This is a genomic window from Nocardioides sp. NPDC101246, from assembly GCF_044767415.1.
GTDB lineage: Bacteria > Actinomycetota > Actinomycetes > Propionibacteriales > Nocardioidaceae > Nocardioides.
Window position 1 is genome coordinate 198952 of sequence record NZ_JBIWNX010000007.1, and the last position, 56298, is coordinate 255249.

At 70.6% G+C, this 56298-nt stretch carries 53 protein-coding genes (1 of these 53 only partly in view); 31 read left to right on the top strand and 22 right to left on the bottom strand.

Annotated elements, in window-relative coordinates:
* The first annotated feature begins 249 nt into the window (after window positions 1-249).
* From ACIRON_RS15165 to ACIRON_RS15175, 3 genes are read left to right on the top strand one after another with little or no spacing between them, the layout of a single operon-like run.
* A complete protein-coding gene (locus ACIRON_RS15165; RefSeq protein ID WP_402993100.1) occupies window positions 250-606 on the top strand; it encodes an ArsR/SmtB family transcription factor in 357 nt (118 codons plus the stop codon).
* On the top strand, window positions 603-1631 hold the full coding sequence (locus tag ACIRON_RS15170; RefSeq protein WP_402993101.1) for a cation diffusion facilitator family transporter: 1029 nt from the start codon (window positions 603-605) through the stop codon (window positions 1629-1631). The genes ACIRON_RS15165 and ACIRON_RS15170 overlap by 4 nt, the downstream gene beginning before the upstream one ends.
* 11 nt (window positions 1632-1642) lie before the next feature.
* Window positions 1643-2176 carry a gamma carbonic anhydrase family protein gene (locus tag ACIRON_RS15175; protein ID WP_402993102.1) on the top strand — a complete coding sequence of 178 codons (534 nt, stop codon included), beginning with the start codon at window positions 1643-1645 and terminating at the stop codon, window positions 2174-2176.
* Between the two features lie 22 nt (window positions 2177-2198).
* Here ACIRON_RS15175 and ACIRON_RS15180 read toward each other — a convergent pair whose 3' ends face one another.
* Together ACIRON_RS15180 and ACIRON_RS15185 are read right to left on the bottom strand one after the other, a co-directional pair.
* On the bottom strand, window positions 2199-2819 hold the full coding sequence (locus tag ACIRON_RS15180) for a hypothetical protein (protein ID WP_402993103.1): 621 nt from the start codon (window positions 2817-2819) through the stop codon (window positions 2199-2201).
* Window positions 2816-3070, bottom strand: a complete 255-nt coding sequence (locus ACIRON_RS15185; RefSeq protein ID WP_091042294.1) for a helix-turn-helix domain-containing protein — start codon at window positions 3068-3070, stop codon at window positions 2816-2818. The genes ACIRON_RS15180 and ACIRON_RS15185 overlap by 4 nt, the downstream gene beginning before the upstream one ends.
* Before the next feature lie 50 nt (window positions 3071-3120).
* Between ACIRON_RS15185 and ACIRON_RS15190 the strand changes: the two genes are divergently transcribed.
* The 4 genes from ACIRON_RS15190 to ACIRON_RS15205 all read left to right on the top strand — a co-directional run bounded on the left by ACIRON_RS15190 (window position 3121) and on the right by ACIRON_RS15205 (window position 6106).
* Entirely contained in the window at window positions 3121-3441 is a 321-nt protein-coding gene (locus ACIRON_RS15190) for a phosphoribosyl-ATP diphosphatase (protein ID WP_402993104.1), read from the top strand.
* Window positions 3442-3474: 33 nt separating this feature from the next.
* A complete protein-coding gene (hisG, locus tag ACIRON_RS15195) occupies window positions 3475-4350 on the top strand; it encodes an ATP phosphoribosyltransferase (RefSeq protein WP_091042292.1) in 876 nt (291 codons plus the stop codon).
* 22 nt (window positions 4351-4372) lie between these two features.
* The gene (locus ACIRON_RS15200; protein ID WP_402993105.1) at window positions 4373-4801 is read left to right on the top strand and encodes a PH domain-containing protein; all 429 of its coding nucleotides are present in this window, start codon (window positions 4373-4375) and stop codon (window positions 4799-4801) included.
* Window positions 4802-4891: 90 nt separating this feature from the next.
* The gene (locus ACIRON_RS15205; protein WP_402993106.1) at window positions 4892-6106 is read left to right on the top strand and encodes an SGNH/GDSL hydrolase family protein; all 1215 of its coding nucleotides are present in this window, start codon (window positions 4892-4894) and stop codon (window positions 6104-6106) included.
* 4 nt (window positions 6107-6110) lie between these two features.
* Here the strand turns inward: ACIRON_RS15205 and ACIRON_RS15210 are convergent, their stop codons facing one another.
* From ACIRON_RS15210 to ACIRON_RS15220, 3 genes are read right to left on the bottom strand one after another with little or no spacing between them, the layout of a single operon-like run.
* Window positions 6111-7559, bottom strand: a complete 1449-nt coding sequence (locus tag ACIRON_RS15210; protein ID WP_402993107.1) for a DUF6297 family protein — start codon at window positions 7557-7559, stop codon at window positions 6111-6113.
* A complete protein-coding gene (gene ccmA, locus ACIRON_RS15215; protein WP_402993108.1) occupies window positions 7556-8194 on the bottom strand; it encodes a heme ABC exporter ATP-binding protein CcmA in 639 nt (212 codons plus the stop codon). The genes ACIRON_RS15210 and ccmA overlap by 4 nt, the downstream gene beginning before the upstream one ends.
* Window positions 8191-9096: an aldose 1-epimerase family protein gene (locus ACIRON_RS15220; protein ID WP_402993109.1), complete on the bottom strand. Its 906-nt coding sequence runs from the start codon at window positions 9094-9096 to the stop codon at window positions 8191-8193. Before ACIRON_RS15220 ends, ccmA begins: the two co-directional genes overlap by 4 nt.
* A gap of 63 nt (window positions 9097-9159) precedes the next feature.
* Here ACIRON_RS15220 and ACIRON_RS15225 point away from each other — a divergent pair, with 63 nt between their 5' ends.
* The 5 genes from ACIRON_RS15225 to ACIRON_RS15245 all read left to right on the top strand — a co-directional run bounded on the left by ACIRON_RS15225 (window position 9160) and on the right by ACIRON_RS15245 (window position 14245).
* Complete coding sequence (locus ACIRON_RS15225; RefSeq protein WP_402993110.1) at window positions 9160-10035, top strand: LysR family transcriptional regulator; 876 nt, start codon at window positions 9160-9162, stop codon at window positions 10033-10035.
* A 129-nt stretch (window positions 10036-10164) separates the two neighbouring features.
* Window positions 10165-11121, top strand: a complete 957-nt coding sequence (locus ACIRON_RS15230; RefSeq protein ID WP_402993111.1) for an ABC transporter substrate-binding protein — start codon at window positions 10165-10167, stop codon at window positions 11119-11121.
* Window positions 11121-12362: a glycine betaine/L-proline ABC transporter ATP-binding protein gene (locus ACIRON_RS15235; protein WP_402993112.1), complete on the top strand. Its 1242-nt coding sequence runs from the start codon at window positions 11121-11123 to the stop codon at window positions 12360-12362. Before ACIRON_RS15230 ends, ACIRON_RS15235 begins: the two co-directional genes overlap by 1 nt.
* Window positions 12355-13257 carry an ABC transporter permease gene (locus ACIRON_RS15240; RefSeq protein WP_402993113.1) on the top strand — a complete coding sequence of 301 codons (903 nt, stop codon included), beginning with the start codon at window positions 12355-12357 and terminating at the stop codon, window positions 13255-13257. Before ACIRON_RS15235 ends, ACIRON_RS15240 begins: the two co-directional genes overlap by 8 nt.
* Window positions 13258-13297: 40 nt before the next feature.
* On the top strand, window positions 13298-14245 hold the full coding sequence (locus ACIRON_RS15245) for a TauD/TfdA dioxygenase family protein (protein WP_402993114.1): 948 nt from the start codon (window positions 13298-13300) through the stop codon (window positions 14243-14245).
* A gap of 20 nt (window positions 14246-14265) precedes the next feature.
* Here the strand turns inward: ACIRON_RS15245 and ACIRON_RS15250 are convergent, their stop codons facing one another.
* On the bottom strand, window positions 14266-14805 hold the full coding sequence (locus tag ACIRON_RS15250) for a 4-amino-4-deoxy-L-arabinose transferase (RefSeq protein ID WP_402993115.1): 540 nt from the start codon (window positions 14803-14805) through the stop codon (window positions 14266-14268).
* A gap of 2 nt (window positions 14806-14807) precedes the next feature.
* Window positions 14808-15272, bottom strand: coding sequence for a hypothetical protein (locus ACIRON_RS15255; protein ID WP_091042268.1), 465 nt, complete (start codon window positions 15270-15272; stop codon window positions 14808-14810).
* A gap of 88 nt (window positions 15273-15360) precedes the next feature.
* Between ACIRON_RS15255 and ACIRON_RS15260 the strand changes: the two genes are divergently transcribed.
* The 9 genes from ACIRON_RS15260 (at window position 15361) to ACIRON_RS15300 (ending at window position 23341) form a co-directional block, all read left to right on the top strand.
* On the top strand, window positions 15361-15855 hold the full coding sequence (locus ACIRON_RS15260; RefSeq protein WP_091042516.1) for an SseB family protein: 495 nt from the start codon (window positions 15361-15363) through the stop codon (window positions 15853-15855).
* Between the two features lie 358 nt (window positions 15856-16213).
* Window positions 16214-16879 carry a translation initiation factor IF-3 gene (gene infC, locus ACIRON_RS15265; RefSeq protein ID WP_402993243.1) on the top strand — a complete coding sequence of 222 codons (666 nt, stop codon included), beginning with the start codon at window positions 16214-16216 and terminating at the stop codon, window positions 16877-16879.
* 67 nt (window positions 16880-16946) lie between these two features.
* A complete protein-coding gene (locus tag ACIRON_RS15270; RefSeq protein WP_008359371.1) occupies window positions 16947-17159 on the top strand; it encodes a 50S ribosomal protein L35 in 213 nt (70 codons plus the stop codon).
* Between the two features lie 43 nt (window positions 17160-17202).
* Entirely contained in the window at window positions 17203-17586 is a 384-nt protein-coding gene (gene rplT / locus ACIRON_RS15275) for a 50S ribosomal protein L20 (protein WP_091042264.1), read from the top strand.
* Between the two features lie 180 nt (window positions 17587-17766).
* Window positions 17767-18540, top strand: a complete 774-nt coding sequence (locus ACIRON_RS15280; RefSeq protein ID WP_402993116.1) for a TrmH family RNA methyltransferase — start codon at window positions 17767-17769, stop codon at window positions 18538-18540.
* A gap of 225 nt (window positions 18541-18765) precedes the next feature.
* Window positions 18766-19803 (top strand): MerR family transcriptional regulator, encoded by a 1038-nt coding sequence (locus ACIRON_RS15285; protein WP_402993117.1) that lies wholly within the window; start codon window positions 18766-18768, stop codon window positions 19801-19803.
* Window positions 19804-19807: 4 nt separating this feature from the next.
* The gene (locus ACIRON_RS15290; protein ID WP_402993118.1) at window positions 19808-20995 is read left to right on the top strand and encodes an MFS transporter; all 1188 of its coding nucleotides are present in this window, start codon (window positions 19808-19810) and stop codon (window positions 20993-20995) included.
* Between the two features lie 67 nt (window positions 20996-21062).
* A complete protein-coding gene (locus ACIRON_RS15295) occupies window positions 21063-22265 on the top strand; it encodes a DUF2236 domain-containing protein (protein WP_402993119.1) in 1203 nt (400 codons plus the stop codon).
* Between the two features lie 35 nt (window positions 22266-22300).
* Entirely contained in the window at window positions 22301-23341 is a 1041-nt protein-coding gene (locus tag ACIRON_RS15300; RefSeq protein ID WP_402993120.1) for an ATP-binding protein, read from the top strand.
* 51 nt (window positions 23342-23392) lie between these two features.
* Here ACIRON_RS15300 and ACIRON_RS15305 read toward each other — a convergent pair whose 3' ends face one another.
* Genes ACIRON_RS15305 through ACIRON_RS15340 form a run of 8 tightly spaced genes read right to left on the bottom strand, consistent with a single transcriptional unit; the run spans window position 23393 to window position 35317 of the window.
* Window positions 23393-25492 carry an iron ABC transporter permease gene (locus ACIRON_RS15305; RefSeq protein ID WP_402993121.1) on the bottom strand — a complete coding sequence of 700 codons (2100 nt, stop codon included), beginning with the start codon at window positions 25490-25492 and terminating at the stop codon, window positions 23393-23395.
* Window positions 25489-26508: an ABC transporter substrate-binding protein gene (locus ACIRON_RS15310; protein WP_402993122.1), complete on the bottom strand. Its 1020-nt coding sequence runs from the start codon at window positions 26506-26508 to the stop codon at window positions 25489-25491. Before ACIRON_RS15310 ends, ACIRON_RS15305 begins: the two co-directional genes overlap by 4 nt.
* A 24-nt stretch (window positions 26509-26532) precedes the next feature.
* Window positions 26533-27330: an ABC transporter ATP-binding protein gene (locus tag ACIRON_RS15315; RefSeq protein WP_402993123.1), complete on the bottom strand. Its 798-nt coding sequence runs from the start codon at window positions 27328-27330 to the stop codon at window positions 26533-26535.
* Between the two features lie 47 nt (window positions 27331-27377).
* Window positions 27378-28556: a nitrate/nitrite transporter gene (locus ACIRON_RS15320; protein WP_402993124.1), complete on the bottom strand. Its 1179-nt coding sequence runs from the start codon at window positions 28554-28556 to the stop codon at window positions 27378-27380.
* Window positions 28553-29329, bottom strand: a complete 777-nt coding sequence (gene narI / locus ACIRON_RS15325; RefSeq protein ID WP_402993125.1) for a respiratory nitrate reductase subunit gamma — start codon at window positions 29327-29329, stop codon at window positions 28553-28555. The genes ACIRON_RS15320 and narI overlap by 4 nt, the downstream gene beginning before the upstream one ends.
* Window positions 29329-30000 (bottom strand): nitrate reductase molybdenum cofactor assembly chaperone, encoded by a 672-nt coding sequence (gene narJ / locus ACIRON_RS15330; protein ID WP_402993126.1) that lies wholly within the window; start codon window positions 29998-30000, stop codon window positions 29329-29331. Before narJ ends, narI begins: the two co-directional genes overlap by 1 nt.
* Window positions 29997-31664, bottom strand: coding sequence for a nitrate reductase subunit beta (gene narH / locus ACIRON_RS15335; protein WP_402993127.1), 1668 nt, complete (start codon window positions 31662-31664; stop codon window positions 29997-29999). The genes narJ and narH overlap by 4 nt, the downstream gene beginning before the upstream one ends.
* Window positions 31664-35317 carry a nitrate reductase subunit alpha gene (locus tag ACIRON_RS15340; protein WP_402993128.1) on the bottom strand — a complete coding sequence of 1218 codons (3654 nt, stop codon included), beginning with the start codon at window positions 35315-35317 and terminating at the stop codon, window positions 31664-31666. The genes narH and ACIRON_RS15340 overlap by 1 nt, the downstream gene beginning before the upstream one ends.
* Before the next feature lie 186 nt (window positions 35318-35503).
* Here ACIRON_RS15340 and pheS point away from each other — a divergent pair, with 186 nt between their 5' ends.
* Window positions 35504-36610: a phenylalanine--tRNA ligase subunit alpha gene (gene pheS / locus ACIRON_RS15345; protein WP_402993129.1), complete on the top strand. Its 1107-nt coding sequence runs from the start codon at window positions 35504-35506 to the stop codon at window positions 36608-36610.
* Window positions 36607-39096: a phenylalanine--tRNA ligase subunit beta gene (pheT, locus tag ACIRON_RS15350; protein ID WP_402993130.1), complete on the top strand. Its 2490-nt coding sequence runs from the start codon at window positions 36607-36609 to the stop codon at window positions 39094-39096. Before pheS ends, pheT begins: the two co-directional genes overlap by 4 nt.
* A 73-nt stretch (window positions 39097-39169) precedes the next feature.
* Here pheT and ACIRON_RS15355 read toward each other — a convergent pair whose 3' ends face one another.
* The 3 genes from ACIRON_RS15355 to ACIRON_RS15365 all read right to left on the bottom strand — a co-directional run bounded on the left by ACIRON_RS15355 (window position 39170) and on the right by ACIRON_RS15365 (window position 43411).
* Entirely contained in the window at window positions 39170-41380 is a 2211-nt protein-coding gene (locus tag ACIRON_RS15355) for an acyltransferase family protein (RefSeq protein ID WP_402993131.1), read from the bottom strand.
* A gap of 61 nt (window positions 41381-41441) precedes the next feature.
* Entirely contained in the window at window positions 41442-42473 is a 1032-nt protein-coding gene (locus ACIRON_RS15360) for a threonine aldolase family protein (RefSeq protein WP_402993132.1), read from the bottom strand.
* On the bottom strand, window positions 42470-43411 hold the full coding sequence (locus tag ACIRON_RS15365; RefSeq protein WP_402993133.1) for a GntR family transcriptional regulator: 942 nt from the start codon (window positions 43409-43411) through the stop codon (window positions 42470-42472). Before ACIRON_RS15365 ends, ACIRON_RS15360 begins: the two co-directional genes overlap by 4 nt.
* A gap of 150 nt (window positions 43412-43561) precedes the next feature.
* Between ACIRON_RS15365 and ACIRON_RS15370 the strand changes: the two genes are divergently transcribed.
* The gene (locus ACIRON_RS15370; protein ID WP_402993134.1) at window positions 43562-44680 is read left to right on the top strand and encodes an FAD-dependent monooxygenase; all 1119 of its coding nucleotides are present in this window, start codon (window positions 43562-43564) and stop codon (window positions 44678-44680) included.
* A gap of 136 nt (window positions 44681-44816) precedes the next feature.
* A complete protein-coding gene (locus ACIRON_RS15375) occupies window positions 44817-47786 on the top strand; it encodes an ATP-binding protein (protein WP_402993135.1) in 2970 nt (989 codons plus the stop codon).
* A 1-nt stretch (window position 47787) separates the two neighbouring features.
* On the opposite strand, the gene ACIRON_RS15380 is transcribed toward ACIRON_RS15375, so the two are convergent.
* From ACIRON_RS15380 to ACIRON_RS15395, 4 genes are all read right to left on the bottom strand, one after another.
* Complete coding sequence (locus ACIRON_RS15380; RefSeq protein WP_402993136.1) at window positions 47788-48606, bottom strand: ABC transporter permease; 819 nt, start codon at window positions 48604-48606, stop codon at window positions 47788-47790.
* A 1-nt stretch (window position 48607) separates the two neighbouring features.
* Window positions 48608-49624, bottom strand: a complete 1017-nt coding sequence (locus ACIRON_RS15385; protein WP_402993137.1) for an ATP-binding cassette domain-containing protein — start codon at window positions 49622-49624, stop codon at window positions 48608-48610.
* A gap of 67 nt (window positions 49625-49691) precedes the next feature.
* Complete coding sequence (locus ACIRON_RS15390) at window positions 49692-50246, bottom strand: TIGR00730 family Rossman fold protein (protein ID WP_402993138.1); 555 nt, start codon at window positions 50244-50246, stop codon at window positions 49692-49694.
* Between the two features lie 10 nt (window positions 50247-50256).
* The gene (locus tag ACIRON_RS15395; RefSeq protein WP_402993139.1) at window positions 50257-51090 is read right to left on the bottom strand and encodes a maleylpyruvate isomerase N-terminal domain-containing protein; all 834 of its coding nucleotides are present in this window, start codon (window positions 51088-51090) and stop codon (window positions 50257-50259) included.
* 118 nt (window positions 51091-51208) lie between these two features.
* Here ACIRON_RS15395 and argC point away from each other — a divergent pair, with 118 nt between their 5' ends.
* The 6 genes in view from argC to argG are tightly spaced (at most 43 nt apart) and all read left to right on the top strand, a layout consistent with a single transcriptional unit that may run on beyond the window.
* Entirely contained in the window at window positions 51209-52246 is a 1038-nt protein-coding gene (argC, locus tag ACIRON_RS15400; protein WP_402993140.1) for an N-acetyl-gamma-glutamyl-phosphate reductase, read from the top strand.
* Window positions 52243-53184: an acetylglutamate kinase gene (gene argB / locus ACIRON_RS15405; RefSeq protein ID WP_402993141.1), complete on the top strand. Its 942-nt coding sequence runs from the start codon at window positions 52243-52245 to the stop codon at window positions 53182-53184. Before argC ends, argB begins: the two co-directional genes overlap by 4 nt.
* Complete coding sequence (locus tag ACIRON_RS15410) at window positions 53181-54356, top strand: acetylornithine transaminase (RefSeq protein ID WP_402993142.1); 1176 nt, start codon at window positions 53181-53183, stop codon at window positions 54354-54356. Before argB ends, ACIRON_RS15410 begins: the two co-directional genes overlap by 4 nt.
* Entirely contained in the window at window positions 54353-55276 is a 924-nt protein-coding gene (gene argF / locus ACIRON_RS15415; protein ID WP_402993143.1) for an ornithine carbamoyltransferase, read from the top strand. Before ACIRON_RS15410 ends, argF begins: the two co-directional genes overlap by 4 nt.
* Window positions 55273-55797 carry an arginine repressor gene (locus ACIRON_RS15420; RefSeq protein WP_402993144.1) on the top strand — a complete coding sequence of 175 codons (525 nt, stop codon included), beginning with the start codon at window positions 55273-55275 and terminating at the stop codon, window positions 55795-55797. Before argF ends, ACIRON_RS15420 begins: the two co-directional genes overlap by 4 nt.
* A 43-nt stretch (window positions 55798-55840) precedes the next feature.
* A protein-coding gene (gene argG, locus ACIRON_RS15425) for an argininosuccinate synthase (protein WP_402993145.1) crosses the window boundary here: on the top strand, window positions 55841-56298 show its start. Its footprint extends 1000 nt past the window's final position; 458 of the gene's 1458 nt are visible here — the first part of the coding sequence; the start codon lies at window positions 55841-55843; the stop codon falls past the right edge of the window.

Below are 56298 nucleotides of genomic sequence, written 5' to 3' on the forward strand. Positions count from 1 at the left end.
GTCGAGTTGGCGCGTGTGTCCCGTGTCGTAGCGCTGAGTAGGTGCATCTACCCCCGCGCCACGGCACTGAATCGGCTCGTTTGTCCTGGCGCGTGATGCCGGAACTGCCGTGCACTTCCTGCTTCAGGCTCCGGGCGGTGTGACTGGCTTCGTCCTCGGCAGCGGGTCCTCGATTCCGCTTCCGTCGGGTGGGGCAGATGCGCCGACTCGGCGGCGTGCTTTGGAGCAGTCGTGGCTTATAATTTGCGCATGCATGCAAATACGCAACCTCCGGTGTGGGGAGACGACGTCGTGACCCTCGCTGTCGAGGTCCTGCGAATGCTCGCGGATCCCACACGCCTGCAGGTGGCGGGGCTGCTGCTGGATGAGGAGCGGTCCGTCTCGGAGCTTGCTGCGATGTTGGACAAGCCGGTTCCAGGGGTGTCGCAGCACCTGGCGAAGATGCGGATGGCGCGGCTGGTGACCTCGCGCAAGGAGGGGACCTCGGTGCTCTATCGCGTCGAGAACGGGCACGTGCGCCAGTTGGTCCTCGACACGATCGGACACGTGGAGCATCTCCTCGACCAGGTCCCGGCGCACCACCGTTCCGGAGAGCAGTCGGCATGACCCACGCGCTGCACGACCGTGCCCATGACCACGGCCACGGCCACGGGCACGGCCACGGCCACGGCCACGGTGGAAGATGGGCTCGGTTCCGGCACGGGGTCTCGGACGTCCTCGGGGCCCACTCCCATGATGCGGCGGATCAGGTCGACGAGGCTCTGGAGGCGGACGTACGCGGTCGGCGGGCGTTGTGGATCAGCCTCGGTGTCCTCGCGCTGACGGCCACCCTCCAGGGGGTCGTCGTGGCCCTGACCGGGTCGGTGGCCCTGTTGGGGGACACGCTCCACAACGTGGCGGACGCGGTGACCGCGGTGCCGCTGCTCGTCGCGTTCTGGCTCGCCCGGCGTCCGGCCAATGACCGGTTCACCTATGGGTACGGTCGCGCCGAGGACCTCGCCGGTCTCTTCGTGGTCGCCATGATCGCGCTCTCCAGCATCCTGGCGGGCTGGGAGGCGATCGACCGGCTCTTCCATCCGCGCGAGGTCGAGCACGTCTGGGCGGTCGCGGTGGCCGGGGTCGTCGGGTTCTGTGGCAACGAGCTCGTCGCGCGCTACCGGATCCGGGTGGGCCGCCAGATCGGCTCGGCCGCCCTGGTCGCCGACGGACTCCATGCGCGGACCGACGGTTTCACCTCGTTGGCCGTGGTCCTCGGTGCGGCCGGGGTTGCCGTCGGGTTGCCGTGGGCCGACCCGGTGATCGGGCTGCTGATCGCCATCGCGATCCTCGGTGTGCTGCGCTCGGCGCTCGAACAGGTCGGCGCCCGGCTGATGGACGCGGTCACCCCGGATGACGTACGCAGGGCGAGGGAGGCGGTCGGCGCGGTCGACGGCGTGCTCGAGGTCCGCAGTCTGAGGCTGCGCTGGATCGGACACACCCTCCACGCCGACGGCGACATCACCGTGCCAGCCGAGCTGCCAGTCTCTGCCGGGCACGACATCGCCCACCACGCCGAGGAGCATCTCCTGGAGGCGCTGCCGCGGCTGACCAGCGTGGTCCTCCACGTCAGCCCCGAGGGCGCGCACGCCTAGGATCTGCGTCGATGAACATCTTCGAGTTCGACGGCAAGAGTCCGCAGATCCATCCCGACGCCTGGGTGGCGCCGACAGCGACGCTGATCGGTGACGTACGCCTCGGGCCCAACGCCAGCGTCTGGTACGGCGCGGTGCTGCGCGCCGACGTCGGGCCGATCATCATCGGCGATGGCTCCAACGTGCAGGACAACTCGGTGCTGCACGTACGCCCCGGATCATCCCTGGAGATGGGGCCGCACAGCACGGTCGCGCACGGCTGCGTGGTGCACGGCGACCGGATCGGGACGGGGTCGCTGATCGGCAACGGGGCAGTGGTCTCCGACTCGGTCGTCATCGGTGACGGCTGCCTGGTCGCGGCCGGCGCGATGGTGGTCGAGGGGACCGAGATCCCGGACCACTCGCTGGTCATGGGGGTCCCGGCCAAGATCCGCGGAACGATCGAGCCCGGCACCAACCCCGCCGCGATCCTGGAGCTCAACGCGCCCGGCTACGTCGAGTTCATGAAGCTGCACCGGGCGACAGTACGCCCGGTGCAGGGCTAACCCTGATCCTGAGGTTGAGGGTTCAGTTGGCCCCGCAGGCCACGCAGTGGAGCGTACCGACGCGGCGGTCGGCTTCGCAGGTCGCGCACGGGGCGATGGTCTCGCGGCCGCAGCCCTCGCAGTGCTTGCCGCGGACCGGATAGCCGCAGTAGGGGCAGTCGCCCTTGCGGACGCGCATGGCCGGGATCCGCTTGGCCAGGAGCCGCTGGACGGCGACGAACACACCGACGGTGGCCGCGGCGCCGAGCAGCGAGAGGATGAGCGGTCCGAAGTCGGCGTACTCGAAGGTGTAGTGGAAGGCGAAGACCAGGGCCATGATCACCCCGGTCGCTGCGAGCGCGAAGCCGAGCGGAAGGAAGCGCGAGCCGCTGCGGCGCAGTCGGTAGAGAACCCAGAACCCGACCAGGCAGAGCAGGATGACGAAGCCGAGGCGGATGCCGATCTGCATCGCCTCGTGGCCGGGGATCTCGCATGCCGTCTCGCCGTTGTTGCACCGGTCCCAGTCCATGTAGAGCGGCCACCAGCCGGCCACCTTGACGTAGAACCAGACGGTGCCGACGAGCAGGAAGGCGGTCAGCGCGACCGCCAGGAACCGCTCGCTGCGGGTCGACTCGACCTCGTCGGCGGAGATGGAGGTCTTCATGGTGTGCTCCTGTGGGCTCGGGTGCGGGCGTGGAAGCCGACCTCGAGGCGGCAGTCGAGGGCGGCGGCCACTCGGAGGAGGGTGTCGATCTTGGGTGGGCGGGAGCCGGACTCCAGTCGAGCGATCGCCGACTGGGTCGTCCCGCAGAGCTCGGCGAGCTCGCGCTGGGACAGGCCCCGTGCGACCCGGTGCTCGGTGACCTGCGCGGCGATCCCGACATAGAACGCGGTGTCCTCGTCGTCGGGGCTCATGAAATCGAAGGTATCGCAGTTCTGCTATGCCTGTCCATAGCAGAACTGCTATGGATCCGGTGAGACGATTCGGGAGCCGGGTCGCGTACGGCCTAGTCTTGACGCTCGTGAAGACGTTCGACGAGCTCTGGGCCGAGCTGAGCGAGAAGGCCCGGACCCGACCTGAAGGATCCGGCACCGTGGCACAGCTCGACGCCGGGGTCCATGCGATCGGGAAGAAGCTGGTCGAGGAGGCCGCCGAGTCCTGGATGGCGGCCGAGTACGAGGGCAAGGAAGCGACCGCGGAGGAGATCTCCCAGCTGCTCTACCACGCCCAGGTGCTCATGCTCGCCAGCGGAATCTCGATCGACGACGTCTACTCACACCTGTAGGGATCACTCATGACTGAAACATCCGCGGAGGGCATGCTCCGGATCGCCGTGCCCAACAAGGGCTCGCTCTCCGTCGCCGCCTCCGAGCTGCTGCGCGAGGCGGGCTACCGCCAGCGCGAGGACTCCAAGCGCCTGACCCTCATCGACGAGGAGAACGGCGTCGAGTTCTTCTACCTGCGCCCGCGCGACATCGCGCTCTACGTCGGCGAGGGCACCCTCGACATCGGCATCACCGGCCGCGACCTCCTCCTCGACTCCGGCGCCAAGGCCGACGAGGTCGTCGGACTCGGTTTCGGCCGCAGCCGGTTCCACTTCGCCGGCCGCGCCGGCGCCTTCACCTCGATCGAGGAGCTGCGCGGCAAGCGGATCGCGACCTCCTACGTCGGGGTCGTCTCCGCCTTCCTGGAGCGCGAGGGGATCGACGCGAGCGTCACCCGTCTCGACGGAGCCGTCGAGACCTCGATCCAGCTCGGTGTCGCCGACGTGATCGCCGACGTGGTCGAGACCGGCTCCACGATGCGCCAGGCCGGCCTGGAGATCTTCGGTGAGCCGATCATGCACTCCGAGGCCGTGGTGATCACCCGCTCGGGCGCTGAGCTGACCGCCTCGGGCTCCGCCTCGACTGGGCTGCCGGCCGCGTACGAGACCTTCCGCCGTCGTCTCGACGGCGTCCTGATCGCGCGCAGCTACGTGATGATGGACTACGACATCCGCGCCGAGTTCCTCGCCGAGGCCTCCGCGATGACGCCCGGCCTCGAGGGTCCGACGGTCAGCCCGTTGCACCGCGAGGGCTGGGTCGCCGTCCGCGCGATGGTGCCGAGCAAGGGCTCGCAGAAGCTGATGGACGACCTCTACGCCGTGGGCGCCCGCGCCATCCTGCTGACGGAGATCAATGCCTGCCGGATCTGACCCCACAGGATCGGAACGTCCGGTGAAGCTGCCGCACACCTGGCGCCCGCTCGGGGCGCGCTTCATGGGCTGGTTCCTCGTGGCTGCCCTGGCGGTCATGTGCACGATGGTCTGGGTCGGTTTCACGCCCGAGATCAAGGCCCAGGTCACCATGTTCGAACGGCTCACCTTCGGTGCCGTGGGTCTCGGGATCGTGACCTGCGTGTACGCGCTGACCCGGTCGCGGGTCGTCGCCCGTGCCGACGGCCTGACCGTGGTCAACGGCTTCAAGCGTCGTGACCTGGAGTGGGCCGAGGTCCTCGCGATCAACTTCCCGCGCGGCGCGCCGTGGCCCAACATCGACCTGGCCTCGGGCCACAACATCTCCGTCCTCGGCATCCAGGCCTCCGACGGCGGCTCGTCGAAGAAGGCTGTCCGCACGCTGCGCAAGCTGGCCGAAGAGCTGTCCTAGAGCGACCCTTCGGCCAACGGCTTACTATGCTTCGGGGAATCCTCGGCCGAACCCAGGACCGCGGCACCCGCGGCGTCCTAGCGTGTCTGCGTGACCTCAGTGACCCGTGCTCTCGCTGTGCTGGCGGCCGTGCTCACCCTGGCCTCGACCGTGCCGGCCCAGGCCGCGCCGGTGCATCCGGTCGGCACCTGGGGTGCCTCGGCCGACGAGGTGGGCGGTCAGACCGGCGCCGCGGGCCTGAGAGACCGGTCGGTGCGCAACTTGGTGCACACCTCGCTGGGTGGATCCGGCGTCCGCATCACCCTGTCCAACGTGTTCGGGGATCGTCCGGTGACGTTCACCTCGGCACATCTCGGTCTGGCCGCGGACGGAGCCGCGGTGGTGTCCGGCACGAACCGGCCGCTGACCTTCGACGGCGCCGACCAGGTCACCGTCGCTCCCGGCACCGAGGTGCTCAGCGACCCGGTCGACGCGACGGTGCCGGCCGACACGACCCTCGCGGTCAGCTTCCACGTCGTGGGTGACAGCGGCCCGATCACCGGGCACGACGTGGCCACGCAGACCTCCTACGTCTCCGGGACGGCGGGCGCGGACGTGGCCGGCGAGGAGTCAGGGGCGGCGTTCACGACGGAGATCTCCAGCTGGTACTGGGTCGAGAGCGTCCTCGTCGAGAAGCCGCGCCGGGTCAAGACCGTGGTGCTCTTCGGCGACTCGATCACCGACGGCAACGGCTCCACCGTCGGAGCCGACCGGCGCTATCCCGACGTGCTGGCCGACCGGGTGGCGGCGAGCTCGTTCGCCGGTCGGTTCGGGATGATGAACGAGGGCATCTCAGCCAACCGCGTCCTCGTCGACAGCACCGGTGGCCAGCGCGGTCTGGACCGCTTCCGGCGAGACGCCCTGGACCAGCCCGGCGTCTCCACGGTCGTGCTGCTGGCGGGGATCAACGACATCCGCTGGGACGACGCCGACGAGGCCTCCGACCTGATCGAGGCCTACCGCGAGCTGATCGCCCAGGCGCATGCCGAGGACGTGTGCGTCATCGGCGCCAGCCTCACCCCGTACGAGGGCGGCAGCCGCTACACCCCCGCGCGCGACCGGGTGCGGGTCGCTGTCAACGAGTGGATCCTGACCTCCGGTGAGTTCGACGGCATCGTCGACTTCGACGCGGCCACGCGTGACCCCGCGCGACCGGCGCGGTTCCTGCCGGCGTACGACTCAGGGGATCATCTCCACCCCAGCGACGCCGGCTACGCGGCGATGGCCGATGCGTTCGACATCGGGATGCTGGAGTGCGATCGCTGAGGGTTCAGCGCCGGCCGACGAGGATCGCGAGAGTGATCGCCGAGAGCGCCAGCGAGATCGTGGCCCCGGTCGCGTCAGGGGCGAACAGCGTCGGGATGCTGACCAACCCGGCGATGTCGAAGCCTCGGGCCGCATTGGTGAAGAGCGTGACCGGCATGGCGCCCATCGGCGTCGAGACCATCGCCGACGCGTAGTCCGGTGGCGGCGCGGACAGCCACCGCGTCCATGCCGCCAGTGCACCGAGGCCGACAGCGGGCGCCAGCAGCGGATGCGGAAGGGCCCACAGACAGCCCAGGCCGTACGCCACCAGCAGCGCCGTCGGCACGACGAGAGCCCCGAGCCGGAGCTGCCAGGACCGGGCGCCCAACAGCCGGACGAGCCCGCTCGAGCGGGACAGCACCCGCAGGCCGGCGCCGAACGGGACGGCGGCCCAGAACCCGACCACCACCATCACCGGCACGGTCAGAGCGCCGGCCCCGGCCTCCTCGAGCGCGTACGCCGGTAGGACCGCGGCCGCCAGGACCAGCACGCGCAGCGGTGCCCGGCCCAGCCTGATGACGTCGGCCGTGACCAGCGCCAGCGGCCCCTTCGGTCCGCGCGGACGCCGGGGCCGAACGACAGCGCGCTGGCCGCTGGTGTGCTGCAGGACGACGTCGTAGGCCAGCGCGGTGTCGAGCCCGGCGAGTGCGCCGGAGAGCCCGTTCGCCAACCCGTGTCCGCGGGTGAGGTCGCGGCGACGCAGCTCGCCGAGGCGGCGGTGACCGAGCGCGGCGACCGTACCGGCGAGCGGTGCCGTCGCGGCGGGTGCCAGCCACCACCGCTGGCCGGCGGGTGGTGCGAACCCGCTCGTGATCCCGGCGGCCACGAGGGCGAGGGCGGCGAGGGCCGCGAGGAGGGTGATCGGGCCGATCATCCTCCAGATCGAGCGGGTGCGTGGCTGGGCCACGGCCCCGGCCGCGTACGTCATCGACGCCAGCGCAGCTGCCGCCAGTGCCAGCGCGCCGACCGTGGTCAACGGCCATCCCGCGGTCACGGCCGCGAGGGCCGCCAGGGCCGCCGCGGTCACAGCGGCGAGCACCAGCATGGCCCAGTACTGGCGTCGCAGCCACCGCCCGCGGTCCACCGGCGTCGAGAGCACCATCGCCGATGTCGCCGGAGACGCCATCAGCGGCCCCAGGAGACGAAGCACCGCGGCGCCCAGCGCCAGCCAGATCAGCACGACGAGAACCGGTCCTGCGGTGCGCGTGCCGACGCACGTCTCGCCGCTGCACGCCGCAACGGCCTGCCCGGCGTTGATCACCGCGCTCACCAGCCCGGAGCCGTAGACGAGGACGGTGAGAAGGCCGAGGTACGCCTGGTAGAGCATCTCTCCCCAGGGTGCCGTCGCCCGGCCGCGACGCCAGGATCGGATCAGCCCGCGGATCTCGGCGGGCGTCGGGGCCTCGGTGCTCATGCGATGTCGGGCGAGGACCCGAGGCGTACGACCTCGTCGGCCACGGCCTCGACGACGGCCGGATGGTGGCTGGCGAACAGGATCCCGACGCCGGCCTCCTTCTCGCGTGCGAGGAGTCCGGCGAGCCAGGCGACGCCCTCGGCGTCGAGCCGCTGCTCGGGCTCGTCGAGCAGGAGAAGCCGCCGCGGTCGCACCAGCAGCGACGCCAGAGCGAGGCGTTGACGCTGGCCCGAGGAGAGCGAGCCGGGCAGCTGGCTGGCCTGGTCGATCAGGCCCACCTCCTCGAGCACGCTGTCGACCGTGCCCGTGGGGTCCTCGACCCGGTGGGCGTGGGCGAGGAGGTCGAGATGCTCGACGACCGCGAGGTCGGGGAAGAGGTCGAGATCGTCGAGGAGGGTGGCGACGTCGCGGCGTACCTGCGCGGAGCGTTCGTCGTACGCCTTCTCGTCGAGCAGCACCTCGCCGTTCGTCGGCTCGTCGACGCCGGCGACGCAGCGCAGCAGGGTCGACTTACCCGACCCGTTCGCCCCGGTGAGGGCGATCGCCTGTCCGGGCTCGAGGCTCAGGTCGAGTCCGTCGAGGACGGCATGCTCGCCGTAGGTCCTGCTGAGCCCGGAGACCCTCAGCAACGTCATCGGAGCGCGGTGATGCCCCAGGTGACCTCGACCCGCTCGTCGGGGGCGAGCGTGATCAGGTCGGTGCCGGAGTTGAACGCGTCCGGGGGAGCGGTCATCGGCTCGACGGCGAGACCGCCGCGCGAGGGTGACTGGTCGTCGGCGCTGTAGACCATCAGCCACGGGTGGCGCTCGTCGACCCAGAGCTCGACACCGCCGTCGGGCCCGACGACGGTGACCGTCGCCCGGCCGTCCTCGCCGCGGAGGAGATCGGTGAAGGCGTGGTCGAGGACCACGTCGCCGACGGGCTTGGCGGAGGTGAAGTCGTAGTCGGTGCCGGCCGTCGGCTCGCTGGTGGTGGGCAGCTTGCGCTCGGGGTCGGAGAGCAGCCGGGTCCGCGCCGGGAGGGTGAGCGTCCAGGCATCGACCGGGCCGGCCCCGGCGGTGAGATAGGGGTGGGCGCCGACGGCGTACGGCGCGGGGGAGTCGGCGTGGTTGGTCGCCGACTGGGTCACGGTGAGGCCGTCGGACCCGATGGCGTACGTCACCTCGAGATCCAGCGTCCACGGGTAGCCGCTCTGCGCCATCAGCCGGGTGGCCAGGGTGATCGAGCTCTTGGCCTCCTCGATGGGCAGCCACTGCGCCCACCGCACCAGCCCGTGGGATGCATTGTTGCGCGCGACCTCGGTGACCCCGAGCTGGTGGTTCTTCCCGCCGAACTCGTAGCGCCCGTCGCGGATCCGGTTGGGCCACGGTGCCAGCAGCTGACCCCTGCCGCCGCTGGACTGCTCGTCGTCGCCGAAGCCCGCGATCAGCTCCCGCCCCTCGTAGGACAGCAGGCGCAGCGCGCCGCCACTCTCGGTCACCGTCGCGGAGTAGCCCCCGCCGTCGATCGTGAACTGCTCTCCACTCGGTCTCAGCACGCTGACAGGCTATCGAGGTGGCCGGTACGCCTCAGCGACCGGTCGGGCCCTTACCCTCGGGTCATGGAGCGACGACAGCTGGAGTTCTTCCTCGCCATCGCCGAGGCGGGCAGCTTCACCAGCGCCGCGGCACGGCTCCACGTGGCCCAGCCGTCGTTGTCGTACGCCGTGCGGGGGCTCGAACGCGAGCTCGGCGGTCCGCTCTTCGAGCGCCACGGAAGGGGAGTGCGGCTCACCCCGGCAGGCTCGGCGCTGCTCGGCCCGGCCCGGCGGGTCGTACGCGGCTTCGAGCTCGCCGCCGGAGCGGTCCGGTCGGTCTCGGACGAGGGGTTCGGCCGGCTGCGGATCACCTCCAGCACGGTGTGGGCGGTCGAGCCGCTGGTGCCGGTCCTGGCCGAGTTCCGGCGGATCCAGCCCGCCGCGCAGGTGGTCGTCACCGACCCGCAGCACCGATCCGACGTGCTCGACCAGGTGCGCAAGGGCGAGGCGGACGTCGGGCTGATCGACGGCGCGACGCCGCACGGCCCGTTCGGCTCCCAACGGCTCGCCGAGCACGAGCTGGTGGCGGTCCTGCCGCCATCGGGCGAGGCGCCGGAGGAGGTCCGGATCGAGGAGCTCGCGGAGGTCGGCCTGATCGCGACGCCGGCCGGCACGGCGTTGCGTACGTTCCTCGATGCCCGCCTCGAGGCCGCCGGTCTGCCCACGGAGGTCGCCATCGAGACGGCGCACGTCGCCTCGATCATCCCGCTGGTGCTGGCCCGCGCCGGGGTCGCGGTGCTGACCGAGGGCATGGCCGGAGCGGCGTCGCGGGCCGGCGCGAAGGTCGTGCCGCTGACCCCGGCTGCGCGGGTGAGCGTGTCTCTGGTCTGGCTGGAGGAACGCGGTGACGCGCTGGTCGAGCAGTTCGTCGCGCTGGCCCAAGACCTCACAGACGAGTGACCAACCTATAGAGATTCTCTATCGCAGCATCTCGATCCTGGTCTTGCTCGCTGCGCGAACGCGCTGGAACACCCGGAGTTCGAATGTCTAGTGTGTTAGACATATATGAACCGATTGGATGGAGCATGCATGCGCCGCCCCCAACGCCTTGCCGTGGCAGCCCTCGCCATCGCGGCGACTGCCGGCACCCTGACCGCCTGCACGACCGCGAGCGAGCGTGACGGCTTCGCCCAGAGCGACTCGGGAGGAGCCGAGGACTCGGTGGTCCTCGCCGAGCAGCCGTGGGTCGACCTCCAGGTCGAGAACGAGATCGCCGTCCAGATCCTCCAGGAGCTCGGCTACGACGCGAGCATCAAGAAGAACCTGTCCGTCGAGAACGCGGCGACCGCGGTCTCCTCGGGCCAGATCGACGCCTATCTTGGCAACTGGTGGCCCTCGCAGGAGCCCAGCTTCGGCGACCCGATCGACCAGGGCGACGTCGAGGTGCTCTCCACGATCGTGAAGGGCACCGAGTACGCCCCGGCGATCCCCGGCGACGTCGCCGAGGAGCTCGGGATCGCGTCGCTCGCCGACCTCGACGCCAACGCGGCGAGGTTCGGGAAGAAGATCTACGGGATCGAGGCCGGCTCCCCGGGCAACGAGACGATCCAGAAGGCGATCGACGAGGACGCGTACGGCCTGGGGGACTGGAAGCTGGTCGCCAGCGGCACCCCGGCGATGCTCGCCCAGGTCGAGAAGTCGCAGAAGGCCGGCCAGCCGATCGTCTTCCTCGGCTGGAGCCCGCACTGGATGACCGTGCAGTTCGACGCCGCCTTCCTCGAGGACCCCGACAAGGTCTGGGGCGGCGCCGGCGAGATCCGCACGGTCACCCGCAAGGGGTTCGAGGACGACAACCCGGAGATCGCCGAGCTCCTCTCGAACCTGACCTTCACCACCGACGAGGCCGGGCAGTTCTACTACGACCACGACAAGTCCGGGAAGGAGCTCGCCGACATCGCCGAGGCGTGGATCGACGACAACCCCGACAAGGTCGCCGAGTTCCTCGACGGGGTCGAGGACGCCGACGGCGAGAAGGCGGAGATCTGATGAGCGAGACGAACCACACGACCGAGCCCGCGATCGTCGGGCGTGGGCTGAGCAAGGTCTACGGCCTCGGCAGGCGAGCGGCCGAGAAGGTCCTGGCCGCGAAGGATCCACGCGCGGCGGCCGCCGCCGCGGGCGGCTACCTCGGTGCCCACGAGATCGACTTCGAGATCGCCAGGGGGGAGATGTTCGTCGTCATGGGCCTGTCCGGCTCGGGCAAGTCGACCGTGCTGCGGATGATCAACCGGCTCAACGAGCCCAGCGCCGGCGAGCTCCTGATCGACGGCGAGGACATCACCAAGATCTCCGACCAGCGGCTGCGCGAGCTCCGCAACAACGGCATCGGCATGGTCTTCCAGCACTTCTCGCTCTTCCCGCACCGGACGGTGCGGGAGAACGCGGCGTACGGCCTGAAGGTGCGCGGCATCTCGAAGCCGGAGCGCCTCGAGAAGGCCGACGCCGCCCTGGACCGGGTCGGCCTGGGCGGGCGCGGCGACAAGCTCCCGCACGAGCTCTCCGGCGGCATGCGGCAGCGGGTCGGGCTCGCCCGCGCGCTGGCGGTGGACCCGCCGATCCTGCTGATGGACGAGCCGTTCTCGGCGCTGGACCCGCTGATCCGGCGCGACATGCAGGACCTGCTGGTCGAGCTCCAGGCCCAGGACCAGCGCACCACGGTCTTCGTCACCCACGACCTCAACGAGGCGATGCGGATCGGCGACCGGGTGATGGTGATGCGCGAGGGACGGGTCATCCAGCTCGCCCCCGGACCCGAGATCGTGGCGCATCCCGCCGACGACTACGTCAGCGAGTTCGTCTCCGACGTCGACCGGGCCCGCGTGCTCAGCGCCGCCGACCTGATCCGGCCGGCCCGCCTCGTGCTTCCCGAGGACATCACGCCCCGCGACGCGCTGCGCAGGCTGGGAGAGAACGAGGTGACCGGTGCGTTCGTGACCGGGGCGGACGACACGCTGCTGGGTGTCGTCACCGACGACCGGCTGGTGAGCCTGACCCGCCGCGGCGCCACGAGCGTCCACGACGCGCTGGGCGAGGACTATCACCAGGTCAAGGAGGGCGACGTGATCGGCGACTTCATGCATCTGGCGGGCCGCCAGGTCGTGCCCGTCACCGTCCTCGACGAGGACGGCAGGCTGCGCGGCGTGGTGCCGCGCGGCGCGATCCTCTCGGCGCTCTCCACCGTGAACGACACAGCCAATGACGAGGCCGCGGAGGTGGCCCATGCCTGACCTTCACATCGGCGACATCGGTGAGGACGTCATCAACTTCCTCACCGACAACCTCGGGCCGTTCTTCGACGGCATCAAGGAGGCGCTCAACTTCCTGCTCCGGATGGTCTACAACGTGCTCGGCGGGCTGCCACCGATCGCGATGATCATCGTGCTCGCCGTGATCGCGCTGGTCGTCACCCGCCAGGTCGTGCTGACCCTGGTGCTGACCGCCGGCCTGCTCCTGATCGAGTCGATGGACCTGTGGTACGAGACGATGCAGACCACCACCTCGGTGCTCGTGGCAACCCTCGTCGCGCTGGTGATCGGCATCCCGCTGGGCATCTGGTCGGCCTTCTCGCCACCGCTGCGAGCGGCGCTGCGGCCGGTCCTCGACCTGATGCAGACGCTGCCGGTCTTCGTCTACCTGCTGCCGACGATCCTCTTCTTCGGCGTCGGCGACGCGCCCGGCCTGGTCGCCACGATCGTCTTCGCGCTACCGCCCGCGGTCCGGCTCACCCAGCTCGGGATCAACCAGGTCGACCCCGAGACCGTCGAGGCGGCCACCGCCTTCGGCGCCGGACGCTGGGAGATCCTGCGCGAGGTCCAGCTCCCGCTGGCGCGCGAGTCGATCATGACGGGGGTCAACCAGGTGATCATGCTGGCCCTCTCGATGGTCGTCGTGGCCGGGCTGGTCGGCGGCTCGGGCCTGGGTGGCGTGGTCGTCAACGCGGTCCAGGGCCTGCAGATCGGTGCCTCGATCGAAGGCGGTCTGGCCGTCGTCGTCATCGCGATCTACCTCGACCGCGTCTCTGCCGCGCTCGGTGGCCAGCGTGGCCTGGTGCCGTCCTGGTGGCCGAAGCTCGGCCGCGGTGCCCACGCGAAGTCCCCCGAGCCCGAGCTCACCCCCGCCTGACCGCTTCCCTGAACCAATCCCTGATCGGAGGAGAACGACTGTGACCATCACCGAGCTGCACCGTCCCGCGGACGTCGTCGAGACGCCCTCGGGCGTGCGGATCCGCCGCGCCGGCGCCCGGATCGGTGCCGTCGTCGAGGGCTTGTATCTGGCCGAGGCCGACGACACCCAGATCCAGGACGTACGCAACGCCCTGCTGCGCCACAAGGTGCTCTTCTTCCGGGGCCAGGACGGCCTCACCGACGAGGCGCAGGGCGCCTTCGCGGCCCGGTTCGGTGAGCTGACGACCGCCCATCCGACGGTCGACACCGGCTCCGGACGGGTGCTGAGGGTCACCGCCAACGCCGGCATGGCGGCCAACGCGTGGCACACCGACGTCACCTTCGTGGACCGGGTCCCGGCGATCTCGGTGCTCCGCGCGGTCACCCTGCCTCCCTACGGCGGCACCACGATCTGGGCGAACACCGCGGCCGCCTACGACCGGCTCCCGGCGCCGCTGAAGGCGCTGGCCGACGCACTGTGGGCGGTGCACACCAACTCCTACGACTACGCCCAGCGCGACGAGGAGCACGAGCAGCCCGACGCCAACTACTCCCGCGACGACTTCGCCTCGATCCACTTCGAGACCCGGCACCCGGTCGTCCGCGTGCACCCCGAGACGGGGGAGCGGTCGCTGGTCCTGGGCAGCTTCGTCAAGGAGTTCGACGGGCTTACCTCCACCGAGTCGATCCAGCTGTTCAACCTGCTCCAGGACCGGATCACCAAGCTCGAGAACACCATCCGCTGGGCCTGGCAGCCCGGTGACGTGGCGATGTGGGACAACCGAGCCACCCAGCACTACGCGGTCGCCGACTTCGACCACCACCCGCGCGAGATGCGTCGGGTCACGGTCGCCGGTGACGTACCGGTCTCGGTCGACGGGCGGCGCTCGGAGGTCCTCCAGGGTGACGCGCGGGCCTACTCGCGGCTGGACGAGCTGATCTCCTGACGGCCGCTGCCGGTCGGAGGCTAGGTCATGACGACGATGTCGGCGCGGGCCTCGGTCCGGTCGCGCGCGAAGTGCTCGGTCTCGGCGGCGGCCCAGTCGTCCCAGTGGGGTGCGAAGGTGTCGCCGTCGCGGTCGATGCCGCGTCGCCTGCGCTCCGCCTCGGGTGCGTCGACCCAGGCGAGGGCGGTGCGGAGGCCGTCGTAGCCGGCGGCGCCGCTGCCGACGCCTTCGATGACGAGCAGCGGGCTCGGTGGGACCAGCACGGTCTCGGCGAACTCGCGTGCGTGCCAGTCGTAGCGGCGGTAGGAGCCGGGGGCTCCCTCGACGAGGGGGAGCAGGATCGTCTCGAGCTGGGCGATGCCGTCGGCGAGGCCGTCCCAGCCGGCGTACACCTCGTCCATGTGGACCACCGGGGCCTGCGTCATGTCGGCCAGGGCGTTGGCCAGGGTCGTCTTCCCGGAGCCGGCGGGGCCGTCGATGCAGATCAGCCGCCCGGGGCCGAGGGTGGCCGGACGGCTCATCGCGATCATGAGGAGATCGGCGGTCGGGGAGTCGGCCAACGTCAGGAGATGCCGTACTTCTTCAAGATGTCGTTGACGTCGGCCATGTCCTCGTCATCGTCGTCGACGACCGGGCCCTTGGCCGTCCGCGGAGCCGCGACCGAGGCCGGACCGGCCGAGCCCGCGGGCGCTGCGCCGGCAGCCCCCTTCCGGGCTGCTCGGCTCGGCTTCTCCTTGGTGGGCAGGAGGCGGGAGACGAAGATCAGCACGATCGCGAGCGCGGCGAGGCCGAACCCGATCCAGACGGTCGGGCTGAAGACCAGGCGGGCGGCCCAGTCGCCGATCGCGTCGACGATCCGGCTGCCGGCGCGCAGCAGCCCGGTCAGGTAGGCCGCCGGGGCGAGCAGCGTCCACCCGAACGCCCTCACGCCGGCTCCGAGGCCGCGCCGTCGGAACGCGACCCAGGTCCAGATCGCGCCCAGAACGGTGAGCGCGGCTGCTAGTGCGAGGTAGGCGCCTTGGTCCATGCCTACAGTCTTCCACCGTCCCGGTCGTCCGGCACCCGGACTGTCCCCGATATCGGCCCTGATCTTCGGCTGAGGTTCAATGGAGTCGATGAACGACAAGCGACTCCTCGGCACGGCATTTCCCGGCGACACCGGCGAGACCAGCCCCGAGGTGGCGACGGTGATGAGGTCGTACGCCGCGGGCCAGGCCACGCACGCCGACGTGCTCACCGTCCTGGCAGCCGCCCGGGTGCTGGTCCCGGTCGTCGCGGTCCTGGGCGAGGTCGAGGTCGACGATGCCGGTCTGGCCCACGACAAGTCCTCCGACATGGCCACCGTGCTGCTCACCGGCGCCGACGGACGGCAGGCGCTGCTCGGGTTCACCGGCACCGCGCCGCTGCAGGCGTGGCAGGCCGACGCCCGTCCGGTGCCGGTCTCGCTGCGCGACGCGGCTCAGGCCGCCGTCCACGACGGCGCCGACGCCCTCGTGCTCGACCTCGCCGGCCCGGTCCCGTTCGCGATCGAGGGCGATGACCTGCACAAGGTCGCCGAGGGCTGGCAGCTGGCGACCGTCGGGCCGCGTACGGCCTGGGTCCGACCCTGAGGATTGGGACCGGCGGGAATGTTGCAGTAGGGTTCCGTGTTGACCGATCAGCCGACGTACGCCGTCGGTTCGATCCAACAAGCGGAGATCACGACAGCGTTCTCCCACCCGCATCGACCGCCTTGCAACAAAGGTCGTCGGGTCCGGTCCCGAAGACAGAGTCCCAGAAGTTCATGGGTCGATGGATTCGGCGGTGCGAGCCCGATAGTGGGTGAGCGTCCTGACTGGCTTCCGCTTGTGACAATCCAGCGGAAGCCTTTTTTGATTTCCGGACCGCCCGTGCACGCGGCCCGGAAACCAAGATCTTCAAGCCTCCGCAGCCACAACAACTGGAGGACACATCAGCACTGAGCTTCGTATCAACGACCGGATCCGGGTTCCCGAGGTCCGCCTCGTTGGTCCCAACGGAGAGACGGTCGGCATCGTGCCGACCCCTGACGCGCTGCGCCTGGCCCAGGAGGCCGACCTCGACCTCGTCGAGATCGCCCCGCAGGGCAAGCCGCCGGTCTGCAAGCTCATGGACTACGGGAAGTTCAAGTACGAGAACGCCCAGAAGGCCCGTGAAGCCCGTCGAAACCAGACGAACGTGATCATCAAGGAGATGAAGCTTCGTCCGAAGATCGACAAGCACGACTACGAGACCAAGAAGGGTCACGTCGTGCGGTTCCTCAACGCTGGGGACAAGGTGAAGATCACGATCATGTTCCGCGGTCGTGAGCAGCACCGTCCCGAGCTCGGCTTCCGCCTGCTGCAGCAGCTGGCCGACGACGTCCAGGAGCTGGGCTTCGTCGAGTCCTCGCCCAAGCAGGACGGCCGCAACATGATCATGGTGCTCGGCCCGCACAAGAAGAAGGCCGACGCCAAGGTCGAGGCCAAGGAGGCCAAGGAGGAGAAGGCCGCCGAGCGTGCCGCCGACGAGGCCGCCGAGAAGGCGGAGCGTACGGCTGCGAACGCCGCCCGTCCGGCCTCCACCCCGAAGCCGAAGCGGCGCTCGGAGAACCTCGACCCCGACATCGACCTCTGAGTCGATCCACTGACTTCCGCCGCCGCGGCGCCCCGTGACCGGCCGGACGACGAGAGAAGGAAGAACTATGCCGAAGAACAAGACCCACTCCGGTTCCAAGAAGCGCTTCAAGGTGACCGGTTCCGGGAAGATCCAGCGCCTGCAGGCCGGCCGCAAGTCCGGCGCTGCGTTCGCCTCCGCGCCGACGACCGGCTCGCGCAAGAAGCACCGCCGCAACGCCGGTCTGGTGGAGCTCGCTCCCGCCGACGTGAAGCGCGCGAAGAAGCTGCTCGGTCGCTGAGCGATCACCCCGAAACTTTCCCTAGCATTCAAGGAGCACTGAAATGGCACGCGTCAAGCGCGCAGTGAACGCTGCGAAGAAGCGTCGCACCACCCTCGAGCGGGCCTCCGGTTACCGGGGCCAGCGCTCGCGCCTCTACCGCAAGGCGAAGGAGCAGGTCACCCACTCGCTGGTCTACTCCTACAACGACCGCCGCAAGAACAAGGGCAACTTCCGCAAGCTGTGGATCCAGCGGATCAACGCCGCCGCGCGCGCCGAGGGCATGACCTACAACCGCTTCATCCAGGGTCTCAACCTGGCCGGCATCGAGGTCGACCGCAAGATCCTCGCCGACCTCGCCGTCAACGACGTGGCCGCGTTCAACGCGCTCGTCGCCCAGGCCAAGGCTGCGCTGCCGGAGGACGTCAACGCCCCCGCGAACGCCTGAGTCAGATCTTGTAGGGACGCCCGTCGACGCATCAGCGGAGGCGGGCGTCGCTGCGTGCTCGGGAGGTTTCGCGCGGGTCCGCGGCATTTTCCCGCCATGGCGGGAAAATGCCGCTGTGATCGTCGTTCGACCCGTTGATTTCCCCGCCATGGCGGGAAAGTGTCCGCTGAAGGAGACCAGATGACGCCGCTGGCAGCGGGAAACGCCCGCCTCAAGGAGATCCGCAAGCTCGCCCGCCGAGCCGTCCGGGCCGAGCGAGGGCAGTTCCTCGCCGATGGCCCGAAGGCCGTCGAGGGCGCCCTCGACGTGCCCGGCTGCGTGCAGGAGGTCTTCGCGACGGAGGCGGGTGCCGAGACGTACGCGGATCTGCTCAGCGGGGTCGAGGTCACGATCGTCGAGGATCGCGCGATGGCCGGCCTCTCCGACTCGGTCACCCCCGCCGGGGTGGTGGCGCTGTGCCGGTTCCTGGACGTCCCGCTCGCCGACATCGCGGGTCCGCTCGTGGTGATCTGTGCCGACGTACGCGATCCCGGCAACGCCGGCACCGTCATTCGCTGCGCCGATGCGGCCGGGGCTTCCGGCGTGATCCTGGCCGGCGACTCGGTCGACCTCTACAACCCCAAGACCATCCGGGCCTCGGTCGGCTCCGCCTTCCATCTGCCCGTCGCGGTCGAGCGCGACCCCCTCGCCGCCGTAGCGGCCGCGAAGGCCGCTGGCCTGAGCGTGCTCGCCGCCGACATGCACGGCGAGGCCGACATCTTCGGCGCCGACGACCTGCTGGCGAAGCCGACCGCCTGGCTCTTCGGCAACGAGGCCTGGGGCCTCCCCGACGAGCTCGTGGGCGCTGCCGAACACGTGGTCTCGATCCCGATCTTCGGCCGCGCCGAGTCGCTCAACCTCTCCACCGCCGCTGCCCTCTGCGTCTATGCCTCGGCGCGGGTGCAGCGCGGGTGAATGTTCACCGAGGTAACTCGGTGGACGGTCACTGCCTTCGTGGAACTCGACGAGGGGAGTGAGCAGCCGGTGAGTTACCTCGGTGAACAGTCGGCCGACAACCCGGCCCGCCGAGGCGTCACTCCCGCTGGCCGAACGGTCCCCGAGATGCCCACTCGGCCGACGTACTTGACGCTTCGGGGGAGGCTTGACCTTCATCTCACCTGAAGGGCGACGGTTGCGGACATGGATGAGCCACTGCTGACGATCGGTGCTTTCGCCCGCGCCGTGGGCCTGACCGCGAGCGCGCTGCGCCACTACGACGAGTGCGGGTTGCTGGTGCCGGCCGAGGTCGACTCCGGGACCGGATATCGCTACTACACGCCCGAGCTCGCCGACCGGGCTCGGCTGATCGTGGGCATGCGGGAGGCCGGGGTGCCGATCGAGACGATGCGGGTGGTGCTCGACTCGCCGACCGCACAGGCCCGGGCCGCGCTGGCGGAGTTCCTCGAGGACCAGAGCGCACGCACGGCGCGGGCCGAGGAGGCCGTACGCGGTGTGCTGGCCGCCGTCGACGCCGGCCCCGCCGCCAGGCCGGCGCTCGTCGAGTTGCCCGGTCCCGTGCTGGCCGCGGCGATCCGGCAGGTGCGGCACGCGTCCGAGTCCGATCCGGCCTCCGAGCTCGCCTCGGTGCTCGTCGACGTCGACGAGTCCGGCGTGGACGTCGTCGCCACCAACCGCTACTGGATGGCGGTGCGGGAGCTGCCGGCGGTCGCCGAGGGGGACGGTGGCCGGGCGGTGCTGTCCCTGCCCGACGCGGGCGCGCTGGCCGACCGGCTGGATGCGATCACGACCGCCGAGCTGCGCATCGCGGACGGCACCCTGACCCTCGCCGGGCAGGAGTTGGGTCGCGACACCACCTACCCGGCACATCGGCTCGTGCTGGCCGGTCTGGAGCCGGCCATCACCCGGGCCGTGCTCGCCAAGGCCGACCTGCTCGCCGGGCTCGACGCGGCCGCCTACGCCGAGGTAGACCTCTTCCTCGGCGACCGGACGCGGCTCCGCTCCCCGCACACCGCCGAGCAGAGTGACGTACGCGGCGTGGTGACCGGCCCGCCGAGCCGGCTCCGGCTCGGCACGGCCCTCTTCGGTCGTGCGCTGGCAGCGTGCCTGGGTGACGAGGTGCAGCTCGCGGTGACCGCGCCGGACCGGCCGGTGGTGGTGACCTCGCCCTACCAGCCCGGGTTCACCGCGCTGGTCATGCCCGTACGTCACGAGGACTGAGCTCGTGGGTGGGACCACAGGCCGGGGGTTCCACCCCTGGCTGGCAGCGTCGACCGCATCGGTCTTCGGTGACTCGGTGACCTTCTTCGCGATCGGCTGGGCGGCAGCGGGGTTCGGTGCCGACGCGGCCAGCCTGGTGCTGACGATCGAGGGCATTCCGCTGGCGGTGCTCGTTCTCGCCGGGGGAGTGCTGGCCGACCGGATCGGGATCCGGCGGACGATGGCCGCGTGCGACGCCGCGATGGTGCTGGTCATGGCGGCGTTCGCCGTCGGCGCGATCGGTGGTGCGGGACTGTGGATGCTCGTCGCGGTCGGTGTCCTCTCGGGCACCATCCAGGCTCTGCGGCGACCGGCCGAAGGTGTCTTCCCACGGCTGTTCGGGGCCGAGGATCTGGATCGGCGGATGGCGCTGGTCGGTTCGGCCCACCAGATCGCCCGCACCGCGGGGCCCGCGGCCGGAGGCTTCCTGATCGGCCACGGTGGCCTGCCGCTGACCGCCAGCCTGGACGCGGCCACCTATGCCCTGGTGCTCGTCGCGCTCCTCCTGATCCGGCCGCCGCACGAGCCGGCTCCCGAGTCCGGCCAGGGATCGGTCTGGCGCAGCCTGGCCGACGGCGCCAGGACGGCGGTCCGCACGTCCGGCGTCGTCCCGGTCCTGGTCGCCATCACCGGCCTCGCCGCCTCGGTCCTTCCGCTGGTCATGCTCGCGCTGCCGCTCGCCGGCCGCGAACGCGGCTGGACGGCGGCGGAGACCGGCCTCGTCTCCGGTGCCTGGGTGGCCGGGGGACTGGCGATCACTCTGGTCGTCGCCCGTCGGGGCGCACCGCGCGCGCCGATCGCGGTCGCCGGCCCCGTGCTGGCGGTCGGCGGTGTGGTCCTGCTGGCGCTGCGTACGGAGGTCTGGGCGGGGATCGTCGCGATCGGTCTCGTCGGCGTCGGCACCACCATGCTGACCACCTACCTCTTCCCGGCCTACGTCGCCCGCACCCCGCCGGAGATGCTCGCCCGGTTCTCGAGCCTGACCCAGCTGGCCCAGACGGGCCCGGTCCTGCTCGCCACGCCGCTGGTGGGCGTGGCGGCGGGGGTCGACGTACGGCTGGCTCTCGCCGTGATCACCGCACTGCTCCTGGCCACCGTCCCGGCGGCCGTCCGGGTCGCCCGACTGCCGATCCCGATACCCCAGAGGGTCTGATACACGGAAGGCAAATCTGTTTCACTCGGGACGCGGAAGTTCTCTGGGTGATGCGAAGGAGCACGGCATGACGAACGTGAGCAGACGACGGTTGCTGGCCTCGGGCGGTGCGGCGGCGGCCGCGGGCGCGACCTTCCCGCTGTGGACGTGGTCGCCGAGCGCGTCGATCGCGGGCACGGGGGAGGGGCTCGATCCCGAGTACGTCTGGGACGTCCGCGCCGATCCGGTGATCGAGCGTCTCTACGGCGAGGGCACCGACAAGGTCGCCGAGGTCAACGAGATCCTCAAGAGCTGGACCACCAACGACCAACCGGTTCCCGACGGGCTGCCGGGCTACCTGGCCGACTTCATCGAGGAGGCCCGCCGGCTCCCGACCTGGGCCGACCAGGGGAAGCTGCAGCTGGCCGGCACGTTCAACGAGGAGAGGTACGGCTTCTTCCTCGCCCTCCTCTACACCCTCGGCAGCGGCCTGATCAGCTGCGCGATCAAGCGCGAGGCATGGTCGGTCTACTACTCCTACGGCGGCGCGAACATGCGTGACCGGATCGCCAAGACGACCGTGCTCGGCTACGACGTGATGGATGCCCAGGGCTGGACCGCGTCCGGGCGGCTGATGGTCGACTCGGTCAAGACCCGGATGGTCCACGCCGCCGTACGCCACCTGCTGCCGCAGTCCCCGCACTGGTCACGCGTCGGCGCCAGCCAGGAGATCCCGATCAGCCAGGCCGACATCCTGGTCACCTTCCACATCCTCGGCACCTGGGTGATGAAGAAGTTCACCGAGTGGAACATCGCGCCGAGCAAGGAGCTCGCCGACGCGTTCCTGCACGCCTGGAACGTCGACCTCCATCTCCTCGGCGTGCAGGACCAGTACCTGCCGAAGGACTGGGATGCGGCGTACGCGCAGTACGACCAGGTGATGGGTCCGGCCACCGGCGGCACCCGGGAGGGCGTCGAGCTCGCCCAGGCCCTGCTCGACTCGGTGATCGGCGAGGGCAACCCGCTGCTGCGCCACGAGCTGGAGTCGCTGGGACGCTACGTGATCGGGGACGCGTACGCCGACATGATCGCCTTCGACAAGGACCCGCTGCTCGCGCCGGTCTGGGCGAGCGCCGTGCCGCTGCTGGTGACCTCCTACCAGAGCACGGTCCCGAACATCCCGCTCGTCTCCAACCTGCTCCCCGAGGTCGTGCACACCTTCATCAAGATCTACTTCTCACCCGGCGACCCGGCGCCGATCACGCTGCCGCTGAGCAATCGGCCGGAGTAGCGGCCCCGGGCGCTCGCTCGGTCTAGGGTGACGACGTGGACGCCCGAGAACTCGCCGATGCCCTGCCCGACGGTGTCGTCGTCGCCGACGCGGACGGCGCGGTCGTCCTGGTCTCCACCCTGGCCGGGCGGATGCTCGGCGTGGACCCGGTCGCGAGCCTGGGGAAGCCGCTCGGTGACGTACTCACGCTGAGCAACACCGAAGGCCAGACCTGGGCCGAGGCCAACCGGCCCTACGACACCTTGCGCACCGTCACCGGTACGCCGGAACAGGCCTGGCTGCTGCCCGACGGCACCGAGGTGCTGGTCGTCTCGACGATCCGGCGCCCGTCCCTGGAGGCCGACGTCGACCAGGTCTCGATCTCGCTGCGCTCGGGCCGGGGCCGCAAGCGGCTGGACCGGGAGCGGTCCGACCTGGTCGCCACCGTCGCCCACGAGCTGCGCTCGCCGCTGACCGGGGTCAAGGGTTTCGTCCAGGCGCTCCTGAACCGGTGGGACAGGCTCAACGACGATCAGAAGAAGCTGATGCTCAAGACCGTCGCCTCCGACTCCGACCGGCTCTCGAGGCTGATCGCCGAGCTCCTCGACGTCGCCCGGATCGACACCGGCAGGCTGCAGCTCTACCCGCGCGCCAGCGACGCGACGGTGCTGGTCACCCGCGTGGTCGAGTCGGTGCGCTCGGCCACCTCGCGGCCGATCGAGCTCGACGTCTCCGCCGGTGAGGACGAGCTCGAGATCCATGCCGACCCGGACAAGTTCACCCAGGTCGTCACCAACCTCGTCGAGAACGCCGTACGTCACGGCGACGGTGTCGTCACCGTGAGCCTGGGTGTGCCTCCGGACGACCCCGATCAGGTCCTGCTGGTCGTCGAGGACCGCGGCGACGGCATCCCGGCCGAGCTGCGCCAGCGCGTGTTCACCAAGTTCTGGAAGCACGGCGCCCGCGGCGGCTCGGGCCTGGGCCTCTACATCGTCGGCGGCCTCACGAAGGCCCACGGAGGGTCGGTCAGGATCTCCGACGCCGACGGCGGCGGGGCTCGCATCGAGGTCACCTGGCCCCGACTCGGCCCGTCCTGACCGAGAATCCTGCCGAGTCGGCGCGTCAGGACGAGCCGACTCGGCATCGGGTCAGGGGCGGGAGCGGGCCAGCAGGAAGATGAAGTACGGCGCGCCGATCAGCGCGACGACGAGGCCCGCGGGGATCTGGGCGGGGCTGATCGCGGTGCGGCCGATGGCGTCGGCGACCACGAGGAGCAGCGCCCCGACCAGGATGGCGACCGGTACGACCCGCGCGCTGCGCCCGCCGACGAGGGCACGCGCGATGTGCGGTGCGACCAGGCCGACGAAGCCGACGACACCGACGGCGGAGACGGCCATCGCGGTGAGCACCGCGGCGGTGAGCAGGATCAGCAGCCGCACCCGCTCCGAGGAGACCCCGACCAGGCGTGGGGTGTCGTCGTCCAGGGTGAGCAGGTCGAGCTCGCGGCGCACCATGAAGGCGACCGGGATCGCGAGAGCCAGCGCGACCGCGACCGGGACGACCTGCTCCCAGCTGCGACCGTAGGTCGAACCGGACAGCCAGGTGTAGATCCGCGGGGTGTCCCACGGGTTGGAGCGCACCAGCAGGAAGGTGCTCAGCGAGGCTGATCCGTACCAGACCCCGATGCCGATGAGCACCAGCCGGTCGGTGTCGATCCCGCCGCGCCAGGCCAGGCCGTAGACGAGCCCGAAGGCGATCAGCGCTCCGAGGGTCGCCGCGATGAGCATGGTCGTCGTCGAGGCTGCGGCCGAGGACTCGCTGCTCCACCCGGAGGAGAGCCCGGTCACCACGACGACCGCGCCGACCCCGGCGCCACCGGTGATGCCGAGGATCCCGGGCTCGGCCAGCGGGTTGCGGCAGGTGGCCTGGACGAAGGTGCCCGCCAGGGCGAGCGCTCCGCCGGCGAGGACGGCGGCGCCGACACGTGGCGCCCGCTCGTCGAGGGCGAACTGGACCAGTGGGATCCCCTCGCCCTGCAGCCAGGCGGCGATGTCGCCGGTGTAGAGCCACTGGTGGCCGGCCAGCAGGCCGACGACGGTGGCTCCGACGGTCAGGGCGAGCAGCAGGACGAGCACCACCAGGAACCGGACCCGGCTGCGGATGGTGACGGTGGCGCCCGGCGGCCGCCGGGTGGGGCCGCTGTCGCGTCCGCCACGGGCGAGGATCACCATCACGATCGCGCCGGCGATCGTCGTGGTCACGCCGGTGGGCACGGACATGGCCTCGTCGGCGCCGAGCACGGCCCGGACGAGCACGTCCGCACCGACGACGACGAGAGCACCCACGAGCCCGGAGGCCGGCAGCAGCACCGCGTGCCGGTGGAGTGCGGGGACGATCCGGCCGAGCAGGCGGACGAGCACCGGGGCGCACAGACCGACGAAGCCGATCGGCCCGGCCAGCGTCACCGACGCCGAGGTGAGCACGACGGCGAGGACGGTCCCGATCGCCCGGGTGGAGCGGACCGGGACGCCGAGGACCGAGGCCGCGTCGTCCCCGGCCGCGAGCAGGTCGAGGCGGCGCGCGAGCATCAGGGCGCAGACGGTCGCCACCACGACCACCGGTGCCACCTGCCAGAAGGCCCGCAGCCCGAGCTGGCTCAGCGAGCCGCTGCCCCAGGCGAACAGGCTCGTGGTCTCCTCGGAGTAGAGGATGAGCAGGGTCGAGGTGCCGGCCTGGAGCGCGAGCGCCACCGCCGAGCCGGCCAGGATGAGCCGGGTCGTCGACGTACCGGCGCCCCCGGCCAGTGCGAGCACGAGCCCGGCGGCCGCGAGGCCGCCGAGGAAAGCCGTGATGCCCGAGGCCCACAGCGGGACCGAGAGCCCGAAAGCGGCGACCAGCGTGACCGCGAAGTACGCCCCTCCGGTCACGGCCAGGGTGTCCGGAGAAGCCATCGCGTTGCGGGCCAGCGACTGCAGGAGCACGCCCGCGACGCCGAGGGCGAACCCGACCGCGACGCCCGCGGCGAGCCGGGGGATCCGCGAACCGGTGATGATCTCCATCGTCGACGCGGTCGCGCCGTGCGCCTGCTCACGTCCGAGCAGTGCGTCGAGGAAGTCGGCAGGACCTACCCCCGAGGTGCCCTGGGTGAGGTGCCACCCGGCAGCGAGAAGCAGCCCGACGAGCAGGCACAGGAGGACGACTGACGCGCCTCCTGCACCCGCTCGCGGGGCCTTGACGGCATCGGTCACTTGGTGAGCAGGTCGACGTACGCGTCGAGGATCTGCTCCGCCGACCGCGGGCCACCGAAGGTCCAGATGGCGGCGGGGAAGGCGTGGGAGCGGCCCTCGCTGACCGCGGGGATGGACTTCCAGACCTTGTTCTTCGCGAGCTCGGCGTTGACGTCGCCGACGGGGTCGACGGTGCCGGTGTAGAAGAAGGTGGCCTCGCCGAGGGTGGTCATGCCCTCGATGTCGGTCTGCCCGAGGCCGTACGCGGGGTCGACCTCGCCGGTCCAGGCGTTCTTCAGGCCGAGCTCTTCGCCGAGCTCACCGATCAGCGAGCCCTGGCCGAAGGGGCGGATCGCCACGTTGGCGCCGTCGATCCAGCCGTCGAAGTAGACGAACTCGGTGCCGGCGACATCGGCGTCGGCGAGCGCCTTCTTCGACTCGGCGAGCTTGTCCTCGAACTCGCCGACCACGGCCTCCGCCTGCTCCTCGCGGCCGGTGGCCTCGGCGATCATCTCGAAGGTGGTCACCATGTTGGCGACGGGGTCCTTGGCGTCGGCGCCCTTGGTGGCGAGCACGGGGACGTCGTACTTGGCGAGCTGCTTGAGGATCTCGTCCTCGGCGGTGTAGGCCTCGACGACGATCAGGTCCGGGTTGGTGCCGAAGAGCGTCTCCAGGTTCGGCTCACCGCGGGTGCCGACGTCGGTGGCGCCATCGTCCAGCTTCTCGGCGGTGTCCCAGGTGTTGTAGCCCTTGGGGTCGGCCACGGCGACCGGGTCCACGCAGAGGCTCAGCAGGTCCTCGGTCTGCTGCCACTCCAGGACCGCGACCCGCTCGGCGGGCTTGTCCAGCTCGACCTTGTTGCCGAAGGCGTCGGTCAGGCTGACCGCACCGGTCGAGGTCTCGACCCCCTCGCAGCCCGCCGAGGCCTTCTGCGCGGGCTCGTCGGTCTCGGCGGCGGTGGTGGTCTGGCCACACGCGGCGAGCAGCAGCGCTGCGCCGGCTGTCGCCAGGGCAGCCGTCGTCGTACGTCGATTCATGATTCCTCTTCGTGTCCACCGGCGTCAGCGCCGGGCGTGATGCCTGCCGCGTGGCTCGACCCGGACGCGCCCGGACTCCAGATCGGAGGTCACCTCGATCGGGAGCCCGTACACCTCGGAGAGGTGTTCGGCGGTGAGCACGTCAGCGGGTTCGCCGGTGGCGTGCACAACGCCGTGGTGCAGCAGTACGACCTGGTCCGCCACGGCGGCGGTCTGGTTCAGGTCGTGCAGGACGACGCCGATGGCCGTCCCGTGGTGGTCCGCGAGGTCGCGGACCAGGTCCAAGATCTCGACCTGGTAGCGCAGGTCGAGATGGTTGGTGGGCTCATCGAGCAGCAGTACGCCGGTGTCCTGGGCCAGGCAGCTGGCCAGCCAGACGCGCTGCAGCTCGCCACCGGAGAGCTGGTCGACCGGACGGTCCGCCATCGGCGCCGTGCCGGTCAGCTCCATCGCCCGGTCGATGCTCGCCAGGTCGTCCTCGGTCAGGGAGGCGAAGCGCCGCCGGTGAGGGTGGCGGCCGAACCCCACGACGTCGCGGACGGTCAGGCCTGAGGGGTGCGGCCGCGACTGGGACAGCAGCGTCACCCTGCGCGCGAACTCGCGGGCGGCCAGGGGAGCGCTGTCGTCGCCGTCGAGGGCGACCGAGCCGGAGGTCACCTTGTGCAACCGGGCCAGGGACCGCAGCACGGTCGACTTTCCCGAGCCGTTCGGCCCGATGAGCGCGGTGACCCGCCCCGGCTCGAGACCGATCGAGACTCCATGGACGACGGTGGCACGGGCGTAGCCGAGCACCAGGTCGTGACCGGAGAGCGCAGGAAGCATGAGGTGAGGCTAACCTAACGAAGTCCCGGGCGCCCTCCGGGGTTCCGTTATTCGGTCGTACGCTTCGGCACGATCAGGAACTCGGTGAGGATCAGCGCGAGCCCGGTCACCACGGCGAGCAGGATGAGGCCGGTGGTGTAGCTGTGCTGGACCTCGTTGTACGTCGCCCCCATGACCAGCGGCGGGAAGAAGCCACCCAGGCCGCCCGCGGCGCCGACGATGCCGGTCACCGAGCCCACCCGTTGCGGTGGCGTCAGCTGGGCCACCCAGGTGAAGACCGCCCCGCTGCCCAGGCCCATGAAGCCGGCGATCAGCACGAACGACAGCCCGGCGCGCCACTCCAGGGCGGGTCGGGTGGCGAGGATGGCGGCCATCACCATGGCGCCCAGGAACGAGATGAACAGCACCTTCCGTGGACCGATCCGGTCGGCGAGGATGCCGCCGAGCGGTCGGCAGATGACGGCGGCGACGGCGAAGCCGGCGGTGCGGGTGCCCGCCTCGGCCAGACCGAAGGCGTAGACGTCGTGGAGATAGGTCGGCAGGTAGGTCGAGAAGGCGACGAAGCCGCCGAAGCACGCGGCGTACAGGAAGGCCATCTCCCAGGTGATCGGCAGCCGGGCGGCTCCGAGGATCTTGGGGACGAACGGTTCGCGCTGCGGCTCCCAGGTCGAGGAGTCACGCAGGAAGAGCCAGACGACCACCGCCGTGACCGCCAGCGCGACCGCGATGATGACGTGCGTGGTGACGTAGCCGAACCAGAGGACGAACCGCGAGGTGAAGTACGCCGAGAGCGCCGTGCCCCCCATGCCGGCGCCGAACACGCCGGTCGCGAACCCTCGCCGCTCCGGCGGGAACCAGGCGTTGAGGAACGGGATGCCGACGGCGAAGGTCGTGCCCGCGACACCGAGGAAGAACCCGCACACCAGCAGCAAGGGATAGGAGTTCTGGCTGCCCGCGAGCGCCACCAGCAGCACGGCGGGAATGGTGAGCACGGTGAGCGCCGGGAACATCAGCCGGGCACCGAAGCGGTCGGTGAGCGCACCCGCCGGGATCCGGCCGAGCGACCCGACGAGCACCGGGATCGCGACCAGCACCGACTTCTGGGTGGAGTCGAGGCCGAGCTCGTCGGCGTAGCGGATGCCGAGCGGGGCGATCATGTTCCAGGCCCAGAAGGTGATCGTGAATGTCCAGGTCGCCAGCACGAGGTTCTTCGTCCGGTCGCTCATCGAGCACGTCCTCGGTTTCGGTCGGTGGTGCCGACAGGTGACCAGCCCGGACGGTCGGGTCGTGAGCTGGGTTGCGGGGCCGCGTCGCGGCTGCGATAGACGATGTAGGGACGGAACAGGTAGTGCACCGGTGCGGTGAAGGCGTGCACCAGCCGCGTGAACGGCCAGATCGTGAAGAGCAGCAGCCCGACGAGCACGTGGACGTGGAACTGGATGGGCGCGGCGGCCATCGCCTCCACGTCGGGCTGCAGGACGAACAGCGAGCGGAACCAGGGCGAGACGGTCTCGCGGTAGTCGTGCGCCTCGTGTCCCGCGGCGAGGGCGACCACGGTGGTCCACAGGCCCAGGACGATCGCGGCCACCAGGACGACGTACATGACCTTGTCGTTCTTGGTGGTGGCCATGAAGACCGGTCCGGTCGTACGCCGCCGGTAGACCAGCAGGACCAGACCGGCCAGAGTGCAGACGCCGGCGATCAGGCCCCAGAAGAGCGCGTTGCCGTGGTAGACGTCCTCGGAGATCCCCAGCGCCTCGGTCCAGGAGGCGGGGACGAGCAGCCCGGCGGCGTGGCCGACGATGACCACGAGGATGCCGAAGTGGAACAGCGGCGAGCCGATCCGCAGCAGCCGTGACTCGTAGAGCTGGGAGGACCGGGTCGTCCAGCCGAACTTGTCATAGCGGTAGCGCCACCAGGTGCCGACCACGAGGACAGCGAGGGCCAGGTAGGGAAGGACGCCCCACAGCACCACGTCCCATCCCGAGGACCCGGTCATCAGCGGGCTCCCATCATGGTGGCCGCGGATCCCGGCCGGGTGGTCGGGAACGGGAGCATGTCGAGCCCGACCGACTCCGCGGGCGGTCCGGCCTGCGCCATGGCGAGGGCCTCGCGCCGGTCACGTGCCGAGGGCCCCGGCAGCGTCGCGCAGACGGCGGCGAGCACGTCGGCGTACGCGGAACCCCGCTCGAGGAGGGCGAGCCGGATCAGCTCGAGCGCCGACCGGTTCTCGATGAGCAGCCGCCGCCCGCCCTCGGGGTCGGCCAGGGCGGCGTACTCCAGCACCATCGGCAGGTGGTCGGGGAGCTCCCCGTGGGTGTCGACGACCCAGCCGTCGCCCTTCGTGGTGCCGTCGCGCAGACGGGTCTTGAAGTCCGCGAGCGACTCGCCGCGGCGCCGGGTGTCACCGTCGCGCCAGTAGGACAGGTGCAGCGTCTGGCGGCGGTGGAGGTCGAAGAGCTCGACGTAGACGTGCTGGAGGGCGTGCGGGTCCTGTCGTGCCAGGGTGTCGACGAAGCCGCGGAGCAGGTCGACCGGCTCGGAGCCGGGCTGCTCCGCGAGCGCGCCGCGCAGCAGCGGGAGCTTCGCGATCAGCTCGTCGTCAGGGTAGCCGAGGCACCAGGCCGCTACCTGGTGGACGACCCGCCAGTCCTGGGTACGCCGTCTCATGACTGTTCCTCCGTCCGGTCGGGGAACAGCCCCTGGGGCGTCCCGTTGCCGTCCCAGTTGAGCAGGTTGACCCGGCCGCGCAGGGTGTCGTCGGAGGCCGCGGAGTCGGTGGTCTGGCGCTGCTTGAGCGCGTGGTAGGTCTCCACGGCCACCGGGACGGGACGTCCGCTGGCTTCGCCGAGGGGGCCGGAATCGTACATTCCGGGGCCGTCGTCGAAGTCGAGGGAGCAGCCCATCTCCTCGAGGTCGTGGGCCTGTTCGGCGTGGGCGGTGGGGATGACGTATCTCTCCTCGTACTTGGCGATGCCGAGCAGGCGGTACATCTCGTAGACCTCCTCCTCGCTCATCCCCACGGACTCCGGGATCGAGCCGTCCGGGTCACGGCCGAGGGTGACGTCGCGCATGTAGGCCCGCATCGCGGCCAGCTTCTTGAGGACGAGGTCGACGACGGCGGTGTCGCCGGCGGTGAACAGCTCGGCCAGATACTCGACCGGGATCCGGAGCGAGTCGATCGCGCCGAAGAGGTTGGGCGCGGCCTCGGCGTCGTGGCCCTGCTCCTTGAGGAGGTCGACGACCGGCGAGAGCGGCGGGACGTACCAGACCATCGGCATCGTCCGGTACTCCGGATGCAGCGGCAGCGCGACCCGGTAGTCCTTGATCAGCGCGTAGACCGGTGAGCGGCGGGCGGCATCGAGCCAGTCCTCGGGAATGGCCTGCTTCCTGGCCTCGGCGATGACCTCGGGGTCCTTCGGGTCGAGGATGACGGCCAGCTGGGCGGCGTAGAGGTCCTCCTCGGACTGGGTCGAGGCGGCGGCGGTGACCGCGTCGGCGTCGTAGAGGATCAGGCCGAGGTAGCGCAGCCGCCCGACGCAGGTCTCCGCGCACACCGTCGGCAGCCCCACCTCGACGCGCGGGTAGCAGAGCGTGCACTTCTCGGCCTTGCCCGAGCGGTGGTTGAAGTAGATCTTCTTGTAGGGACAGCCGGTGACGCACTGGCGCCAGCCGCGGCAGCGGTCCTGGTCGACGAGGACGATGCCGTCCTCCTCGCGCTTGTAGATCGCGCCGGAGGGGCACGAGGCCATGCACGAGGGGTTGAGGCAGTGCTCGCAGATGCGCGGCAGGTAGAACATGAAGGTCTGCTCGAGCTCGAACCTGATCCGCTCGTTCGACTCCTCGCGGATCTTCGCCACGATCGGGTCGAGGTGTCCGTGCTCCATCGAGCCGCCGAGGTTGTCGTCCCAGTTGGCCGACCAGGTGATCTTGGTGTCCTCTCCGGTGATCAGGCTCTTCGGGCGAGCAACCGGGAAGTCGTCGCCGAGCGGAGCGTCGATGAGGGTCTGGTAGTCGTAGGTCCAGGGCTCGTAGTAGTCCTCGAGCTCGGGCTGGACGGGGCTGGAGAAGATGGTGAGCAGCTTCTTGACGCGTCCGCCGGCCTTGAGGCGCAGGTTGCCCCTCTTGTCCAGGGTCCAGCCGCCGCGCCATCGCTCCTGGTCCTCGTAGCGGCGGGGGTAGCCCTGACCGGGGCGGGTCTCGACGTTGTTGAACCAGACGTACTCGGTGCCGGCTCGGTTGGTCCATGCCTGCTTGCACGTCACCGAGCAGGTATGGCAGCCGATGCACTTGTCGAGGTTCATCACCATCGCCATCTGAGCCATCACGCGCATCAGTAGGTCACCTCCTGCGAACGCTTGCGGACGGTGGCAACCATGTCTCGCTGGTTGCCGGTCGGGCCGAGGTAGTTGAACGTGTAGGAGAGCTGCGCGTAGCCGCCGATCAGGTGGCTGGGCTTGACCAGCAGCCGGGTCGCGGAGTTGTGGATGCCGCCGCGTCTGCCGGTGGCCTCCGACTTCGGTACGTCGATGGTGCGGTCCTGGGCGTGGTGCATGTAGACCACGCCCTCGGGCATCCGGTGGGAGACGACCGCGCGGGCGACCACGACGCCGTTGGCGTTGGTGGCCTCGACCCAGTCGTTGTCGCGTACGTCGATCGCCTCGGCGTCCTGCGGCGACATCCAGACCGTGGGACCGCCGCGGGAGAGGGACAGCATGAAGAGGTTGTCCTGGTACTCGGAATGGATCGACCACTTCGAGTGGGGCGTCAGGTAGCGGACGGTGACCTGCGCGGAGCCGTCCGCGCCGATCCGGGGCTCACCGAAGAGCCGGTGCATGTCCAGCGGCGGGCGGTAGAGCGGCATCGCCTCGCCGATGTCGGTGAGCCAGTCGTGGTCGAGGTAGAAGTGCATCCGCCCGGTGAGCGTGTGGAACGGCTTGAGACGCTCGATGTTGACCGTGAACGGGGCGTAGCGGCGCCCGCCGGTCTCCGAGCCGGACCACTCCGGTGAGGTGATCACCGGGACCGGCGCAGACTGCGTCTGGGCGAAGGTGATCCGCTTCTCCTCCGAGCCCTCGGCGAGGTCGGCGAGGGGCTTGCCCACCCGTTGTTCGAGGGTCTTGAAGCCCTGGACGGCGAGCTCGCCGTTGGTGGTGCCGGAGAAGAGCAGGATCGCCTCGGCCATCTTCTCGTCGGTGTCGATCGCGGGGCGTCCCTCCGCCGGACCGCTCGGCATCACGCCGGTCTGCGCGGCGAGCTTCGCGACCTGCTCCTCGAGCCGGTAGGTGACGTTCTTGACCGTGAACCCGAGGGTGTCGGCCAGCGGTCCGACCGAGGCGAGCTTGTCGGCGATCGCGGTGTAGTCGCGTTCGACCACGGCGATCACCGGCCGGGTGCGGTCGGGGTCGGCCGGGGTCTGGCCAGGGGTGTCGTGCTGGAGCGGGAGGCTGACGATGTCCTGGCGGGTGCCGAGATGCTTCCGCGCCAGCTCGGAGAGCTTCTCGGCCAGCCCGTGGAAGAGGTCGAAGTCGGTGCGTGCCTCCCAGGGCGGGTCGATCGCTGGAGTGAAGGCGTGCACGAACGGGTGCATGTCGGTGGAGGAGAGATCGTGCTTCTCGTACCAGGTCGCCGCCGGGAGGACGACGTCGGAGAGCAGCGTCGTGGAGGTCATCCGGAAGTCGGCCGAGACCAGCAGGTCGAGCTTCCCTTCGGGCTGCTGGTCGTGCCATCGCACGCTGCTCGGGCGCGGGGTGTTCGGGTTCTCGGTGCCGAGGACGTTGTGGTGGGTGCCGAGCAGGGTCCGCAGGAAGTACTCGTTGCCCTTGGCCGACGAGCCGAGCAGGTTCGAGCGCCACAGCACCAGCGTGCGCGGCCACGCGCTGGGTGCGTCGATGTCGGCGATGGCAGGCTGGAGGGTGCCCTCGGCCAGGGCGGTCGAGACGTACGCGGCGGGGTTCTCGACGTAGCCGGCGGCGACCGCCTTCGTCGCCTCGTCGGCGACATCGAGCGAGTTGCGGTCGAACTGCGGGTAGAAGGGCATCCAGCCCTTCGCCGCGGAGGCGGCGATCACGTCGGCGGTGTGGCCACGCAGGTGTCCCTCGGCCAGCGGCGAGGCGAGCGAGTCGGCGCTGTAGCCGTCGTTGCGCCACTGCCCGGTGTGCATGTACCAGAACGAGGTGCCGGTCATCGTCCGCGGCGGACGGGACCAGTCGAGGCCGTTGGCCAGCGAGATCCAGCCGGTGATCGGGCGGCACTTCTCCTGGCCGACGTAGTGCGCCCAGCCGCCGCCGTTGCGGCCCATGCAGCCGGTGAGGATCAGCAGGGACAGGATGGAGCGGTAGATCGTGTCGCCGTGGAACCACTGGCACACGCCGGCACCCAGGATGATCATCGACCGGCCCTGGGACTCCTCGGCGTTGGTGGCGAACTCGCGCGCGATCCGCAGGCACGCCTCGGCCGGCACCGAGGTGATCTCCGCCTGCCAGGCCGGGGTGTAGGGCACCTCCGGGTCCTCGTAGCCGTCGGGCCACACGCCGGGCAGCCCCACGCGGGCGACCCCGTACTGGGCGAGCATCAGGTCGAACACGGTCGTCACCAGGTGGCCACCGACCCGGGTCGTGGGCACCCCGCGGCGCAGCACCTCGCCGGCGCCGTCGGCGCTGGTGAACGCGGGCAGCAGCACCTCGACGGGCTCGCCGTCCTCGTGGAGGGTCAGTGTGGGACGTACGCCGTCCAGGTCGAGGTTCCATCTGCCCACCCCGGAGTCGGCGTAGCGAAAACCCATCGACCCGTTGGGGACGACCGGCTGGCCCGTGCGCTCGTCGAGCAGGACCGTCTTCCAGCGGTCCTCGGGTGGGCCGTGCTCGGGGCCGAGGGCGTCGAGCTCGGCGGCGGTGAGGAACTTCCCGGGGACGTACGCCCCGTCCTTCTCCTCCAGGCGGACCAGATGCGGCAGGTCGGTGTAGGTGCGGACGTAGTCCTCGAAGAACGGGGTCTGCTTCTCGACGAAGAACTCGCGCAGGATCACGTGACCCATCGCCATCGCGAGCGCCGCGTCGGTGCCGGCCTGGGCGGGCAGCCACTCGTCGGCGAACTTGGTGTTGTCGGCGAAGTCGGGGCTGACCGTGACCACCTTGGTGCCGCGGTAGCGGACCTCGGCCATCCAGTGCGCGTCCGGGGTGCGGGTGACCGGCACGTTGGAGCCCCACATCATCAGGTAGGTCGAGTCCCACCAGTCGCCCGACTCCGGTACGTCGGTCTGGTCGCCGAAGACCTGGGGTGAGGCGACGGGGAGGTCGGCGTACCAGTCGTAGAAGCTGGTCATCACCCCGCCGATCAGCTGGGTGTAGCGGGTGCCGACGCAGTGGGAGACCATCGACATCGCCGGGATCGGCGAGAAGCCGATGTTGCGGTCGGGGCCGTGGGTCTTGATGGTGTGGACCTGTGCGGCGGCGGCGAGCTCGAGCGCCTCGTCCCAGCTCGCCCGTACGAGACCGCCCTTGCCGCGGGCCTGCTGGTAGCGGCGGCGGCGCTCGGGGTCGGCCTGGATGTCGGCCCAGGCCTCGACCGGGTCCCCGCCGGTGCGCCTCTTGGCCTCGCGGAAGAGATCGAGCAGCACGCCGCGGACGTAGGGGTAGCGGACCCGGGTGGGGGAGTAGGTGTACCAGGAGAAGGCCGCGCCGCGAGGGCAGCCGCGGGGTTCGTACTCGGGCCGGTCGGGGCCGACCGAGGGATAGTCGGTCTGCTGGGTCTCCCAGGTGATGATGCCGTCCTTGACGTACACCTTCCACGAGCACGACCCGGTGCAGTTCACCCCGTGGGTGGACCGGACCACCTTGTCGTGGCTCCAGCGGTCGCGATAGAAGACGTCGCCGGCCCGACCGCCCTTGCGGAAGACCGCGCGACCGTCGTCGGTCTCATCCCACCTGGTGAAGAAGCGTCCTGCCTTGAGCAGGAGGTCACTGGCCGGGCCGTCGACTCGGGGCATGGCTTTACTATCACCCGGTAAATGAATGGACACAAGGGTCCACAAGTCCCCTACAACGCGGTGCGCGTGCCCGGTCCCGGGCCGAGCGCGGGGTCCGCGGGTCGTCCGGTTCGCGCGAGGAGGTGCGAGGTTCCTAGACTGTCGTCCATTCATGACAACTGAGTCATCAGACGACGAAAGCCAGTGATGTCCGGTCCCAACACCGACTATGACCCGGTAGAGGTCACCCCCTTGAAGGCTGAGGAGGTCGAGGCTGCGCGCGAGGCTGCGCTGGTGGCCATCGACGCCGCGAGCAGTCTCGAGGAGCTCAAGCAGACACGGCTCGACCACGCCGGCGATCGTTCGCCGCTGGCCCTGGCCAACCGCGAGATCGGCGCGCTGCCTCCGGCCGCGCGCAAGGACGCCGGCCAGCGCGTCGGCAAGGCCCGTGGCGCGGTCAACCAGGCGCTCGCCGCGAGGCAGAAGATCCTCGAGGCCGAGCACGAGGCGCGGATGCTGGTCGAGGAGACCGTCGACGTGACGCTCCCGACCGACCGGTTCCCGGCCGGCGGGCGGCACCCGCTCACCACCGGCGCCGACTACATCGCCGACATCTTCGTGGCGATGGGCTGGGAGGTCGCCGAGGGTCCGCTCATCGAGGCCGAGTGGCTCAACTTCGACGCCCTCAACCTGGGTCCGGACCACCCGGCCCGCACCATGCAGGACACCTTCTGGACCGAGCCGGCCGAGAACCACGTGGTGCTGCGGACCCACACCTCGCCCGTCCAGGCGCGGACGATGCTCACCCGCGAGGCGCCGATCTATGTCGTGTGCCCGGGCCGGGTCTTCCGCACCGACGAGTACGACGCGACCCACTCGCCGATGTTCCACCAGGTCGAGGGGCTGGCCATCGACGAGGGCATCTCGATGGCGAACCTGAAGGGCACCCTGGACCACTTCGCCACCCAGATGTTCGGCGAGGGCATCGTGACCCGGTTCCGGCCGTCGTACTTCCCCTTCACCGAGCCGTCGGCCGAGGTCGACCTGACCTGCTTCGTCTGCCGTGGCGCGCAGGTGATCGACGGGGTCGCATGCCGCACCTGCAAGGGCGAGGGCTGGATCGAGTGGGGCGGCTGCGGGATCGTGAACCCGCGCGTCCTGGTGGCCTGCGGCGTCGACCCGGAGCGCTACTCCGGCTTCGCGTTCGGGATGGGCATCGACCGCACCTTGATGTTCCGCACCGGCCTGTCCGACCTGCGCACCCTCTTCGAGGGTGACGTCCGGCTTACTACTGCATTCGGGAGTGAACTGTGAAGGCCCCCCTCTCCTGGATCAAGGAGTACGTCTCGCTGCCGGCCGAGCTCGGGGTCGAGGAGATCACCGACCGGCTGACCGCGCTCGGCCTCAAGCTCGAGGCGATCGAGACCTCCGGTGCCGGCATCGAGGGTCCGCTCGTGGTGGGCCAGGTGCTCACCGCCGAGAAGGAGCCGCAGAAGAACGGCAAGACGATCAACTGGTGCTCCGTGGACGTCGGCGACGCCAACGGCACCGGCGAGCCCCAGGGGATCGTCTGCGGCGCGCACAACTTCGTCCCCGGTGACAAGGTCGTCGTGATCCTGCCCGGCGGCGTGCTGCCCGGGAACTTCCAGATCTCGGCGCGCAAGACCTACGGCCACATGTCGGCCGGCATGATCTGCTCCGCCCGCGAGCTCGGGCTGGGGGAGGAGGCCGACGGCATCATCGTGCTGCCCGCCGACGCCCCCGCGCCCGGCACCGACGCCCGCGAGGTGCTCGGGCTCGGCGAGGAGATCATCGAGTTCGAGATCAACCCGGACCGCGCCTACGCGCTCTCGATGCGTGGCATCGCGCGGGACGCGGCGCTCGGATTCGATGTGCCCTTCCACGACCCGGCGCAGATCGACTTCCCCGTCGCCGACGGGTCGGGCCACCCGGTCCGGCTCGAGGACGAGGGCTGCGACTACTTCGTCACCCGGGTGATCACCGGGTTCGACCCGGCCGCGCCGACGCCCGAGTTCATCAAGAAGCGACTCGAGGCCACCGGCGTACGCTCCATCTCGCTGGCCGTCGACGTCTCCAACTACGTGATGATGGAGCTGGGTCAGCCGACCCACTGCTACGACCGCGCGAAGCTGTCCGGCGACATCGTGGTGCGGCGGGCGAGCGAGGGCGAGAAGATCACCACGCTCGACGACGTGGTCCGGGTGCTCTCCGAGGAGGACCTCCTCATCACCGACGACTCCGGCCCGATCGGCATCGCCGGTGTCATGGGTGGGGCATCCACGGAGATCTCGGAGACGACCACGGAGATCGTGGTCGAGGCCGCGCACTTCGACCCGACCACCGTCTTCCGCTCCCAGAAGCGTCACAAGCTCGGCTCGGAGGCCTCCAAGCGCTTCGAGCGCGGCGTCGACCCGCTGCTGCCGCCCGCCGCTGCCGAGCGGGTCGTCGAGCTGCTCGTCGAGCACGGTGGCGGTCAGGCCGTCGGTGTCTCCGAGGTCGGGCCGATGGCCTCGCCCGAGACGCGTGCTCCGCTGACGACCATCACCATCCCCGTCGACCTGCCGGCCCGGATCATCGGGCTCGACATCGACGAGGCGACGGTGGTGAAGTCGCTCGAGCTGATCGGCGCTCAGGTCGCCGTGAACGGCGACTCGCTGACCGCGACCGTCCCGACGTACCGGGTCGACCTGACCGACCCCTACGACCTGGTCGAGGAGGTCGCCCGGATCGTCGGCTACGACCAGGTCCCCTCGGTGCTGCCGCGCCGGGCGACCGGTGGTGGTCTGACCCGGGCCCAGCAGCTGCGCCGCCGGATCGGTCGCGCGCTGGCCGGTGCCGGCCTCGTGGAGGTCGTCGACTTCCCGTTCGTCGGCGAGGCCGACTTCGATCGGCTCGGGCTGCCCGCCGACGACGTTCTGCGCCACACCGTCAAGCTGGCCAACCCGCTCAGCAGCGAGGAGCCCGGCTACACCACGACGCTGCTCCCGGGCCTGCTCAAGGTCGCCGCGCGCAACGTCTCCCGAGGTCAGGACGGGGTCTCCCTCTTCGAGACCGCGACCGTCGCCTTCCCGGTCGACCAGGCCGCGCCGATCTACGGCGTCGACCGGCGCCCGACCGAGGAGGAGCTCGAGAAGCTGCTCGCCGCGATCCCGCGCCAGCCGCTGCACCTCGGCGTCGTGCTCGCCGGGGAGCGTACGCGGGGTGGCTGGTGGGGTGCCGCCGAGACCGCCTCGTGGGCCGATGCCATCGACGTCGTACGCCGCCTGGGCGCCGAGCTCGGGGTCGCTGTCGAGGTCGCCTCGGCCTCGCGCGCGCCGTGGCACCCGGGTCGCTGTGCGGTCGTCTCGGTCGACGGTGCCGAGTTCGGCCACGCCGGCGAGCTGCACCCCAACGTCTGTAAGGCGTTCGGGCTGCCGGCTCGTTCGGCAGCGGTCGAGATCGACCTCGACTTCCTGATCTCGAAGGTGCCCGCCACCGCTGCCGGCCCGGTCTTCTCGACCATGCCGATCGCGAAGGAGGACGTCGCGCTGACCGTGTCGACCGACGTCACCGTCGCGGCCGTCGAGGCCGCCCTGCGCGAGGGCGCGGGGGAGCTGCTGGAGACCGTCCGGCTCTTCGACGTCTACGAGGGCGACCAGGTCGGTGAGGGCAAGAAGTCGCTCGCCTTCGCGCTGCGCTTCCGCGCCACCGACCGCACCTTGAAGGCCGAGGAGACCGCAGCCGCACGTGACGCGGCGGTCGCGAGGGCTGCCGAGCTCACCGGCGCCGTCCAGCGCTGACGGCCTGAAGGCCTGAACAGAACCGGGAGGGTCGCTCGCGATGCGAGCGGCCCTCCCCGTCTGCGTACGGTCGCTATCCCCGGCCGCCGATCCCCAGCTCGCGAGCCAGCGGCTCGGTGAGCTGAGGGGCGTACTGGCGCGACATGTGGGTGCCGTCGTAGTGGGTGATGGTGTCGCCGACGACGGCGGGGCAGGACCCGTCCCAGCAGAAGTAGGAGCTCATGTCGGCGACGTCGACACCGACCTCCTCGGCCGCCCGGACCTGGACGTCGATCGAACGCTCCCGCGACTCCACCGCGCCCATCAGGCAGTCGCCCAGCGTGGCGCCGGGCCGGGACAGGCAGGTGCCGGCGTTGGTGTCGAAGCCCTGGATGTCGCGGATCAGCACCGTACGTCTGGTGTGCTTGTCCACCCGGCGCAGGAAGTCGGTGTAGGCCGGGTGCATGAGCTCGTCGATCCGGTCCCGCTCGCCGACCCAGTCGCCGTCCTCGTCGAAGACGCCCTTGATCGGCGGGGCGGTGGAGACGACGGTCAGGTCCGGGTCGAGACGCTTGTACTGCTTGAAGGCCCACCGGTTGAAGTCGTCGCACTCGGTGTAGGGGTCGTGCTCGTCGCTGCCGCGGTCGGTGGTGATCGAGGCCGAGACGCAGCGGTTCTTGACCAGGAAGTAGGCCCGGAAGCCGTGCTCCTTCGCGACCCGGTTCAACGTCGGGACCCAGTGCAGGGCGTGGGAGTTCCCGAAGACCACCATCGTCCGCTCGCCGTCGGGGTCGCCGTCGACGCACAGGTCGCGCTCGGTGTCGTCGGTGTAGTCGCAGCGGGTCCGGCTCGGCTTGAGGGAGTCGAGCTCGGTGAGCGCGGGACGCAGCTCGGTCGGGACCGCGGTGTCCTCGCGTGCCGCGAGCACCGAGGCCCGCACCAGCGCCTCCTGCTTGTCCAGCGACGGATCGGCCGCGGGTGCGTCGGCCAGGGTGATCGCCGGCTGGAAGGAGCCGCGGGTGGCCTCGAAGTCGGCGTAGACGGTGCCGCCGAACGCGATGGCCGCCACGAGCGCGATGCTGACCGGGTAGAAGGTCAGCGCGCGCCGGGTCGGCCGCCACAGCGCGCCCTCACGGAACGGCGCCTCGACGAGCCGGAAGGAGACGTACGCCAGCACGAACGCGCCCGCGACGGCCAGACCGCGCTCGGGCCAGGTGAGCTCACGCTGCAGGACGATCTCGGGCAGCACCAGGAGCGGCCAGTGCCACAGGTAGAGCGAGAAGGACCAGTCGCCGATCGCCCGCATCGGCGCCACCGACAGCAGCCGGGCGCCGATCGTCGTCTCGCCCGAGGGGAGGGCGCCGGCGAGGATGACGGCCGCGGAGCCGAGGACCGGGAGGGCGGCGTGGTAGCCGGGGAACGGGGTGGACTCGTCGTAGGCCAGGCAGGCGACGACGATCGCGGCCAGCCCGCCGAGGGCGAGGACCTCCCGAGCGATGGGCACGGCGGCGAGCCGCTGCATCACCCGGCCGCTGGTGACCAGGATCGCCAGCGCCGCGCCGATCCCGAGCTCCCAGGCCCGGGTGAGCGAGGAGAAGTAGGCCGCGGTGGCCTCCGCGGGCGTGTGGACGATCGACCAGACCAGGCTCGCGACGGTGATCAGCGCGATCGCGGCGAGGAGGAACCGGCGCGCTCGCACGGAGCCCTGCTCAGCCGTACGCTCGCCGCCGCGGGCGCGGCCGATCCTGGCGGCCAGGACGATGCAGACCAGCGCGACGAGCGGCCAGACCAGGTAGAACTGCTCCTCCACGGCCAGCGACCAGAAGTGCTGGACCGGTGAGGGTGGCAGCTCGGCCTGGAAGTAGTCGGTCCCGGCGATGGCCATCCGGATGTTGGCGGCGAACGCCGAGGCCCAGACCGCGTCGGTGGCGAGCGTGGCGACCTGTGCCGGCCCCAGCAGTGCCACCGCGGCGACCACGGTGACGGCGAGGGTGAGGGTGGCCGCCGGAAGGATGCGCCGAGCCCGGCGCGCGTAGAAGCGTCTCAGCGATATCCGGCCGGTGCGACCGAGCTCACCGACGAGCTGCTGGGTGATCAGGAAGCCCGAGATGACGAAGAAGACGTCGACGCCGACGAACCCGCCGGCGAACCAGGAGACTCCCGCGTGGGCGGCTAGGACAGTGAGGATGGCGACGGCGCGAAGCCCCTGGACGTCGCCACGGAGCCGTTTCGCCGGCCCGGAGGCAGGCTGGTTCGAAACGGTCGTGCTGGGGGTGAGGTGGGGGACCTGGAGGTCGTGAGACATAGGCGGGTGAGGTTACCGAGTTCACCCCCCGGATTCCCAGATTTGGCCTCCCGGCCATGTCTCAGCTCGGGTCGGCCGCCTCGAGGTGGCTCAGGACGGCGCGGACGTCCTGGCTCGTGGTCTGCCACGACGTCACGAACCGGACCTGGCCGCCGAGCCGGTAGAAGAGCACCCCGGCCGCCTCCAGACGGTCGGCCGTCTCCTCGGGGAGATCCACCCACGCGAGGTTGGCGTCGACGGAGTTGGTGATGCGTACGCCTGCCTGCTCGAGGCCAGCGGCGAGCTCGGCCATCCGCTCGTTGGCGTTGCGGGCGTTGTGGAGCCAGAGGTCGTCGGTGAGGTAGGCCAGCAGCTGCGCCGACTGGTAGCGCATCTTCGAGGTGACGTGACCGCTGCGCTTGGTGCGGTAGACGAGCTCGTCGGCGGGAGCATCGCTGAAGCAGACGATCGCCTCGGCGGAGAGGGCACCGTTCTTGGTCGCGCCCAGCGAGAGTACGTCGACACCCGCCCGCCAGGTGAGGTCGGCCGGCGCGGCGCCGGTGGCCACGACGGCGTTCGCGAACCGGGCGCCGTCCAGGTGCACCCGCAGGTCGCGGGTCTTGGCGATCCCGGTGAGCTCGGAGATCTCCGCGACGGAGTAGACCGTGCCGTAGTCCGAGGGTGAGGTCAGGGAGAGGACGGTCGGCTGGGAGTGGTGCGGGTCGCCCCAACGTACGCCGTCCAGGTGGGCCTGCAGAGCCTCCGGCGCCATCTTGTAGCCCTCGCCCGCGAGGCCCGTCATCACCGCGCCGCCGCTCAGGTAGGAGGTCGCGCCACCCTCGCTGCTCAGGATGTGCGCGGTCTCGTGGCACACCACCGCACCCCACGGCGGAGTCAGCGCGGAGAGCGAGAGCGCGTTGGCGGCGGTGCCGCTGAGCACCGGGAAGACCCGGGCCGTCGGGTGCTCGAACACCTCGCGTACGCGGGCCTCGAGCGCGGCGGTGACCTCGTCACCTCCGTAGGCGAGCGCGGAGCCGGAGTTGACCGCGGCCATCGCCTCCAGGATCGCGGGGGAGACGGCGGCGGCGTTGTCAGAGCGAAGTTCGACGGTCACGGACCCATTCTTGCCTGCCGCTGTGCGTACGCCTCGATGCCGTCGAGGAGGAGGCCGTATCCGAGCTCGAAGAGCTCGTCGATGTCCATGTCGTAGCCGTCGGCGAGCAGGGCTCCCGGCCCGAAGAGGCGAGCCATGTGCGGGAAGGTGGTCCGGAACGAGTCGTTGCCGAAGTGGGGCACGTATTGGCGGTCGGTCCACTCCTCGGCCGAGACCCCGGTCAGGGACAGGGCCTCGTCCTCGCGCTCGATGTTCGCGGCCAGCGCGGCGACGTGGTTGTAGAGCAGCACGTGCATGTCGAACTGCGTCTTCGGGGGCAGACCCAGGCCTTCGAGGGCGCCGAGCAGCCGGTCGCCGAAGCGGAGCAGGTTGGGGAGCATCATCGGGCGGGTCAGCGGCTGGGTGCGGCCGAGCCACGGGTGGTCGCGGTGGAGGCGCCACAGCTCGCGGCCGAGCGACTCGGCACGCTCGCGCCAGGGCGCTTCCGGGTCGAGCGTGAACGGCGAGGCGGCGTAGACCGCGTCGGCCATCGCCGCGACCAGCTCGTCCTTGCCCTCGACGAAGCGGTAGAGCGACATCGGCGCGACGCCGCAGCGTCCGGCGACCGCGCGCATCGAGACCGCTTCGAGGCCCTCGGTGTCGGCGATCGCAACCGCCTCGGCCAGGACCCGGTGACGGGTGAGCGCCCTGGCTCCCGAGGTCCGGGAGGCGTCGTCGCGGGGCGCGACCACGGTGCCCGAGCGGGGACGGGTGATCACCAGGCCCTCGGTGCGCAGCACGTCGAGCGCCTTCGTCGCGGTCGCGAGCGCGACGCCGAACTCCTGGGCGACCTGGCGCGTCGAGGGCACCTTGCCGCCGGGCGCGATCTCGGCGTCGTTGATGCGCCGGGTCAGCTCGGCGGCGATGCGGACGTACGTCGGTTCGGTCGAGCTGGCCACTGCGGCCCTCCTTGTCGGTCACTGTGCTAGGACAGATTCTAGCCAGATGGACGCTGTGCTAGTCCAGATCGAATTGTGTATTGCCAGGTCAGAGGCATATTAGCTACGGTCTTTCTCGACCCGATATACGGTGTATCGAAAGGAACGATCATGACCACTGTCCTCATCTCCGGCTCCAGTGTCGCCGGCACCGCCCTCGCCTTCTGGCTCCGTGAGCAGGGCATGACCCCCGTCGTCGTCGAGCGTGCGCCGGCGCTGCGTCGCGGTGGTCAGGCCGTCGACGTACGCGGCGCCGCCCTCACAGTCCTGCGTCGGATGGGACTCGAGGCCCCGGCCCGAGCGTTGAAGAACGAGTCGACCGGCATGAACATGCTCGACGGCGACGGCAACGAGGTGATGCGCTCGGAGGAGTTCGCGCTCTCCTCGGGCCAGGTCGACTCCGAGGACATCGAGATCCTCCGCGAGGACCTCGTCGACCTCGTCCACGCGCGCCTCGACGGCGTGGAGCACCTCTTCGGCGACTCGATCTCGGGTCTCCGCGAGGAGGCCGACGGTGTCCTGGTCGAGTTCGAGCACTCCGCCCCGCGACGCTTCGACCTCGTCGTCGGTGCCGACGGCCTCCACTCCAACACCCGCCGCCTCGTCTTCGGTCCCGAGGCCGACCACATCCATCACCTCGGCACCTACCTGTCGGTGTTCAGCCAGGAGAACTTCCTCGGGATGGACCGCTGGCAGACCTGGATCAACGACGGCCGCGACGGTGGCGCCGTGATGACCGTGCGCGAGAACCGGGAGCTGCGGATCTTCCTCGGCTTCGCCGCCGATCCGATCGACTACGACTACCGCGACGTCGAGGCCCAGAAACGGCTCGTCGCCGAGCACCTGAGCGGCCTCGGCTGGGAGGTCCCGAACCTCATCGAGCGAATGTGGACAGCCGAGGACTTCTACTTCGACTCGATGGCCCAGATCAAGATGGAGTCCTGGTCCCGCGGTCGCACCGTGCTCCTCGGCGACGCCGCCCACTGTGCCGCGCCGCTCTCGGGACAGGGCACCAGCCTGGCTCTGGTCGGTGCCTACGTGCTCGCTCTCGAGCTGGGTCGGTCCGCCGACCATGCCGAGGCCTTCGTCCGCTACGAGAAGCGGATGCGGCCGTTCGTCGAGGCCAACCAGGAGCTCGCGCTCATCGACCGGCAGACGGTCGACCCGGAGGAGTCGACGCGCCGCCTCGACGCGGTGAAGAACCTGATCGCGCTGGACGCGGTCGGCTAGAACCTGGGGTAACACGTTGTTCGTAGGACTGCTCGCCCTATTAGATGGGGCGAGTAGTCCTACGAACAACGTGTTACCCGCGGGCGGCGCACCATCGCGTACGTACGCGATATATCGCTATGACAGAATGGTGGCTGTGACGACGCTGAGTGTGCTGGACGAGGTCACCTGGGCGGGGGCGCCGGTGGCCGGCGAGCGGACCCGGGCGCTGCTGCGCGCCCTGGTCGAGGCCGGTCCCCGCGGTGCCTCCGAGACCGCTCTGGTCGAGGAGATCTGGGGTCGCGACGACGTCCCGGCCAACCCGGCCAAGGCGCTGCAGGTCGTCGTGTCGCGGGCCCGGACGGCGACCGCCGCTACGGCGATCGAGCGTACGCCGCGGGGCTACCGCCTCGGCCTCGACGCCGGCCAGGTCGACGCCTGGTCGCTGCGTCCGGAGGCGCTCCGGCTGGCCGCGGAGAAGCGCTACGCCGAAGCGCTGCCGCTCCTCGAACGGCTCGACCGGATCGAGTCCGACGAGGAGGTCACCGAGGCGGTGCTGCGGGCCGTCGCTGCCGTGCACGGGGTGCCGGCGGCGCTGGAGCGCTTCGAGGCCTACCGGTCCGGGCTGGCCGACGGGCTCGGTGTCGACCCGAGCCCGCGGCTGCGGGCCGTCCACGCCGAGCTGCTCGCACGCGACCGCCCGGTGCGCTCGGGGCTGCGCCACGACGCCGACGTGCTGATCGGGCGCGAGCAGGACGCCGCCGAGGTCTCCGCCCTGCTGAAGAGCTCGCGGGTCGTCACCATCCTCGGGCCCGGAGGGCTCGGGAAGACCAGCCTGGCCCAGGTGATCGCCCACGACGCCGAGCAGCCGGTGGTCCACTTCGTCGAGCTGGTCGGCGTGACCGCTCCCGAGGACCTGGTCAGCGAGGTCGGCTCGGCTCTCGGCGTGCGCGACTCGGTCGCCCACCGTGATCGGCTCACCCCGCAGCAGCGTGCCGACGTGCGGTCGCGGATCGCGCAGCAGCTCGACGGCGCACCCACCCTGCTCGTGCTCGACAACTGCGAGCACATCGTGGCCGCGGTCGCCGACCTGGCCGCGTTCCTGGTCGCGACGGTGCGCGACCTGACCGTCCTGGCCACGTCCCGGAGCCCGCTCGCCATCGGCGCGGAGCGGGTCTACCCGCTCGGCCGGCTGGGGACGTACGACGGCAGCGAGCTGTTCCGGCGCCGAGCCGTCGCCGCGCGGCCGGGGGTCCACCTCGAGGAGAGTCGCGTCGACGAGATCGTCACGCGGCTCGACGGCCTGCCGCTGGCGATCGAGCTGGCCGCGGTGAAGGTGCGCGCGATGTCGGTCGACGACATCGCACGGCGGTTGGAGAACCGGTTCGAGCTGCTGCGCGGCGGGGACCGCAGCGCTCCCGACCGTCATCAGACCCTGGTCGCGGTCATCGACTGGTCCTGGAACCTCCTCTCCGAGCGCGAGCGGCGGGCGATGCGCTGGCTCTCGGTCTTCCACGACGGGTTCACCCTCGCGGCGGCCGAGGCGATGCTCGGCGCGGACACCTTCGCGGCGATCGAGGAGCTCGTCGACCAGTCGCTGCTCACGGTCCTCGAGGCACCGCAGGGCTTCCGCTACCGAATGCTCGAGACCGTCCGCGAGTTCGGCCGGATGCAGCTGATCGACGCAGGCGAGGACGCCGCGGCCCGGGCGGCGCAGCGGGCGTGGGCGCGGGACTACGCGGATGCCAGCGCCGGCCGGATCTACTCCCCGCAGCAGTTCGACGCCATGGACGAGCTGCGCGCCGAGGAGAGCAACCTCGCCGACATCCTGCGCCAGGTCCTGGCCGACGACGAGCCCGAGTCGGTGATCCGGCTCTTCTGCGCGATGGGTGTCTTCTGGACCATCGCCGGCGAGCACCAGCGGGTGATCATGCTGGCGAGCCCTGTCGCCGATCTGCTCGCCGAGTGGGAGCCGCCTCCCGAGCTGCTGGAGAAGACCCGGCTCGTCCTGGCGTTGCTGCTCTTCGGTGCCGCCGTGACGGGAGGCTCCGGCCTCGGACGCCTGACGGCGATCCTGGACCGCGTCGGCGCCGAGGCAGCCGACCCACAGCTCAGGGTCATGCTGAAGGTCATGCAGGCGATGGCGGACAGCGTCACCGGAGCCGGGCGGCCGCTGGAGGACGAGCTGGCCGTCCTGATCAACGACCCGGACCAGGACGTACGCGCTCGTGCCTACACCTTCCTCAGCCACGAACGGGAGAACCTCGGCGACCCCGAGGGTGCTGTGGCCGCGGTCAGGGAGGCGCTGCGCCTCACCGGCACCGCCGGCGGACTGTGGCCACAGGCGATGCTGCACGCCCAGCTCAGCGGCCTCTATGCCCAGCTCGGCCGTCTCGGCGAGGCCGCCGAGCACGCCCGTGCGGCCGTCCCGGTCCTGCGCCGTCTCGGTGCCGACGACGACCTCGTCCAGACCCACGCCATCTTGGTGACGTACGCCGTGGAGCAGGGGCGTCTCGAGGAGGCCGCCGAGATCCTCGCCCAGCTCACCGACGAGCAGCCGCGAGGCGGCTTCGGCTCCCGGGGTGCCGTCCACGGTGCCCGGGCTCAGCTCCTCCTCGCCCAGGGGCGGGTCGGCGAGGCGCTGGCGCTGTTCCGCGAGGTGGTGGCGACGATGGGCGAGGTGCCGTTCCCGGGGTTCACCGACGACGGCGACCTGCTGCCGTGGCGGGTGGCGGCCGAGGCGGTCACCGTGGTCGCCTGCGCCCGGCATGGGGAGGACACGGAGGGCTCCGACCTCTTCGAGGCCCTGATGGTCAAGGCGCCCCGCCTGGTCTCCGAGGGGCGCCGAGCCCAGGACTATCCGGTCACCGGGATGGTGCTGTTCGCGCTCGGGCTGTGGGGGTTGCAGCGGGACGCGCTGCCGCGCGAGGAGTCGGTGCGGCTGGTTGTCCTGGCCGACCGGTTCGGCTACTCCCGATCGTTCCTGGACATGCGCTGGGCGCTCGCGGTCGCCGACGCGAGCCGGGTCGCGCCGGGCGTACTCGAACGGGTCTCGGCGGAGTACGGCGAACGCCGCGGGCTCGCCCTGCTGGACGAGGCCCGCGGCGTCATCGCGCGGCTGGGCTGACTCAGAGCTTCTTGCTGTAGCTCCACACCGAGAGCGGCGCGAAGATCGCGACGACCGCGGCACAGCCGACGAGCGCCCACACGACGCTCATGGTGACGTCCCCGGCGTTCATCAGGTCGCGGGTGGCGTTGATGACCAGCGTGACCGGGTTGACGTCGACGAAGTGCTGCAGCCAGTCCGGCATGGTCTCCTTCGGCACGAAGGCGGGGGAGAGGAAGGTCAGCGGGAACATGATCATCATGCCCAGGCCCTGCACCCCGCCCGCGGTCTTCAGCACGGTGCCGAGCCAGGTGAAGATCCAGCTCAGCGACCAGCCGGCGAAGATGGTCAGCGCCCAACCGGCGAGCACGCCACCGACACCGCCACCGGGCCGGTAGCCCATCAGCAGACCGACCACGATGGTCAGCGTCGCCGCGATCCCGTAACGGAGCAGGTCGGCGACCGCCGGCCCGGCCAGCGGCGCGATCCGGGCGATCGGGAGCGCCTTGAACCGGTCGAAGACACCCTTGTCCATGTCCTCGCGCAGCTGGGTGCCGCGTGCCATCGAGGCGGTCAGCGCGGTCTGGGCCAGGATGCCGGTGATGATGGTCGGCAGGTAGGACTTCACGTCACCGGAGATCGCGCCACCGAAGATGTAGGCGAACATCGCGGTGAACAGCAGCGGCTGGATCGTGACGTCGAAGAACTGCTCGGGGTTGCGCATCATCTTGATGTACGCCCGGCGAGCCATGGTCAGCGTCTGGCTGATCGTCTCGCCCACGCCCGGGCGGGCCTTGAGCGGGCGGTCGGTCACGGCGTACGTGGAGATCAGTGCAGCCATCTCAGGCCACCTCCTCGGTGTGGATGTCGGAGTTGTCGGAGTTGTCAGGGGCGACGGCGCTCTCGGGGCTGTCGGCGCCGTGCCCGGTCAGGGCCAGGAACACCTCGTCCAGCGTCGGCTGCTGCACGTTCGCGGTGGTGATCGAGATGCCCGCGTGGCGAAGGCCGATGAGCACGTCGGCGGCCCGGTCGGCATCGGCCAGCGGTACGTTGACGCCGCCGGCCTCGGGAGTGAGCACCGGACGGTCGCCGGTGACCTTCTCCACCACGGCAGCGGCGGTGGCGACCTGGGTCTTGTCGCTCAGGCGCAGGTGCAGCGTGGAGTTGCCGACCGAGGTCTTCAGCTGCTCCGAGGTGCCTTCGGCGACCTTGACGCCGCGGTCGATGACCGCGATCCGGTCGGCGAGCTGGTCGGCCTCGTCCAGGTACTGCGTGGTCAGCAGGACGGTCGAGCCGCCGGCCACCAGCGTACGGATGGTGTCCCACATCTGGCCGCGGGTGCGTGGGTCCAGGCCGGTGGTCGGCTCGTCGAGGAAGATCAGGGGCGGGCGGGACAGGAGCGAGGCGGCGAGGTCGAGGCGGCGGCGCATGCCGCCGGAGAACTTCGAGATCTGCCGCTTGGCGGCCTCCTGGAGCCCGAAGGACTCCAGCAGCTCCTCGGACGCGGCCCGGGCGGCCTTGCCGGACATGCCCAGCAGGCGGCCGAAGAGGACCAGGTTCTCGGTGGCGGTGAGGTTCTCGTCGACGGAGGCGTACTGACCCGTCACGCCGACGAGCTGACGCACCTGGTGGGGGTGCGCCTTGACGTCGACCCCGAAGATCTCCGCCTTGCCGGCGTCGATCGGGAGCAGGGTCGCGAGCATCTTGAGGGTCGTGGTCTTGCCGGCGCCGTTGGGGCCGAGCACGCCGAAGACCTCGCCGCGGCGGATCTCGAGGTCGATCCCGTCGACCGCGGTGAAGTCTCCGAAGGTCTTGACCAGACCTGAGGCCGATACGGCCAGTTCGGTGGTGGTTGTCATGCTCCCAGGGTGTGGGGCACCGGTTTCAGGGCGCCTTCACCGCGGTTTCACGACTGCCGGCCCGGTTTCAGCGGGCCGCGTCGAGGCGGGCGAGGACGTCGTCGAGGTCCTCGCCCACCACCAGCGACTCGGCGGGGGAGCCGTGCAGGAACCCCGCCGAGGCGATGCGCTCCATCATGTCCACGAGCGGGTCCCAGAAGCCGTTGATGTTGAGCACGCCGACCGGCTTGCCGTGCAGCGAGAGCGTCTGCCAGGTCCAGACCTCGAAGAGCTCCTCGAGGGTGCCGATCCCGCCGGGGAGCGCGAGGAAGGCGTCGGCACGCTCGGCCATGATCGCCTTGCGCTCGTGCATGGTGTCGACCACGACCGTCTGCATCCCCGGCGCGCCTTCGATGCGGCCCCACTCGCGGTCGACCATGAACCGTGGGATCACGCCGAAGACCTTGCCGTTGCCGTCGATCGCGCCCTGGGAGATCCGGCCCATCAGGCCGCCGCCACCCGCCCCGTAGACCAGCTCGATCTCGCGTTTGGCGAGCCCCTTTCCGACCTCGTAGGCCCTCTGCCCGAGCGCTGGGTCGTTGCCGTCGCGAGAGCCGAGAAAGACGGCCAGGTGCTTGATCATGGGCGTGAGGCTAGTCGTCGTCCTTGATCGCCTGGTTCGTCAACGCGCGGAAGCTGTCGTAGATGTCCCTGTCGCCGGCGACGCGGATGCCCTCGTCGTCACGCCGGCGCCAGAGCCAGGCGTCCAGGTCGGCCGCGGTGCCCTCGATGACCACGTCGGGCTCGGTGTCGGCCGGGATGTTCTCGGCGGAGAGGACGCTGAGGTCGGGCTCGTCCTCGAGGCGGTCGCCGTCGGGGCGGGTGCCGGAGACGAGGCCGAGCTCGACCCAGGTCCGGGTGTCGGTGTCGACCGCGTCGACGCGTACGTACCGACCGTCTCCGGCGAAGGTCGCCCACGCGGGCTTGCCGCCGTAGAACACGTCGAGGATCTCGTCGATCCCGTCGGCGGCCAGGGCCGGGTCGAGCGGTGTCAGGGCGTCGGCGGTGAGCTCGGCGTCGAGGCGGTGGATGAGGATCTCGTGGGCCTGCCTGCGGTAGGTGAAGGCGGCGCTCTGGTCCTGCGACCAGGACCAGGTGGGCTCCTCGGGCCCGGTCTGCTCCAGGGTCTTGATGAACCTGGCGTTGAGCTCGTCGAAGTGGGCGAGCAGGTCCTGGTAGGACGCGTCCTTCGGGCGCTCCGGCTCGTCGTAGGTCTCCTCTGTCGGCGCTGTCGGCCGGGTCTCCAAGACGTACGTCCAGAAGTGCTGGACCTCGGCGGCGACGTGCCACAGCAGGTCGGCGGCGGTCCACTCCGGTGCGGTCGGGACCGGGGCGGTCGGGTCCGTGTCTGCGAGCACGGCACGGAAGCGCGCCGACTCCGACCGGATGTGGTCGAGGTAGGCGGCGGGGGTGAGGCGGGTCGTCATGGGGCGAACACTATGCGTCGCCGCCGACATATTCCTCCGGGTTTCCTGGGGCCTCTCCGGTCCGGCGTCTCAGCCGTCGAACAGGCTTTGCATGGAACATGCAGGGTGACGTATGTTCATGCACATGACGAAGAAGCGCGTCGCCGTCGCCGGTGCCAGTGGATATGCCGGAGGTGAGCTGCTCAGGCTGCTGCTGGCCCACCCCGAGGTGGAGATCGGCGCCCTGACCGCCGCCTCCAGCGCGGGCAAGACCCTGGGGAGCCTCCAGCCCCACCTGATCCCGCTCGCCGACCGTGTCCTGGAGCCCACCACCGCCGAGACCCTGGCCGGTCACGACGTCGTCTTCCTGGCGCTGCCGCACGGTGAGTCCGGGCCGATCGCGGCCGGCCTTCCCGACGACGTGGTCGTGATCGACTGCGGCGCCGACTACCGGCTCGCCGACGCCGAGACGTGGACGAAGTTCTACGGCACCGACCACGCCGGCACCTGGCCCTACGGTCTGCCCGAGCTTCCCGGACACCGGGCCGCGCTCGCCTCGGCCAACCGGATCGCGGTGCCGGGCTGCTTCCCGACCGTCTCCACCCTCGCCCTCGCCCCAGCCGTCGAGGCCGGCATCGTCGAGCCCGAGGTCGTCGTGGTCGCCGCCACCGGCACCAGCGGCGCGGGCAAGTCGTCCAAGCCGCACCTGATCGGTGCCGAGGTCATGGGCAACGTCAGCGCCTACGGCGTCGGCGGCGTCCACCGGCACACCCCCGAGATCGTCCAGAACCTCTCCGCGCTGGTCGAGGGCGAGGTGTCGGTCTCGTTCACCCCGGTGCTGGTGCCTATGCCGCGCGGCATCCTGGCCACCTGCTCGGCCAAGATCGCCGACGGCGTGACCGCGGCCGATGCGCGGGCCGTCTACGAGAAGGCGTACGCGGAGGAGCCCTTCGTCCACCTGCTGCCCGAGGGCCAGTGGCCGCAGACCCAGGCAGTGCTCGGCTCCAACGCGGTCCACCTGCAGGTGACCCTCGACGACGCGGCCGGGCGGCTCGTCGTCGTCGGTGCCGAGGACAACCTCACCAAGGGCACCGCCGGCGGAGCGATCCAGTGTATGAACCTCGCCCTCGGCCTCGAGGAGACCACCGGTCTCACCACCGTGGGAGTCGCGCCGTGATCGACCTCGAGACGGTGGCGCACGAGCCCGGCCGCCCGGACCCCGCCAAGGCGCGTACGCTCGCCGGCGCCCTGCCGTGGCTGAAGGAGTATCACGGCAAGATCGTCGTGGTGAAGTACGGCGGCAACGCCATGACCGACGACAAGCTCAAGCGTGCCTTCGCCGAGGACATCGCGTTCATGCGCTTCGCCGGCTTCAAGCCGGTCGTCGTGCACGGCGGCGGCCCGCAGATCTCGAGCATGCTCGACCGGCTCGGCATCGAGTCGGAGTTCCGCGGCGGGCTGAGGGTGACCACCCCCGAGGCCATGGACGTCGTGCGGATGGTCCTGGTCGGCCAGGTCCAGCGTGAGCTCGTCGGGCTGATCAACGAGCACGGCCCGCTGGCCGTCGGGCTCTCCGGCGAGGACGCCGGACTCTTCACCGCCGAGCCGGCCAGCACCGTCGTCGACGGCGAGGAGGTCGATCTCGGCCAGGTCGGCGAGGTCGTCGACGTACGGCCTGCCTCGGTCCTCGACCTGATCGAGGCCGGCCGGATCCCGGTGGTCTCGAGCGTGGCTCCCGACATCGACGGGACGATCTACAACGTCAACGCCGACCGGGCCGCCTCGGCCCTGGCGATCGCGCTGGCCGCCGAGAAGCTGCTGGTCCTCACCGACGTCGAGGGCCTCTACCTCGACTGGCCCGACCCCGAGGAGGTCATCGGCGAGATCAGCCCCGAGGCTCTCGAGGGGATCCTCCCCGACCTGGCCAGCGGGATGATCCCGAAGATGAGCGCCTGTCTCGAGGCTGTCAAGGGCGGCGTCAAGCGCGCCACCGTCGTCGACGGCCGCGCCGAGCACGCCGTGCTGCTGGAGCTGTTCACCGCCGAGGGAGTCGGCACCCAGGTGCTCCCCGGCGTCACCACCAAGACCCGCAAGGCAAGGGAGCTGGACCGATGAGCACGTATGGAGAGCGTTACGCCGCCTCCCTGATGAACACCTTCGGCGCTCCCAAGCTGGTCCTCACCCGAGGCGAGGGCGCCCACGTGTGGGACGAGAACGGCAAGGAGTACGTCGACCTGCTGGCCGGCATCGCCGTCAACGCGCTCGGCCACGCCCACCCGGCACTGGTCTCCGCGGTGACCTCCCAGATGTCCTCGCTCGGCCACGTCTCCAACTTCTTCACCTCCCAGCCCCAGGTCGAGCTGGCCGAGGCACTGCTCGCCCGGGTCCCCGGCGGCGAGACCGGGAAGGTGTTCTTCACCAACTCCGGCACCGAGGCCAACGAGGCCGGCTTCAAGCTGACCCGGCGCACCGGTCGGACGCACATCGTGGCTGCCCAGGGTGCCTTCCACGGCCGCTCGATGGGTGCCCTGGCGCTGACCGCCAAAGAGGCCTACCGGGCGCCGTTCGAGCCGCTGCCGGGCGAGGTCACCTTCGTCCCCTACGGCGACGCCGAGGCGCTCGCCGCGGCGGTCACCGACGAGACCGCGGCGATCATCCTCGAGCCCATCCAGGGTGAGGCCGGCGTCATCGTCCCGCCCGCCGACTACCTGGCCTCCGCACGGGCCGTGGCCGACGAACACGGCGCACTGCTCTGGCTCGACGAGGTCCAGTCCGGGCTGGGCCGCACCGGCCGCTGGTTCGCCCACGAGACCGCCGGCGTCACCGCCGACATCGTCACCCTCGCCAAGGGCCTCGGTGGCGGCTTCCCGATCGGTGCCTGCATCGGTCTGGGCCGGGCCGCGACGCTCTTCGAGCCCGGCAACCACGGCACCACCTTCGGTGGCAACCCGGTCGCCTGCGCCGCCGGCCTCGCGGTGATCGAGACCATCGAGTCCGACGGGCTCCTCGAGCACGTCACCGTGCTCGGCCAGAAGCTGCGCGACGGCCTCGCCGCCGACCCCCGGGTCGCGCGGGTCGACGGGGAGGGTCTCTTCATCGGTGTGGTGCTCGCCGGTCTCGACTCGGGCGCCGTCGCCGCGGCCGCGCTGGAGGCCGGGTTCATCCTCAACAACGCCACGCCCGAGCGGATCCGGATCGTCCCGCCGCTGGTGCTCACCGAGGACGACGCCGAGGCGCTCCTGGCCGCCTGGGCCTCCATCCTGGACAAGGCGGAGGGGGCGAAGTGACCAGACACTTCCTTCGCGACGACGACCTCACCCCGGCCGAGCAGGCCGAGGTGCTGGCACTCGCGGCGGCGATGAAGCAGGACCCCTACGCCGCCAAGCCGCTGGCCGGTCCGGTGACCGTGGCCACGATCTACGACAAGCCGACCCTGCGCACGCAGGCGTCGTTCTCCTCCGGGATCGCCGAGCTCGGCGGCCACTCGATGCTTGTCGACGGCCGCCTGGCCGGGATCGGCGAGCGGGAGTCGGTCGCCGACGTCGCCCGGGTGCTCGGCCGGCAGGCGGGCGAGATCGTGTGGCGTACGTTCGCGCAGAGCGACGTCGAGGAGATGGCCGCCCACTCCGGGGTTCCGGTCGTCAACGCTCTCACCGACGAGTTCCACCCCTGCCAGCTGCTCGCCGATCTGCAGACGCTGCAGGAGCACAAGGGGTCGCTGGCGGGTCTGACCGCGGCCTTCCTCGGCGACGCGGCCTGCAACATGGGCAACTCCTGGGCGCTGGCCGGAGCGATCGCCGGGATGCACGTCCGGTTCGGCGCCCCGGAGGGCTATGCGCCCGACGCGGAGGTGCTGGTCAGGGCCAAGGAGATCGCCGAGGAGACCGGCGGCTCGGTCACGGTGACCGCGGACCCGGTCGCGTCGGCAGCCGGGGCCGACGTACTCATCACCGACACCTGGGTCTCGATGGGCAAGGAGAGCGAGGCGGCCGCCCGGGTCGCGGTGTTCTCGCCCTACGCGCTCACCACCGAGCTGCTCGGCCACGCCGAAGCCGATGCCGTCGTGCTGCACTGCCTGCCGGCCTACCGCGGCAAGGAGATCGAGGCCGAGGTGCTCGACGGTCCGCGCAGCCTGGTGTGGGACGAGGCGGAGAACCGGCGCCACGCCCAGAAGGCGATCCTGGCCTACCTGTGGGAGCGACGATGACCACGAATGAGACCCAGCGGCCCGCTACCAAGGGTGCGCGCCAGTCCCTGATCGTGGACATCATCTGGGGCAAGGAGATCCGGTCCCAGACCGAGCTCTCCGAGGCGCTGTTCGCCCACGGGGTGAACGTCACCCAGGCGACGCTCTCGCGTGACCTGGACGAGCTCGACGCGGTGAAGGTGCGGGCACCTTCCGGTGCGCTCGTCTACGCGGTTCCCGGTGAGGGCGGCGACCGCACCGCGGTGGCCCCGGGAGAGTCGGCCAGCGGCCGGAGCAAGCTCGGGCGACTCGCCCGAGAGCTGTTGGTGAGCGCCGACGGAAGTGGGAACCTCGTGGTGCTGCGTACTCCTGCAGGGGGTGCCCAGTACTTCGCCTCCGCGATCGACCGGGCCGAGTATCCCGACATCCTCGGCACCATCGCCGGCGACGACACGGTGCTCGTCATCGGCCGCGAGCCCAAGGGCGGCGCTGCACTCGTCAACCGCTTCCTCAGCCTCGCCGGCAAGACCACAGACATCTAAGAGTTTCAGAGCCAATGAGTTTCAGAGCAAGGAGCAACATCTCGTGAGCAAGGTCCTGACCTCCCTTCCCAAGGGTGAGCGCGTCGGCATCGCCTTCTCCGGAGGCCTCGACACCTCCGTGGCGGTCGCCTGGATGCGCGACAAGGGCGCGGTGCCGTGCACCTACACCGCCGACATCGGGCAGTACGACGAGCCTGACATCTCCGGCGTCCCGGACCGCGCGATGGCCTACGGCGCCGAGATCGCCCGCGCCATCGACATCAAGCCGCAGCTCGTCGAGGAGGGCCTGGCCGCACTCGCCTGCGGTGCCTTCCACATCCGCTCCGGTGGCCGTGCCTACTTCAACACCACGCCTCTGGGCCGTGCCGTCACCGGCACCATGCTGGTGCGGGCCATGCAGGCCGACAACGTCAACATCTGGGGTGACGGGTCGACCTTCAAGGGCAACGACATCGAGCGGTTCTACCGCTACGGCCTGATGGCCAACCCCGAGCTGCGCAT

What these genes read in the sequence shown, in the direction of transcription:
- ACIRON_RS15395 (WP_402993139.1), bottom strand. Translation starts at nt 51,090, where the DNA reads ATGACGACCCGCCTCACCCCCGCCGCCTACCTCGACCACATCCGGTCG.
- ACIRON_RS15390 (WP_402993138.1), bottom strand. Translation starts at nt 50,246, where the DNA reads ATGATCAAGCACCTGGCCGTCTTTCTCGGCTCTCGCGACGGCAACGAC.
- ACIRON_RS15225 (WP_402993110.1), top strand. Translation starts at nt 9,160, where the DNA reads ATGGAGCGACGACAGCTGGAGTTCTTCCTCGCCATCGCCGAGGCGGGC.
- ACIRON_RS15255 (WP_091042268.1), bottom strand. Translation starts at nt 15,272, where the DNA reads ATGGACCAAGGCGCCTACCTCGCACTAGCAGCCGCGCTCACCGTTCTG.
- ccmA (WP_402993108.1), bottom strand. Translation starts at nt 8,194, where the DNA reads ATGACGTTGCTGAGGGTCTCCGGGCTCAGCAGGACCTACGGCGAGCAT.
- ACIRON_RS15180 (WP_402993103.1), bottom strand. Translation starts at nt 2,819, where the DNA reads ATGAAGACCTCCATCTCCGCCGACGAGGTCGAGTCGACCCGCAGCGAG.
- ACIRON_RS15240 (WP_402993113.1), top strand. Translation starts at nt 12,355, where the DNA reads ATGCCTGACCTTCACATCGGCGACATCGGTGAGGACGTCATCAACTTC.
- ACIRON_RS15210 (WP_402993107.1), bottom strand. Translation starts at nt 7,559, where the DNA reads ATGAGCACCGAGGCCCCGACGCCCGCCGAGATCCGCGGGCTGATCCGA.
- ACIRON_RS15260 (WP_091042516.1), top strand. Translation starts at nt 15,361, where the DNA reads ATGAACGACAAGCGACTCCTCGGCACGGCATTTCCCGGCGACACCGGC.
- ACIRON_RS15185 (WP_091042294.1), bottom strand. Translation starts at nt 3,070, where the DNA reads ATGAGCCCCGACGACGAGGACACCGCGTTCTATGTCGGGATCGCCGCG.
- argC (WP_402993140.1), top strand. Translation starts at nt 51,209, where the DNA reads ATGCACATGACGAAGAAGCGCGTCGCCGTCGCCGGTGCCAGTGGATAT.
- narJ (WP_402993126.1), bottom strand. Translation starts at nt 30,000, where the DNA reads ATGAGACGGCGTACCCAGGACTGGCGGGTCGTCCACCAGGTAGCGGCC.
- ACIRON_RS15410 (WP_402993142.1), top strand. Translation starts at nt 53,181, where the DNA reads ATGAGCACGTATGGAGAGCGTTACGCCGCCTCCCTGATGAACACCTTC.
- ACIRON_RS15420 (WP_402993144.1), top strand. Translation starts at nt 55,273, where the DNA reads ATGACCACGAATGAGACCCAGCGGCCCGCTACCAAGGGTGCGCGCCAG.
- ACIRON_RS15320 (WP_402993124.1), bottom strand. Translation starts at nt 28,556, where the DNA reads ATGAGCGACCGGACGAAGAACCTCGTGCTGGCGACCTGGACATTCACG.
- narI (WP_402993125.1), bottom strand. Translation starts at nt 29,329, where the DNA reads ATGACCGGGTCCTCGGGATGGGACGTGGTGCTGTGGGGCGTCCTTCCC.
- pheS (WP_402993129.1), top strand. Translation starts at nt 35,504, where the DNA reads ATGTCCGGTCCCAACACCGACTATGACCCGGTAGAGGTCACCCCCTTG.
- ACIRON_RS15380 (WP_402993136.1), bottom strand. Translation starts at nt 48,606, where the DNA reads ATGGCTGCACTGATCTCCACGTACGCCGTGACCGACCGCCCGCTCAAG.
- ACIRON_RS15355 (WP_402993131.1), bottom strand. Translation starts at nt 41,380, where the DNA reads ATGTCTCACGACCTCCAGGTCCCCCACCTCACCCCCAGCACGACCGTT.
- ACIRON_RS15270 (WP_008359371.1), top strand. Translation starts at nt 16,947, where the DNA reads ATGCCGAAGAACAAGACCCACTCCGGTTCCAAGAAGCGCTTCAAGGTG.
- ACIRON_RS15280 (WP_402993116.1), top strand. Translation starts at nt 17,767, where the DNA reads ATGACGCCGCTGGCAGCGGGAAACGCCCGCCTCAAGGAGATCCGCAAG.
- ACIRON_RS15385 (WP_402993137.1), bottom strand. Translation starts at nt 49,624, where the DNA reads ATGACAACCACCACCGAACTGGCCGTATCGGCCTCAGGTCTGGTCAAG.
- rplT (WP_091042264.1), top strand. Translation starts at nt 17,203, where the DNA reads ATGGCACGCGTCAAGCGCGCAGTGAACGCTGCGAAGAAGCGTCGCACC.
- narH (WP_402993127.1), bottom strand. Translation starts at nt 31,664, where the DNA reads ATGCGCGTGATGGCTCAGATGGCGATGGTGATGAACCTCGACAAGTGC.
- ACIRON_RS15175 (WP_402993102.1), top strand. Translation starts at nt 1,643, where the DNA reads ATGAACATCTTCGAGTTCGACGGCAAGAGTCCGCAGATCCATCCCGAC.
- hisG (WP_091042292.1), top strand. Translation starts at nt 3,475, where the DNA reads ATGCTCCGGATCGCCGTGCCCAACAAGGGCTCGCTCTCCGTCGCCGCC.
- ACIRON_RS15170 (WP_402993101.1), top strand. Translation starts at nt 603, where the DNA reads ATGACCCACGCGCTGCACGACCGTGCCCATGACCACGGCCACGGCCAC.
- ACIRON_RS15165 (WP_402993100.1), top strand. Translation starts at nt 250, where the DNA reads ATGCATGCAAATACGCAACCTCCGGTGTGGGGAGACGACGTCGTGACC.
- ACIRON_RS15190 (WP_402993104.1), top strand. Translation starts at nt 3,121, where the DNA reads ATGGATCCGGTGAGACGATTCGGGAGCCGGGTCGCGTACGGCCTAGTC.
- ACIRON_RS15370 (WP_402993134.1), top strand. Translation starts at nt 43,562, where the DNA reads ATGACCACTGTCCTCATCTCCGGCTCCAGTGTCGCCGGCACCGCCCTC.
- ACIRON_RS15340 (WP_402993128.1), bottom strand. Translation starts at nt 35,317, where the DNA reads ATGCCCCGAGTCGACGGCCCGGCCAGTGACCTCCTGCTCAAGGCAGGA.
- ACIRON_RS15295 (WP_402993119.1), top strand. Translation starts at nt 21,063, where the DNA reads ATGACGAACGTGAGCAGACGACGGTTGCTGGCCTCGGGCGGTGCGGCG.
- ACIRON_RS15310 (WP_402993122.1), bottom strand. Translation starts at nt 26,508, where the DNA reads ATGAATCGACGTACGACGACGGCTGCCCTGGCGACAGCCGGCGCAGCG.
- ACIRON_RS15315 (WP_402993123.1), bottom strand. Translation starts at nt 27,330, where the DNA reads ATGCTTCCTGCGCTCTCCGGTCACGACCTGGTGCTCGGCTACGCCCGT.
- ACIRON_RS15285 (WP_402993117.1), top strand. Translation starts at nt 18,766, where the DNA reads ATGGATGAGCCACTGCTGACGATCGGTGCTTTCGCCCGCGCCGTGGGC.
- ACIRON_RS15235 (WP_402993112.1), top strand. Translation starts at nt 11,121, where the DNA reads ATGAGCGAGACGAACCACACGACCGAGCCCGCGATCGTCGGGCGTGGG.
- ACIRON_RS15230 (WP_402993111.1), top strand. Translation starts at nt 10,165, where the DNA reads ATGCGCCGCCCCCAACGCCTTGCCGTGGCAGCCCTCGCCATCGCGGCG.